This window comes from Nereida sp., from assembly GCF_965655635.1.
Lineage (GTDB): Bacteria > Pseudomonadota > Alphaproteobacteria > Rhodobacterales > Rhodobacteraceae > Nereida.
Genome location: NZ_CBFHHE010000015.1, coordinates 1 through 44842, shown reverse-complemented (window position 1 = coordinate 44842; position 44842 = coordinate 1). Strand labels below are relative to the sequence as shown.

At 53.1% G+C, this 44842-nt stretch carries 43 protein-coding genes, 1 tRNA gene, 1 pseudogene and 1 riboswitch; of the genes and pseudogenes, 36 read left to right on the top strand and 9 right to left on the bottom strand.

All coding sequences use genetic code 11. The features are described 5' to 3' along the window. On the top strand, positions 1 to 310 hold a 310-nt coding region (locus tag ACTF5M_RS06755), incomplete at its 5' end, for an N-formylglutamate amidohydrolase (protein WP_438960277.1). Here ACTF5M_RS06755 and ACTF5M_RS06750 read toward each other — a convergent pair. Then, positions 311 to 1570 (bottom strand): DNA polymerase IV, encoded by a 1260-nt coding sequence (locus ACTF5M_RS06750; RefSeq protein ID WP_438960278.1) that lies wholly within the window; start codon positions 1568 to 1570, stop codon positions 311 to 313. Positions 1571 to 1750: 180 nt separating this feature from the next. Beyond that, positions 1751 to 1853, top strand: a riboswitch (glycine riboswitch). 38 nt (positions 1854 to 1891) lie between these two features. On the opposite strand from ACTF5M_RS06750, the gene ACTF5M_RS06745 reads away from it, so the two are divergent. The 3 genes from ACTF5M_RS06745 to ACTF5M_RS06735 are packed head-to-tail and all read left to right on the top strand — an operon-like array spanning position 1892 to position 4358. Then, positions 1892 to 3139 (top strand): D-amino acid dehydrogenase, encoded by a 1248-nt coding sequence (locus tag ACTF5M_RS06745; protein WP_438960276.1) that lies wholly within the window; start codon positions 1892 to 1894, stop codon positions 3137 to 3139. A 42-nt stretch (positions 3140 to 3181) separates the two neighbouring features. Next, positions 3182 to 4084 carry an SPFH domain-containing protein gene (locus ACTF5M_RS06740; RefSeq protein ID WP_048598745.1) on the top strand — a complete coding sequence of 301 codons (903 nt, stop codon included), beginning with the start codon at positions 3182 to 3184 and terminating at the stop codon, positions 4082 to 4084. 1 nt (position 4085) lies between these two features. After that, entirely contained in the window at positions 4086 to 4358 is a 273-nt protein-coding gene (locus ACTF5M_RS06735) for an NfeD family protein (protein WP_438960275.1), read from the top strand. A 56-nt stretch (positions 4359 to 4414) separates the two neighbouring features. Here ACTF5M_RS06735 and ACTF5M_RS06730 read toward each other — a convergent pair whose 3' ends face one another. From ACTF5M_RS06730 to ACTF5M_RS06705, 6 genes are all read right to left on the bottom strand, one after another. Further along, on the bottom strand, positions 4415 to 5344 hold the full coding sequence (locus tag ACTF5M_RS06730; RefSeq protein ID WP_438960274.1) for an FAD-binding protein: 930 nt from the start codon (positions 5342 to 5344) through the stop codon (positions 4415 to 4417). Next, positions 5344 to 6102: an electron transfer flavoprotein subunit beta/FixA family protein gene (locus tag ACTF5M_RS06725; protein ID WP_438960273.1), complete on the bottom strand. Its 759-nt coding sequence runs from the start codon at positions 6100 to 6102 to the stop codon at positions 5344 to 5346. The genes ACTF5M_RS06730 and ACTF5M_RS06725 overlap by 1 nt, the downstream gene beginning before the upstream one ends. Positions 6103 to 6243: 141 nt before the next feature. After that, positions 6244 to 6816, bottom strand: coding sequence for a cob(I)yrinic acid a,c-diamide adenosyltransferase (locus tag ACTF5M_RS06720; protein WP_438960272.1), 573 nt, complete (start codon positions 6814 to 6816; stop codon positions 6244 to 6246). 3 nt (positions 6817 to 6819) lie between these two features. Continuing rightward, on the bottom strand, positions 6820 to 7029 hold the full coding sequence (locus ACTF5M_RS06715) for a twin transmembrane helix small protein (RefSeq protein ID WP_438960271.1): 210 nt from the start codon (positions 7027 to 7029) through the stop codon (positions 6820 to 6822). 63 nt (positions 7030 to 7092) lie between these two features. Next, positions 7093 to 7917 (bottom strand): SDR family NAD(P)-dependent oxidoreductase, encoded by an 825-nt coding sequence (locus tag ACTF5M_RS06710; protein WP_438960270.1) that lies wholly within the window; start codon positions 7915 to 7917, stop codon positions 7093 to 7095. A 38-nt stretch (positions 7918 to 7955) separates the two neighbouring features. Next, positions 7956 to 8501: an SH3 domain-containing protein gene (locus ACTF5M_RS06705; protein ID WP_438960269.1), complete on the bottom strand. Its 546-nt coding sequence runs from the start codon at positions 8499 to 8501 to the stop codon at positions 7956 to 7958. 142 nt (positions 8502 to 8643) lie between these two features. Between ACTF5M_RS06705 and parC the strand changes: the two genes are divergently transcribed. The 3 genes from parC to ACTF5M_RS06690 are packed head-to-tail and all read left to right on the top strand — an operon-like array spanning position 8644 to position 13312. Then, complete coding sequence (parC, locus tag ACTF5M_RS06700) at positions 8644 to 10953, top strand: DNA topoisomerase IV subunit A (protein ID WP_438960268.1); 2310 nt, start codon at positions 8644 to 8646, stop codon at positions 10951 to 10953. A 34-nt stretch (positions 10954 to 10987) separates the two neighbouring features. After that, positions 10988 to 12196, top strand: a complete 1209-nt coding sequence (locus ACTF5M_RS06695) for a DUF898 family protein (protein ID WP_438960267.1) — start codon at positions 10988 to 10990, stop codon at positions 12194 to 12196. A 3-nt stretch (positions 12197 to 12199) separates the two neighbouring features. After that, positions 12200 to 13312 (top strand): M48 family metallopeptidase, encoded by a 1113-nt coding sequence (locus ACTF5M_RS06690; protein WP_438960266.1) that lies wholly within the window; start codon positions 12200 to 12202, stop codon positions 13310 to 13312. Here the strand turns inward: ACTF5M_RS06690 and ACTF5M_RS06685 are convergent. Further along, the gene (locus ACTF5M_RS06685) at positions 13309 to 14667 is read right to left on the bottom strand and encodes a cytochrome P450 (protein ID WP_438960265.1); all 1359 of its coding nucleotides are present in this window, start codon (positions 14665 to 14667) and stop codon (positions 13309 to 13311) included. The genes ACTF5M_RS06690 and ACTF5M_RS06685 overlap by 4 nt on opposite strands. Positions 14668 to 14799: 132 nt before the next feature. Between ACTF5M_RS06685 and ACTF5M_RS06680 the strand changes: the two genes are divergently transcribed. From ACTF5M_RS06680 to rplP, 29 genes and pseudogenes are all read left to right on the top strand, one after another. Next, the gene (locus ACTF5M_RS06680) at positions 14800 to 15348 is read left to right on the top strand and encodes a hypothetical protein (RefSeq protein WP_438960264.1); all 549 of its coding nucleotides are present in this window, start codon (positions 14800 to 14802) and stop codon (positions 15346 to 15348) included. Positions 15349 to 15449: 101 nt separating this feature from the next. Then, positions 15450 to 16625: an elongation factor Tu gene (gene tuf, locus ACTF5M_RS06675; RefSeq protein WP_438960253.1), complete on the top strand. Its 1176-nt coding sequence runs from the start codon at positions 15450 to 15452 to the stop codon at positions 16623 to 16625. Positions 16626 to 16751: 126 nt separating this feature from the next. Then, entirely contained in the window at positions 16752 to 17696 is a 945-nt protein-coding gene (locus ACTF5M_RS06670) for a hypothetical protein (RefSeq protein WP_438960263.1), read from the top strand. 67 nt (positions 17697 to 17763) lie between these two features. Further along, positions 17764 to 17838 (top strand) — tRNA-Trp (locus ACTF5M_RS06665). A gap of 13 nt (positions 17839 to 17851) precedes the next feature. Further along, a complete protein-coding gene (locus ACTF5M_RS06660) occupies positions 17852 to 18733 on the top strand; it encodes a hypothetical protein (RefSeq protein WP_438960262.1) in 882 nt (293 codons plus the stop codon). A 52-nt stretch (positions 18734 to 18785) separates the two neighbouring features. Further along, positions 18786 to 18971, top strand: coding sequence for a preprotein translocase subunit SecE (secE, locus tag ACTF5M_RS06655; protein ID WP_438960261.1), 186 nt, complete (start codon positions 18786 to 18788; stop codon positions 18969 to 18971). Between the two features lie 198 nt (positions 18972 to 19169). Further along, positions 19170 to 19703 carry a transcription termination/antitermination protein NusG gene (nusG, locus tag ACTF5M_RS06650; RefSeq protein WP_438960260.1) on the top strand — a complete coding sequence of 178 codons (534 nt, stop codon included), beginning with the start codon at positions 19170 to 19172 and terminating at the stop codon, positions 19701 to 19703. 104 nt (positions 19704 to 19807) lie between these two features. Further along, positions 19808 to 20233, top strand: a complete 426-nt coding sequence (gene rplK, locus ACTF5M_RS06645) for a 50S ribosomal protein L11 (RefSeq protein WP_048599873.1) — start codon at positions 19808 to 19810, stop codon at positions 20231 to 20233. Position 20234: 1 nt separating this feature from the next. Beyond that, positions 20235 to 20933: a 50S ribosomal protein L1 gene (gene rplA, locus ACTF5M_RS06640; protein WP_341247478.1), complete on the top strand. Its 699-nt coding sequence runs from the start codon at positions 20235 to 20237 to the stop codon at positions 20931 to 20933. A 252-nt stretch (positions 20934 to 21185) separates the two neighbouring features. Further along, positions 21186 to 22294: pseudogene (locus ACTF5M_RS06635) on the top strand (Hint domain-containing protein). Between the two features lie 281 nt (positions 22295 to 22575). Continuing rightward, the gene (rplJ, locus tag ACTF5M_RS06630; protein ID WP_438960259.1) at positions 22576 to 23088 is read left to right on the top strand and encodes a 50S ribosomal protein L10; all 513 of its coding nucleotides are present in this window, start codon (positions 22576 to 22578) and stop codon (positions 23086 to 23088) included. Between the two features lie 72 nt (positions 23089 to 23160). Continuing rightward, positions 23161 to 23535 (top strand): 50S ribosomal protein L7/L12, encoded by a 375-nt coding sequence (gene rplL / locus ACTF5M_RS06625; RefSeq protein WP_438960258.1) that lies wholly within the window; start codon positions 23161 to 23163, stop codon positions 23533 to 23535. Positions 23536 to 23780: 245 nt separating this feature from the next. After that, positions 23781 to 27917, top strand: a complete 4137-nt coding sequence (rpoB, locus tag ACTF5M_RS06620; protein WP_438960257.1) for a DNA-directed RNA polymerase subunit beta — start codon at positions 23781 to 23783, stop codon at positions 27915 to 27917. A 52-nt stretch (positions 27918 to 27969) separates the two neighbouring features. Next, positions 27970 to 32232, top strand: a complete 4263-nt coding sequence (rpoC, locus tag ACTF5M_RS06615; RefSeq protein WP_438960256.1) for a DNA-directed RNA polymerase subunit beta' — start codon at positions 27970 to 27972, stop codon at positions 32230 to 32232. A gap of 109 nt (positions 32233 to 32341) precedes the next feature. Beyond that, complete coding sequence (locus tag ACTF5M_RS06610; protein ID WP_438960255.1) at positions 32342 to 33235, top strand: DMT family transporter; 894 nt, start codon at positions 32342 to 32344, stop codon at positions 33233 to 33235. Positions 33236 to 33519: 284 nt separating this feature from the next. Further along, a complete protein-coding gene (gene rpsL, locus ACTF5M_RS06605; RefSeq protein ID WP_048599881.1) occupies positions 33520 to 33891 on the top strand; it encodes a 30S ribosomal protein S12 in 372 nt (123 codons plus the stop codon). A gap of 12 nt (positions 33892 to 33903) precedes the next feature. Then, a complete protein-coding gene (gene rpsG / locus ACTF5M_RS06600) occupies positions 33904 to 34374 on the top strand; it encodes a 30S ribosomal protein S7 (RefSeq protein WP_048599882.1) in 471 nt (156 codons plus the stop codon). A gap of 30 nt (positions 34375 to 34404) precedes the next feature. Continuing rightward, positions 34405 to 36522 (top strand): elongation factor G, encoded by a 2118-nt coding sequence (gene fusA, locus ACTF5M_RS06595; RefSeq protein WP_438960254.1) that lies wholly within the window; start codon positions 34405 to 34407, stop codon positions 36520 to 36522. 64 nt (positions 36523 to 36586) lie between these two features. Continuing rightward, positions 36587 to 37762, top strand: coding sequence for an elongation factor Tu (tuf, locus tag ACTF5M_RS06590; protein WP_438960253.1), 1176 nt, complete (start codon positions 36587 to 36589; stop codon positions 37760 to 37762). Positions 37763 to 37909: 147 nt separating this feature from the next. Continuing rightward, complete coding sequence (gene rpsJ / locus ACTF5M_RS06585; protein WP_008756422.1) at positions 37910 to 38224, top strand: 30S ribosomal protein S10; 315 nt, start codon at positions 37910 to 37912, stop codon at positions 38222 to 38224. A 17-nt stretch (positions 38225 to 38241) separates the two neighbouring features. Then, the gene (gene rplC, locus ACTF5M_RS06580) at positions 38242 to 38973 is read left to right on the top strand and encodes a 50S ribosomal protein L3 (RefSeq protein WP_341247540.1); all 732 of its coding nucleotides are present in this window, start codon (positions 38242 to 38244) and stop codon (positions 38971 to 38973) included. Then, on the top strand, positions 38970 to 39587 hold the full coding sequence (gene rplD, locus ACTF5M_RS06575; protein ID WP_048599687.1) for a 50S ribosomal protein L4: 618 nt from the start codon (positions 38970 to 38972) through the stop codon (positions 39585 to 39587). The genes rplC and rplD overlap by 4 nt, the downstream gene beginning before the upstream one ends. Beyond that, a complete protein-coding gene (locus ACTF5M_RS06570) occupies positions 39584 to 39880 on the top strand; it encodes a 50S ribosomal protein L23 (protein WP_048599686.1) in 297 nt (98 codons plus the stop codon). The genes rplD and ACTF5M_RS06570 overlap by 4 nt, the downstream gene beginning before the upstream one ends. Before the next feature lie 100 nt (positions 39881 to 39980). Next, complete coding sequence (locus tag ACTF5M_RS06565; protein WP_438960252.1) at positions 39981 to 40157, top strand: hypothetical protein; 177 nt, start codon at positions 39981 to 39983, stop codon at positions 40155 to 40157. Positions 40158 to 40403: 246 nt separating this feature from the next. Beyond that, entirely contained in the window at positions 40404 to 41246 is an 843-nt protein-coding gene (gene rplB, locus ACTF5M_RS06560; RefSeq protein ID WP_438960251.1) for a 50S ribosomal protein L2, read from the top strand. Positions 41247 to 41249: 3 nt separating this feature from the next. Then, positions 41250 to 41528: a 30S ribosomal protein S19 gene (rpsS, locus tag ACTF5M_RS06555; protein WP_048599683.1), complete on the top strand. Its 279-nt coding sequence runs from the start codon at positions 41250 to 41252 to the stop codon at positions 41526 to 41528. 3 nt (positions 41529 to 41531) lie between these two features. Next, a complete protein-coding gene (rplV, locus tag ACTF5M_RS06550; RefSeq protein ID WP_048599682.1) occupies positions 41532 to 41912 on the top strand; it encodes a 50S ribosomal protein L22 in 381 nt (126 codons plus the stop codon). After that, a complete protein-coding gene (gene rpsC, locus ACTF5M_RS06545; RefSeq protein WP_341247541.1) occupies positions 41912 to 42619 on the top strand; it encodes a 30S ribosomal protein S3 in 708 nt (235 codons plus the stop codon). The genes rplV and rpsC overlap by 1 nt, the downstream gene beginning before the upstream one ends. Positions 42620 to 42634: 15 nt before the next feature. Next, positions 42635 to 43048: a 50S ribosomal protein L16 gene (rplP, locus tag ACTF5M_RS06540; RefSeq protein ID WP_048599680.1), complete on the top strand. Its 414-nt coding sequence runs from the start codon at positions 42635 to 42637 to the stop codon at positions 43046 to 43048. Positions 43049 to 43132: 84 nt separating this feature from the next. Here rplP and ACTF5M_RS06535 read toward each other — a convergent pair whose 3' ends face one another. Further along, positions 43133 to 44380: a polysaccharide biosynthesis/export family protein gene (locus tag ACTF5M_RS06535; RefSeq protein WP_438960250.1), complete on the bottom strand. Its 1248-nt coding sequence runs from the start codon at positions 44378 to 44380 to the stop codon at positions 43133 to 43135. Positions 44381 to 44842 lie beyond the last annotated feature (462 nt).

Genomic DNA, 44842 nt, shown 5'->3' with positions numbered 1-44842 from the left:
TGTGATTGGTGACCGGTTTGGGGCCTCTGCAAGCTCTGATATCGTTGACCGCGTAGAGGCTGCTTTTACACGTGCAGGCTTTGTCACGGCACGCAATGCGCCGTTTGCAGGTGCCTACATAACCCAAGCTTACGGACGGCCATCACGCGGAATGCACGCAATCCAGATTGAGATTGATCGCTCGCTTTATATGGATGAAGCGCTGATCGAACCAAACGCAGATTTTCACGCAGTGCGCGGCAAAATCACAGCCGCGATGGCTGACATCGTTGAGATTAGTCAGCGCCAAGTGCCGCTTGCTGCTGAGTAGTTAGCGCAGCGCGCGGCCCTTCATAATCGCGTCCTTACCAAATCGCTCCCTTATGGCGTCCGTGGCGCGTTCGGCTGCGGCGCGCTTTGGGGCGTCTGGGTCCAAAAGGTCGCCCGCGCTGTCTGCAGCTGATGACGGCCCAAGGTCGGACAGACCAACGCCAATCAGGCGAAATGGACCTTGGTTAGTTACCTGATCAAACAGCTGTCTTGCGTGCCTATAAATTCGGTCAGCAATTTGCGTGCTGTCGGTCAACGTGATGCGCTTCGATAGGGTTTTGAACTTTGCCGTTTTGAGTTTGAGGGTAACGACTTTGCCCGCCAACTCACGTGCCTTGGCCCGTGCACTGACTTTTTCTGAAAGCCGCCAAAGGTGCCCGTCAAGCAGATCAACCGATGCGGTGTCTTCGTTGAATGTGGTCTCATTACTAATTGATTTGATCGGCCGGTGCGCAGAAACAGTACGCTTATCGTCACCACGGGCCAGATGCCAAAGGCGCTCGCCGATACTACCAAACCTCAGGATCAGGTCTTTTTGCTCCCACCTGAGCAGGTCCGTAAACGTGTGAATGCCCGCCTGTTCAAGCGTTGCGCGCGCAGATGGTCCGACACCCCAGATCATGCCCACAGGCTTGTCTTTCAGGAAAGTCATGGTTTCAGCTTTGCCGATCACGGAAAAGCCCTGCGGTTTATCCAAGTCAGATGCGACTTTTGCTAAAAACTTATTGTGGCTAAGGCCGATTGATCCGGTAATCCCGATTTCTTCGCGCATCCTTTTGACAAGGCGAGCGAGCATCACGGCCGGTGGCGCCCCGTGAAGTTTGTGGGTGCCGGACATGTCCAAAAACGCTTCGTCCAATGACAGCGGTTCAATAGCGGGGGTCAGTTCCTCCATAAGGGCGCGGACTTGTTTCGATACATCGGCGTAGACATCCATGCGACCGCGCACGATCACTGCATCGGGGCAAAGCTTTAGGGCCTTAAACATCGGCATCGCAGACCGGACGCCGCGAATGCGGGCAATGTAGCAAGCGGTACTGACGACGCCGCGCCGCCCGCCGCCTATGATGACGGGCTTGTCCGCAAGCTCTGGATTATCGCGTTTCTCAACACTGGCATAAAAGGCATCGCAATCCATGTGGGCGACTGACAAATCAAACAGTTCAGGATGCGCCAGCATACGCGGACTGCCGCAATCCACGCATCGTCGCGGTTCTTGCGCAGAGTAAGTGGTTAAGCAGTCGCGACAAATTGCAGGCATGATACTGTGATACGCGCCGTACGGGGTGCCAGCAACGGTTACGAGATTTTTCTTGGCAATTAGATACGACACGTGTAGGAGTTTCCCATAGGAAACATGTCCGCTCGGGAGAGCGTGGATTATGCCAACGCCGAAGGAGCAACCACCCCGGTCACCTCTCAGGCAACAGGACTGGCGGACGTGTCACACTCTGGAGAGACGCCTTCTAGCAAGGCGCACCGAAGGCGCAAGCGGTTCCGTATGGACCGTGCATCGCTCAGGTAAAGCGAACGGAGCGGGGTTGTTTGGGCGAATGAGCCCAACCGTTTGGAGTGTGAAAACATGACTCGTATCGCAGTAATTGGCGCTGGCATCACCGGTGTGACAACAGCTTTTGAATTGGTCAGCCGTGGTCTTGATGTTGTTGTATTTGACAGAAATCGCTACGCGGCGATGGATACCAGTTTTGCCAATGGTGGGCAGCTTTCCGCATCAAACGCAGAAGTTTGGAACACTTTCGGAACGGTTCTGAAAGGCATCAAATGGATGGCGCGGCGCGATGCGCCCTTATTGGTGAACCCGCGCCCAAGCTGGCATAAAATCAGCTGGATGGCTGAGTTCTTGAGCAACATTCCGAACTACAAAAACAACACGGTTCAAACAGCGGCGTTGGCGGTTAAGGCGCGCGCTGGATTGCAGTCTATGGCGGACCGTGCGGGGCTGGATTTTGACTGGTCTCCGGCGGGCATTCTGCACTTCTATAAAAACGAAAAAGATATGGCGCACGCTCGCAAAGTGAACGAGCTTTTGTCGCAAGGCGGTGTGGAACGTGTTGAACTGACGCCTGATCAGGTCCGTGCGCGTGAACCAAACCTGCGTGGCACCGTTACCGGTGGGTTCTGGACGGAAAGTGACAGCACGGGCGATATTCACAAATTTACGTTCGGCCTTGCAAAGTGGCTTGAGGCACAGGGCGTTGATTTCCGCATGGGCAAACCGGTTGAGCAACTTAGTAGTGCCAATGGTGAGACCCGTGTGAACGGTGAAGCTTTTGACGGCGTCGTCGTGTGTGCTGGCGTTGGGAGTCGCGCGATGGCCAAAAAGCTGTGCGATCGCGTTAACATTTATCCTGTCAAGGGCTACTCAATCACTGTGAATATGCCGGATGCAATCAGCCAAGATGGCGCGCCGATGGTGTCTTTGCTTGATGATGATGCGAAGATTGTGACGTCTCGTCTTGGTAAGGACCGTTTCCGTGTTGCAGGGACCGCAGAATATAACGGCGAAAACCGTGATATTCGCGCAGACCGCATTGAGCCGCTGACCAAGTGGGTGGAAACGCATTTCCCGTCAATCTCGACCGAACACGTGGTGCCGTGGGCAGGTCTGCGCCCGATGATGCCAAATATGATGCCGCGCGTTGGCGCAGGTAAACGTGCAGGTGTTTTCTACAACACGGGTCACGGGCATTTGGGGTGGACGTTATCAGCGGCAACTGCAGCATTGGTTGGCGCGTCTGTCCAAGAGCATTTTGCGTCAAAAGGCGGCGCACAAGGCAGCAAACGCGGATTTACCTTCAAAAGCGCCTGATAAGCCGCCATAGTCAGATCAATTCAATAGGAGAGACTGACCATGGGGAGTGAAGAGGTTTTGCAGGTTTTATTTAGTATTTTGGGCGGCAACATCGTTGTGGTGTTGCTGGCCGCGTTTATCATTATTTGTATTCTGCTTGGTGTTCGAATCGTTCCGCAGTCAGAGCAGTTTGTCATTGAACGTTTTGGTCGGCTTAAGGCGGTGCTTGGGCCCGGCATCAACTTCATTGTGCCGTTCCTTGATCGCGTGGCGCACCGGATTTCGATCCTTGAACGACAGCTTCCGAATGCCTCACAGGATGCGATCACGTCAGACAACGTTTTGGTGCGGGTTGAGACATCCGTATTCTATCGCATCACGGAACCTGAGCGGACAGTTTATCGGATCCGCGATGTAGACGCAGCGATCGCAACAACAGTAGCTGGTATTGTGCGCGCCGAGATCGGCAAGATGGAACTTGATGAGGTTCAATCAAACCGTGCTCAACTGATTGAACAGATCAAGGCGCTGGTGGAAGAGGCCGTAGATAACTGGGGCATCGAAGTCACGCGCGCCGAGCTTCTGGACGTGAACCTTGATCAAGCGACCCGCGACGCGATGCTGCAACAGTTGAACGCAGAACGTGAACGCCGCGCGCAAGTGACCCGTGCAGAAGGCGAGAAACGTTCGGTTGAGCTGCAGGCAGATGCCGATCTTTATGCGGCACAAAAACAGGCTGAGGCGCGTCGTATTCAAGCAGACGCCGAGGCCTACGCAACCGCGACGGTTGCTGATGCGATCAATGCGCACGGCTTGGAAGCAGCACAGTATCAAGTGGCGTTGAAGCAGGTCGAAGCCCTTAACACACTTGGAAATGGCAATGGAAAAAGCACGATCGTGGTGCCGGCAAATGCGCTTGAGGCGTTTGGCAACGCGTTCAATATGCTGAAAGGGCGCGGTTAATATGGATGCATTGGCAAACACGTGGTGGGCATGGGCTGCGTTTGCCCTTGTTTTGGCGATACTTGAGGTGCTGGCTCCGGGCTTTGTCCTGCTGGGGTTCGCCATTGGCGCGGCGCTGGTGTCTCTCTTAGTTTGGCTCAACGTCGGCCTGTCGTTGATCTGGCTGTCACTGGTATTTGCTGTTGCGTCGCTTGTTGCGTGGCTTGTGCTGCGGTCGGTTTTTCAACTCAAGACCGGTCAAGTGCGCACGTTTGATGAAGATATAAACAGCTGACCATAAAAAAGGCCCGCTCAAATGGCGGGCCTTTCTAACGTATTTAGAAAACGAGTTTAGCCCAGTTTGCTGGTCAATTCCGGTACTGCGTCGAAGAGGTCTGCGACCAAGCCGTAATCAGCAACTTGGAAGATCGGTGCTTCTTCGTCTTTGTTGATCGCCACGATGATCTTGGAGTCCTTCATGCCTGCAAGGTGCTGGATGGCGCCGGAAATGCCAACAGCAACATAAAGATCAGGTGCGACGACCTTGCCTGTCTGGCCAACTTGCCAATCGTTTGGCGCGTAACCACTGTCCACGGCTGCGCGTGATGCGCCAACGGCGGCACCAAGCTTATCTGCAAGTGTTTCGATCAGTTTGAAATCATCTTCTGATCCAACACCGCGGCCACCAGAAACAACTACACCGGCTGATGTCAGCTCGGGGCGGTCAGATGTTGCGACTCTGTCTTCGACCCATTCGGACAAGCCTGCGTTACCAGCAGCAGCAATGTTTTCCACCGTTGCCGAACCGCCTTCGCCCGCAGCGTCAAATGTTGACGTCCGGATGGTTGCGACTTTTTTGGCGTCTGCTGATTTCACAGTCTGGATTGCGTTGCCCGCATAGATGGGGCGCTCGAATGTGTCCGCATCGATTACAGCAGTCACTTCAGAAATAACCATCACGTCCAGCATCGCCGCCACGCGCGGCAAGATGTTCTTGGACGCAGCGGTAGAAGGCGCGACGATGTGGTCATAATCACCAGCCAGCGATACGATCAGATCAGCAACAGGCTCGGCCAAATCGTGGCCGTATTCGGCGGCATCCGCGCAAAGCACTTTGCCAACGCCGTCCAGCGCAGCAGCAGCCGTTGCAGCGTCTGCGCAGCCTTCGCTTGCGCAAAGAACAGTGACGTCGCCCAATGCTTTGGCCGCAGTTAAGGCCTTTGCGGTCGCGTCTACGTTAAGTGCGCCACCATTTACTTCAGCAATCAGAAGAACAGCCATTATACAGCCCCCGCTTCTTTGAGTTTCTCGACCAGCTCATCAATTGAGCCAACTTTGATACCAGCCGCACGTTCTGCGGGCTCGGACGTGCCAACGATTTGCAGGCGTGGTGAGACATCAACACCGTAGTCAGCCGCGGTCTTTTCATCGAGCGGCTTCTTCTTGGCCTTCATGATGTTTGGCAAAGAGGCATAGCGCGGCTCGTTCAGGCGCAAATCGACAGTGACGATAGCAGGCATCTTCACCTTGATGGTCTGCAAGCCGCCGTCGACTTCACGTGTTACGGTCGCTGTGTCGCCATCAACGGATAGCTCTGACGCAAAGGTTGCCTGTGACCAACCCAAAAGCGCCGACAGCATTTGGCCGGTCGCGTTCATGTCGTTGTCGATCGCCTGTTTGCCAGCAAGGACAAGCCCGGGCTGCTCTTCATCGACAACAGCCTTAAGGATTTTGGCAACCGCAAGCGGCTCAATGTCAGTGTGCACAGCATCCGCAGCAACAACCAGAATGGCGCGGTCCGCACCCATCGCAAGCGCGTTGCGCAGGGTCTCTTGGCTCTGCTTTACGCCAATAGAAACCACAACAACTTCGTCAGCCGTTCCGGCCTCTTTCAAGCGGATTGCCTGCTCTACAGCGATTTCGTCGAATGGGTTCATCGACATTTTGACGTTTGCAAGATCAACACCGCTGCCGTCCGCTTTCACACGAACCTTAACGTTATAGTCGATCACGCGTTTGACGGGCACGAGGACCTTCATGGCGTTTCTCCTGTTGGTAAGCCTTTACGCAGATTCGCTGCGCAATAATCTTCCTTTGTTGTCTAGCAACGCAGAACAAACGAAAACAGGGCAAAATCGACACCAGAAGGGTCTTCGACGCCGCGCTGCGTTTTCTGGCGTTTACCGATTAGCGCCAGGAACCCACAAAACATCGTCTTTGCCGTCGTTATTCGCCACCCGAGATGCGACAAAAAACCAGTCCGACAAGCGGTTCAGATATTTCACTGCCGCGGTGTTCACGTCTTCAACGCTGGCCAGTTCAACTGAGAGGCGTTCTGCACGGCGTGCAACGGTGCGACATTGGTGCAGGTATGCAGCAAGGGCTGATCCGCCCGGCAAAATGAAGCTGCGAAGTGGCTCAAGCGCTTCGTTCATAGCATCAATCTCGCTTTCTAGGCGGGCTACTTGGCCGTCTGTGATACGTAGCGGTGTGTATTCTGCTTCGGCATCTTTGGCGATGTCAGGGCGGCACATGTCGGCGCCCAAATCGAACAGGTCATTTTGGATCATGACCAACTGCGCATCAATTTCGCCAGTTGCGTGTAGTCGCGCAAGGCCCACGATTGAGTTGGTTTCGTCAACAGTCCCATAAGCGTTCACGCGCATCGAGTGTTTCGCAACACGCTCACCGTTGCCCAAAGCTGTTTGGCCTTTGTCACCGGTTTTCGTGTAAATTTTGTTTAGTACGACCATGGTTTACGCTCCGAATGTCTGTGAGAGGAAGACCCAAGCAACGATCAAAATTACCGCCGCAAACTGTGCATAAAGCCGCCAGCGCATAACTTTGTTGGCGTGCTTTTTGTTGAAGTCACCGCCTTTGGCAAAGCCACCGATGCCCAACATCAAAATGCCAAGCACAATTACGCAAGCGATAGCAGCAACGATAAATAGTGGATCGGAAAGCATGGTCAGTCCTTGTTTTTGTATAGTTCTCTGCGAGATAACCCGCTTTGGCCGAAAGGCGAGGGGTCAGGCCTTGGATATCAGCCAATCTAATGCGCGGGTTGGCAAAATGCGGCGGGCAAAGCCCATAATGTAGGTCGGCGTTGTGATATAGTAGCGTGGTTTTGGCCTAAGGTGTTCAAGCGCGTGACGCAGTTTTTTGGTCACCGCCGAGGCAGGCAATTCGAAAGTATCGGGACCGTTATCCTCGTACAATCGCTGGGAAAGGCCCGCTTCATAGGCACTTCGACGGGCGCTGTTTTTCCAAGCAATCCACTTTTCAAAATGCGGAATAGAGTTTGCGCGAATGCTGCTGGTAACGGGGCCTGGTTCAAGCAAAATGATGTGAATGCCCGTCCCCCTCATCTCGATACGCAGCGTATCCGTCAGCCCCTCGAGTGCAAATTTGGTGCTGTTGTAGGATCCGCGCCAAGGCAGCACGACAAGCCCCAAAACCGATGAACAGTTCACAATACGCCCGTGTCCTTGTTTGCGCATGACTGGGATTACAAGGTTGGTCAGTTCATGAACGCCAAACACATTCACTTCGAAATTCGCGCGCAGTGCGTCGCGCGGCAAATCCTCAACGGCACCGGGCGTTGCGAAGGCGCCATTGTTATAAAGCGCATCCAAGGTGCCGCCAGTGGCATCAAGCACCTCGGCAAGGCCTGCTTTAAGGCTGCTACTGTCAGCGTAGTCCAAGAGTGGGCTTTCAAAGCCTTCTGCCTTTAGGCGGTCGCAGTCTTTTTGTTGTCTGCACGATGCAAAAACGCGCCAGCCTGCGTCGCGCAGCCCGTGTGCTGCATCATAGCCGATGCCGCTTGAGCATCCTGTAATAAGTACTGATTTCATTGCGCTGTTTTGGCAAGCGCAGCGGTGTCCCGCAAGGGTTATCCGTCGCCCAAAAGGAAATCTGCAACCCAGTCGATGCGGTTTTCAGGCGTGCGAATTTGCACCCACCCACGGCCAAGATCATCAATAACCTTAACTTCATCACCGGCGTTCAGCTTTGTCACAACGCCGAAAACAGTGCCCGGCCCGCTACGGATGTTCACAACATTGCCCGCGATAACCTTGATTACCGCTGGTGGTGCGGCGGGGAGTATGACCTTGGCCTCTGGGGCGTCCTCAACGGCCGTTGACAGCGCAACTGTGGTAATGACTGCGTCATTGGTTGAGGCTTCTGCGGTATTGATTTCGGGTGGGCTGGCAAGCTCAGCAAGTCCGAAAGCGTCACTGGTAATTGCCTTTGTTACGGCAACTTCGACTGGTTGTTGACTGTCTTCAAGGGCGGGTTCTGGAGCAGGTTCGTAGCGCGCGATTAAAACCAGCTTGCTGCCATCTGGCCAGCTTTCCGCTACGAATTCATCGCCCCCGCTCAATTCATAAAACGCAAAAGCCAAAAACCCGAAACTAAGAAGGATCACTCGCCACATTACATCACCCCGCGCGCCGAAGCGCTAACTCATTACAACACGCCGAAAGTTTAGCATGAGCTTTACGGTTCTGTGAGTAGAGAAAGGCAAATATTCAACTTTGTTCGCTTTACGCGCGATTCAGCCACAGTTACACAAAGTCATGACCAATTTACCGCCCGACACAGATGATCAAAACATCCCCGCCGTCGCAGAGCCATTGCGCCGCGCTTTGGGTGACCGGTATCTGACCTACGCACTGTCCACCATTATGCACCGGGCCTTGCCTGATGCGCGTGATGGTCTGAAGCCTGTGCACCGGCGGATTTTATACGCGATGCGCGAGTTGAAGCTGAGCCCAACAGGTGGGTTCCGTAAATCAGCTAAAATTTCGGGTGACGTGATGGGGAACTATCACCCGCACGGGGACGCCGCGATTTACGATGCTATGGCGCGTTTGGCGCAAGACTTTAATGTCCGATATCCGTTGGTTGATGGGCAGGGTAACTTTGGCAACATCGATGGCGATAACCCTGCGGCGTCTCGTTACACTGAAGCGCGCATGACTATCGCAGCGGAGGCGCTGCTGGATGGTCTGGCCGAGAATGCTGTTGATTTCCGCGAAAACTACGACGGCACGTTAACCGAGCCTGTGGTCCTGCCAGCTGCGTTTCCAAACCTGTTGGCGAATGGATCAAGCGGTATCGCCGTGGGCATGGCCACGAACATCCCGCCCCACAACATCGAAGAGTTGATCAATGCGTGTTTGCATCTGATCAAGGCGCCGAATGCGCGGGACGAAACGCTGCTTGAACACGTGCCGGGTCCTGATTTTCCTACTGGCGGTGTCATTGTTGAGCCGCGTGAAAATATCGCCGAGGCGTATCGCAGTGGTAAGGGCGGGTTCCGCCTGCGGTGCCGTTATGAGATTGAACAGCTTGATCGCGGGATGTGGCAAATCATCGTCACTGAAATTCCCTATCAAGTGCAAAAATCCAAACTAATCGAGAAGCTGGCAGAGGTCATTCAGCTTAAGAAAGTGCCGATCCTTGCGGATGTGCGCGATGAAAGTGCCGATGACGTACGGATCGTGCTAGAGCCGAAGTCCAAGAATGTTGACCCTGATGTCTTGATGGGGATGTTGTATCGCAACTCTGACCTTGAGGTGCGTTTCAGCTTGAACATGAACGTGCTGATTGATGGTCTGACACCAAAAGTGTGCAGCCTGAAAGAAGTGCTGCGCGCGTTTCTGGATCACCGCCGTGACGTCTTGCTGCGCCGTTCAAAGCACCGGATCGACAAGATTGATCACCGTCTTGAGGTGCTCGAAGGCTTTATCATCGCGTTTCTTAATTTGGACCGTGTCATTGATATCATCAGATATGACGAAGACCCAAAGCGCGCCCTGATGCATGAAAGCTGGTCGCAAGACTTTGTGCGCGCGACGGATGAGAAAGATTATGTTTCCCCGTCATGTGATCTGGGCACCGAGCTGAGTGAAGTTCAGGCTAATGCTATTTTGAACATGCGCCTTCGGTCGCTGCGCCGCCTTGAAGAGTTGGAGCTGGTGCGCGAGCGTGACGCCTTGACGGAGGAACGCGCGGGCCTGCAAGACCTTCTTGATAGTGAAGAAATTCAGTGGTCCACTATTTCAGAGCAGCTGCGCCAGACCCGCAAGGAATTTGGCGCGAAATCTGAATTTGGAGCGCGGCGCAGCACATTCGCTGAGGCAGGCGAAGTGGAAGACGTCCCCCTTGAAGCGATGATCGAGCGTGAGCCGATCACGGTTGTCTGCTCAAAAATGGGATGGATCCGCGCCATGTCGGGCCATATCGACCTTGGCCGCGAACTGAAGTTCAAGGATGGGGATGGTCCGCGGTTTATCTTCCACGCCGAGACAACTGACAAGATTTTGCTGCTTGGGACGAACGGGCGCTTCTACACGTTGCAGGCCAGCACCTTACCCGGTGGTCGGGGCATGGGCGAGCCCGTGCGGTTGATGGTTGATTTGCCTCAAGATGTCGAAATTTTGATGCTGTTCATCCATAAGCCGGGGCGCAAGCTGTTGCTTGCTTCAAGTGCGGGTGATGGGTTTGTGGTGCCTGAAGATGAAGTGATCGCGCAAACCCGTGGCGGCAAGCAAGTGTTGAACGTGCGCGCACCAAACACTGCTGCGGTATGTCGTCCCGTTCTGGGCGATCATGTGGCTGTGGTTGGTGAAAACCGCAAAGTGCTTGTTTTTGCTCTTGATGAATTGCCGGAAATGGCGCGGGGCAAAGGGGTTCGTCTTCAGAAATATAAAGATGGCGGTCTTAGTGATGCGACCACGTTTGATTTTAGCGAAGGGCTAAGTTGGCTTGATCCAGCTGGTCGTACCCGTACTGAAACGGAACTTGCGGAATGGACGGGTAAGCGCGCAGGTGCTGGCCGTATGGCGCCGCGCGGTTTCCCGAGGGATAATAAGTTCACCTAGGTAGCTGGTGTATGAGTGAGAAGGATGACGAGTAATGGAGCAGGGCGACACACTTGAAGGCAGATACGGTGGGCAACGCGGTCCCATCTTTTTACTGGTCCTTCAAACGGGCATTTTGACTGTTTTGACCCTTGGGATTTACCGGTTTTGGGCGAAATCCCGTGTGCGCCGTTATGTGTGGAATGCGGTTCAGCCCGGTGGCGATCCGATGGAATATTCAGGCACAGGCGTTGAAAAATTCATCGGCTTTCTGATCGCTTTGGTGGTGCTGGCCGTTTATCTGGGATTGTTGCAGGTCTTGCTGACTTTTGCCGGTCTCAGCCTGCTTGATTTAGTCCCTGATGAGGGGGCTAGCGAGGCGCAGATATTAGCAAGTATTGGTGCGACATTCGCCACGCTGATCGCGATTGTCCCGCTCATCTTCATCGCCCAATATCGCGGACGTCGTTACATGCTGTCGCGCACGCGGTGGCGGGGTTTGCGGTTCGGCATGGATCAGATGTCGCTTGGCTATATGTGGCGCGCGGTTGTTTACAGCGTCATCACGGTTGTCTCACTGGGTATTCTTGCCCCTCTTGGTACATTTCAGTTGGAGAAATTTAAGACTGACCGCACTTGGTACGGCGATGCGCAATTTGAACAAGGCGGCCGCTGGACGATGCTTTATCGCGCGGCATCTGTGTTACTTCTTGGGCTTGGGGTCAGCATTGTCGGGGGAGTCGTCAGCGGGTCAGGTTCCCAAGGTCTTGGCGTCACTGTCATGGTAGTTGGGGCGATCCTGATCGTGATCGGGTTTGTGCACTACCGCTTACAAAGCTTTGCAATAATGGCGCGGCACAAAACACTTGATGATGGGGCGATTGAGTTTGAGGCATTACCCCAAACTGGCCGTGTCGTCGGACATTACATCAAAGGCTCGTTGCTGACGATGTTGGTGACTATTGCGGCGGCAATTCCGGTTGGTGTGATTTTCTTTATGGCCAGCCAAATTGGTGCAGCCGGCGGGTTTGGCGGCGCGCAGATTTTCAGCATAATCATTGCCGTTTTGAGCTATGTGGTTGCGCTTGTGATGGGCGGCGCTTCTACCATGGCATTCATCACCCAGCCTATTTTCGGTCATATCGTAGAGACATGCGCCGTGCGCTATCCCGAGCATTTCGACACCATCCAACAACGTACTGCCGACGATATGCCTGATGCCGAAGGCTTTGCGGATGCCCTTGATGTGGGCGGTGCGTTTTAAGCGATGGCGTTGCAAAGTAGCCTTGCCTCTTTCGTCGATGGAAAGACCGCCGGAAAGCGCGACGTCTACATCGAAGTTGCAGCCACTGCAGGGGTTTTGCAGATTTGTAAAGCCCAAGGTGATGTGCTTGCGGAGTGGCCGTTAAAGCAGTTGCGGCGCATGCAAGACGGATCGCGCACGGTTTTGTATTTGGATGGTGATCCAGATGAGGCGCGTCTTTACCCGTTCAATTTACACGATGAGACGGTTCTGGCGACGCTGACGCCCGACCTTGATAAACGGCGGCCCATTGGCCCGCTGGTTCGAAAAGTAATCGGTTGGAGTGTGGCCGCGGCCGCTGCGTTGGTGGTGATGCTCTTCGTGATCATTCCCAGCCTGTCAGATCAACTCGCCACTGTCATTCCGACCGAACGTGAAGAGCGTATCGGTAATGTTGTCTCTTCTCAGATTGAGCGGGCAATGGTTTGGCAGGACGATAGTACTGGTGAAAGTTGGCAATGCTCATCAGCCGCGGGTGATGCGGCTTTGGCCCAGATGGTTACCCGTGTGTTGGGGCCGCTCGATGTACCCTACACCCTGAACGTTCAAGTCGTGGATCACCCTTTGATTAACGCGTTTGCATTGCCCGGTGGTCAGGTGATTTTGTTCCGTGGTTTGTTGGAAGCCGCTCAAAGCGCAGATGCGGTGGCGGGGGTTCTGGCCCATGAGTTGGGCCACGTGATTAACCGCGACCCGATGCGCCTGACGTTGCGTGCGACGGGATCTGCGGGATTATTGTCGCTGATACTTGGCGATGCAACAGGAGGTTTGATTATTGCAGGCGCGGCAGATCAGGTGATGAACGCCACCCACACCCGTAAAGCAGAAGCACAAGCAGACGAATTTGCCCTGAAACTTTTGGACGAGGCCGAGATATCCCTACTGGCCTTTGCGAGCTTTTTTGAAACGCTTAAAGAGGACAGCCCTGATATGACGGGTGCTCTTGAATGGTTGTCATCGCATCCCGCGATGAGCCTGCGCGCCCAAAACGCCCGGGACAACGTACAGCAGGGCAAGATCTATCGGCCCGTTTTGAATGCGCAAGCGTGGCGTGATCTACAAGCGATTTGTGGCTAGCTGCTAAGCTCTTCAACCTGAAGCCACACTCCGCCACTCGGCCGTAGTGTCAGGATTAGTTCCGGACGCGGATCACGCCCCTTAACGGCCGTGAATTTGAATCGCGAAAGCAGGGTAGCCAGAATAATCACCGCCTCTTGCAGGGCAAATGACGCCCCGATGCACACCCGCGGACCATCCCCGAAGGGTAGGTATGAAAAGCGGTTTACGGCCTTTGGATCCGCAAAGCGGTCAGGGTCAAAGGCGTCAGGATTCTCCCACAGGTCTTTGTGCCGATGTAGGGCATAGATGGGCAGCATGACTGTGTCGCCCTTGCGCACCTCGCGCCCACATAGCGTATCTGATTGTTGTGCAGTGCGGCTAATAAAAGCGGCGGGCGGATAGAGACGCAAAGCTTCATCAATGATCTGGCGAATGTAGGGCAGGGCCTTGATGTCACCTGCCGTGGCCGTGCGCCCGTTCAAAACCTCGCTGGCCTCTGCGCGGGCTTTTTGCTGGACGTCTTCATCAAAGGCACACAGATAAAGCGCCCATGCCAAGGTGAGTGCAGTTGTTTCATGACCTGCAACGATGAAGGTCAAAAGGTTGTCGCGCAACTCATCCGTGTTCATCTGGCGTTTGGTTTCCGGATCTTCGCCCTCCAGCAACAGATCAAGCAGATCAGGAATTTTACGCGGTCCTGCGTTGCGCCGTTCTTCAATAGATGCATCCGCGATACTGCGCATATCCTTCATGGCTGAAGATGATCCGATGCGGTTCAGGCGTGGCACCCACGTAGGCACGCCGATAATATCAAGCAGGGACACTTTCGCAGTCTGCGCGATGTAGGCATCGATGGCCCGGTGAACTGCGCCTGCGTCTACGCTATCGCCATCGGAGAACGTGACGTCCGAAATCACCTCAAACGTTGCCTGCACCATTTCCGCAAACACATCGACCGCACGACCTTTGGATGCCGCCAGCCGCTTGGTTGAGCGATCAGCAGCCGCCCCCATGATCGGAGCCAAGTTTGCGATATTACGATGTTTGAAAACGGGTGTCGCCGCACGTCTTTGCCAACGCCAATGGCTACCTTCTGCGATAAAAAGTGAATTGCCGATGGCTGGTTCAAGGATATTTTTGGTGACATCCGACTTGGGGTATATATCCACGGCGTCCTTCAGAATGTGGCGCAACGCATTCGGCTCCATCACCATATGCCAGCGCACCACAGCGGTTTTGCCCGAAACAATCGGCTGCTTCGTGGCGATGTCCGGAATGATCTCAACCAAGTTTCGTCGCGCGACATGCAGTGTCTCGATAATGCCCAACGGCTCGGTCACGAGTTTGCATCGTGCTGGCAGTTTGTCTGACATTTGATTGCTCCGTTACTGTTGCTGTTCATAATGGTGACTTGTGGGAGGTAAGTCACATCTTTGCGCTGTCCATTGTGAAGGGTGCTGAAACTGCGTTAGGAACTTGCAATCGGTTATGAAAGGTGTGTGTCCGTGTGGAAAATTATAGTTGGTTTGCTTGCGCTGCTGGCAGTTGCGGGATGTGGGGGCACAACCGCTGAGATGACACCCCGTTCGCCTGCGTTGAGCAGCTTTGATTTGGGGCATAACGTTGTGATCGGAACGACGGCCAAGAAGGGGCCTTTGTCGCGGGATGCCACGGCGGAGGAGTGGGTCGAAAGTCTGGGTGCTGCCATTGATGCGCAGATCGGTCGCTATAATACAGGTGGTCTCTATCATTTGGGTGTAAGCGTTGATCAATTTGTCTTGGCTGCCCCCGGCGTGCCACTGGTCTTGTCGCCCAAATCGATATTGCAAGTTTCGGTCACTGTTTGGGACAACGCCAAGGGCCAAAAGATCAATGAAACGCCTGAGCAAATCCTTGTTTTTGAGAGTTTTTCCGGTGGTAGCCTGCTTGGCTCAGGACTTACCAGATCGCGTGAAGAACAGATGGCGGGCCTAAGCGCAAATGCGGCGATAAAGATCGAAAATTGGCTGATCGAAAATGCCGCATGGTTCGCGCCACTCAACGATGCGGAATGACTTGATTTATCTGTGCAAACCTCATACACGCCGCACCGTTGGAAACGGGCTGCGATAACGGTGTTTTCCGCCGCGCCCCTGAATAGATTGAAGGTTGGCTCATGGCTAAGGAAAAGTTTGAACGCTCTAAACCGCACGTAAACATCGGCACGATTGGTCACGTTGACCACGGTAAGACGACGTTGACTGCGGCGATCACCAAGCAATTTGGTGACTTCAAAGCATACGACGAGATTGACGGCGCGCCGGAAGAAAAAGCACGTGGTATCACGATCTCTACTGCTCACGTTGAGTATGAAACAGAGACACGCCACTACGCACACGTGGACTGCCCAGGCCACGCTGACTATGTGAAAAACATGATCACTGGCGCTGCTCAGATGGACGGCGCGATCTTGGTTGTGAACGCAGCCGATGGTCCTATGCCACAAACACGTGAGCACATCCTTTTGGGTCGCCAAGTTGGTATCCCTTACATGGTTGTTTACATGAACAAAGTTGACCAAGTTGACGACGAAGAGTTGCTCGAGTTGGTTGAAATGGAAATCCGTGAGCTTCTGTCATCTTACGAGTACCCAGGCGACGACATCCCAGTTGTAGCCGGTTCTGCTCTGGCAGCTCTGGAAGACCGCGATGATAACATCGGTAAAGAGTCTATCAACAAGCTGATGGAAGCTGTTGACAGCTACATCCCGACACCAGCACGCGCTGTTGACCAGCCGTTCCTGATGCCGATCGAAGACGTGTTCTCAATCTCTGGCCGTGGTACAGTTGTAACCGGCCGTGTTGAGCGTGGCGTTATCAACGTTGGTGAAGAGATCGAGATCGTTGGTATCCGTGATACCACGAAGACAACCTGCACAGGTGTTGAAATGTTCCGCAAGCTGCTTGATCGCGGTGAAGCAGGCGACAACATCGGCGCGCTCCTTCGCGGTGTTGACCGTGAAGGTGTTGAGCGTGGCCAGGTTCTTTGTAAGCCAGGTTCCGTATCTCCTCACACGAAGTTCGAGGCAGAAGCTTATATTCTGACCAAAGAAGAAGGTGGCCGTCACACGCCATTCTTTGCGAACTACCGTCCACAGTTCTACTTCCGTACAACTGACGTGACAGGCACAGTTGAGCTTCCAGCGGGTACCGAGATGGTTATGCCGGGCGACAACTTGAAGTTCGAAGTTGAGCTGATCGCACCGATCGCGATGGAAGACGGTCTTCGCTTTGCGATCCGCGAAGGCGGCCGCACAGTAGGTGCTGGCGTCGTAGCTAAAATCATCGCGTAAGCTGATTGAGCCTGTGGGCGCATTCGAAACGATAAGGCGGCCGCTCCATTTATTTGGGGCGGCCGTTTTCCATAGTTTTGCCCAGATTGTGTCATAGCCCGCTCCCGTAACTTTTGCGGAGACGCTATGACCCTCATCCATCATGACAAAGCCGAGCTTGCTTGCGTCTTTATGGTCGAACCGGGCAATTATGAGTGGCCAGCCATTCTTCTGGCATCCTCATTGATGGCGTTCACGGCGGATGATTTGGCTCTACATGCCTATTGTCGTTCGCATCTGATTGATCAGTTACACCCCGAAACGTTGCGCTTTTTTGAACGACACGGCATACAGCTTGCCCCTATATCGCCCGAGTTCGAGGTGCCTTATCCCCAAGGCAACAAGCTATATGCCTGCGCCGCGACCCGCGCAGCGCCCGCCACAATTTTGTTTGATAGAGACATGTTCATGTTGCAGCCCGCTTTCCTTGGGGATGCTTTGCGCGTTGGTGCAGTGTCTGGCAGGCCAACTGGCGATTGGATGTGGGGCAAAACTGTAGATGCGTGGCGCGCGGCTTATGCCTCTGTTGATATGGAGCTGCCCCGTGGTAGGCTTGCGCGCCCCAGCGGGTCTTATGTTGCGCCAAGTATGTCGGCCGGCTTTGTTGCGTACCACGGGGATCAATTCGGCAAAATTTGGCGCGATGCGGCGCTTGCGATTGAAGCGCGACGATTGGCGAAAGGAATCTATCCCACGCTTGATCAGATAAGTCTGCCCGTCGCAACGCATCTTGCGGGGCTCAAGATGAATATGATCGATGTGAAATGGAACAAAGCTGTTGCGATCAAGCCGCAAGCGCTGCGCAATGTGATTTGTTACCACTACCAAAAAGCACAGACGCTGTTGGGGTTGCCGATCAGCTGGGTAGCCGATGAGCTATTGCGGGACTTCACTGAATTCGATGGGCTTGAAAACATGATTGCTTTTTACGACGAGCACAGCGCCAAACCCGCTGATGTCATCCACAACGCTGGGTTTCAGCGTGCGGTGATCGCTAAACAGCGGGCTGTTGATATCCCACATGAGCGGTAATTGAGCCACGAGATGAATTGCTGTCTTGATCTTACTCCAGACCTCGCTTATTCGCATTCCTGCCTGCAGGGGTGTAGCTCAGCGGTAGAGCATCGGTTTCCAAAACCGACGGCCGGGGGTTCGATCCCCTCCGCCCCTGCCAGGCGAATTTTCTCATGACGCATATTATGCTCCACGTTGGCGTGCACAAAACGGCCACGACGCATATGCAGGCCAGTCTGCGCCTGTCCCGCGCACGGCTCAACGCTGCGGGCGTAAGTTACTGGGATCCAAAGACGCTTCGGGCGGGTGGCAGTGACGTTGCGGACCATTTGCTGCTTGCCGAGGGTCGTCTTGCAAGTGGTGTGCAGCAAATGTTGGACGGGCATGATCGGTTATTAATTTCCGAAGAGAACATGCTGCGGTTGCCCTACAAAATGGGCGAGGGTCCGAACCCTATTCTCTATGAGCGCGGTCATCAGTTGATTGCACAGATGGGGCAGGGTGCGCCTGAGCAGCAGTTTGATGTGGCGCTTTCGTTAAGGGATTACGCGGGCTACTTCCGATCGCTCTACACCCAAACGCTGATGGGGGGATATTTTCCGTCGTTTAAGCGTTTTATCACACGGTCAAGTTATGACGTTTGCACGTGGGTGCACCTGGTTGATCGCATCCATGCTTTGCCAAACGTCCGTCGGATCATGGTCTGGCGCTATGAAGACTATGGCGTGTTGGCCCAGGCAATATTTGCAGGACTGATTGGTCAAGATTTGGGCACCATTCCGTTGGTACCTGAACGGTCCCACCCCGGGCTGTCCGAGCAGGCTGTTGCGGCCCTGCGGGGCCATCAAGCACGTGACCCCGGTCATAATAGCCGCCTGCATAAAATCCCCCGCCGCCCTATTGCACAGGCAGCGCGTGATGCATTTCCGACGGGGGCGCAATATCCAAAGTTTGACCCTTGGCAGGCCGCTGATCTGAAACTGTCAGCGCAAAGATATGCGGCCGATATGGCAGAAATTGCAGCAATGCCCAAGGTTCACCTGCTCAAGGCTTGAAAAACCGGTCTGGCCCAAGTATCTGCCAATGAAATCTATAGGAAAACGACACATGGCGAATCCGCTTCAGTTTATTCAACAAGTCCGCACCGAAGTTGGTCGCGTCACATGGCCAACGCGCCGTGAAGTAGTTTTGACGACAATCATGGTGTTCATGATGGCTGTTTTGACGGCTGTCTTCTTCTTTTTCGTCGATTGGATCATTCGCTCGGGACTATCGTTTATCCTGAACGGCTAACGCTTAGCTGCTTTCTAAATTGCGTATAACACCTTGAAACAACATGTTTTCGGCGGTATTGCGCAACAACTTGAGACAAATAGGCGTGCTTCGATTCGTGTAGCGCGCCGCTTTTTTGTTTTGAAAAGGCAGTGTAACTGTTTGAATTAACATAAGATTTTGCGCGCTTTCGCGTGCGGCACAAAAGGACCGACAGCAATGGCAAAACGGTGGTATTCAGTTAGCGTACTCTCGAACTTCGAGAAAAAGATCGCTGAAGGCATCAAAGTCGCTGCGGCTGAGGCTGAGCTGGAAGACCAGATCGACGAAGTTCTGGTTCCAACCGAAGAAGTCATCGAAATTCGTCGTGGCAAAAAAGTCCCGACCGAGCGTCGCTTTATGCCTGGCTACGTGTTGGTTCACATGGAAATGACGGATGAGGGCTATCACCTGATCAATTCTATGAACCGCGTCACAGGATTTTTGGGCCCGCAAGGCCGCCCCATGCCGATGCGCGATGCAGAGGTGAACCAAATTCTTAACCGCGTTCAAGAAGGTGAAGAAGCGCCGCGTACGCTCATTCACTTTGAAGTCGGTGAGAAAGTTAAAGTTAACGACGGTCCGTTCGAAGATTTCGACGGCATGGTCGAGGAAGTCGACGACGACAACCAGCGTCTCAAGGTTACAGTATCAATCTTTGGTCGCGAAACGCCGGTCGAATTGGAATACACGCAGGTCACTAAACAGGCCTGATCGTGCAAATCGTGGGAGGTTTTGGCAGCGCGCTGTCAAACCGGACCACGGCAACCCATCCCGCCAGACGCGTCTGGAGTGGGAGTTGAGCAAGGAGAAGTCCAATGGCTAAAAAAGTCGCTGGCACAATGAAGCTGCAGGTTCCTGCAGGTCAAGCTAACCCATCACCGCCCGTAGGCCCTGCACTTGGCCAACGTGGTATCAACATCATGGAATTCTGTAAGGCGTTTAACGCTAAGACACAGGATATGGAGCCAGGTGCACCCTGCCCAACGGTTATCACGTATTACGTTGATAAGTCGTTCAGCATGGACATCAAAACGCCACCAGCGTCATACTACTTGAAGAAAGCTGCCAAGGTAAAATCTGGCGCGAACAACCCAAGCCGTGAGACGGTTGGTCAGGTAACTGCTGCGCAGGTACGTGAGATCGCTGAAGCGAAAATGAAAGATCTGAACGCGAACGATATCGAAGCCGCGATGCAGATTATTCTGGGCTCTGCCCGCTCTATGGGCATTGAGGTGAAGTAAGATGGCAAAACTTGGAAAACGCACAACTGCGGCACGCGAGGCATTCGCGGGTAAATCCAACGTCACCGTTGATGAGGCGGTCGCACTGGTAAAAGCCAACGCCACAGCAAAGTTCGACGAAACTGTCGAAATCTCCATGCAGCTCGGTGTTGATCCGCGCCACGCAGACCAAATGGTTCGTGGCGTTGTATCTTTGCCAAACGGCACTGGTAAATCAGTTCGTGTTGCTGTCTTTGCGCGTGATGCAAAAGCAGACGAAGCGAAAGCGGCTGGCGCAGACATCGTTGGCGCAGAAGATCTGATGGAAATCGTCCAAGGCGGTACCATCGATTTTGATCGCTGCATCGCGACACCTGACATGATGCCAATCGTTGGTCGTCTGGGTAAAGTACTCGGCCCACGCAACCTGATGCCAAACCCAAAAGTTGGCACAGTGACCATGGACGTTAAAGCAGCTGTTGAAGCTGCAAAAGGCGGCGAAGTTCAGTTCAAAGCTGAAAAAGCTGGTGTTGTACACGCAGGTCTTGGCAAGTCATCATTCGGTGAAAAAGAGTTGATCGAAAACGTTCGCTCTTTCATCGGTGCAGTTCAGAAGGCTCGTCCTTCCGGCGCCAAAGGCGCTTACATGAAAAAGATCACACTGAGTTCCACAATGGGCCCAAGTGTAACAGTATCTATCGACGACGCAGCGCAAGAGTAATCTTACGCGCTCAGTTGTTGAGTATTTTGAGGCGGGTCTTTCGGGGCTCGCCTTTTTCTTTTCGTGAATGTCGTTGGGTGTATACCTTAGCTACCCCCCCGCGTTTGTTGCGCGGCCACTAACAATCCTTTTCTCTGACATGAATTAATTCAGATTGAGGTCAAATTCGGCCATATTCCCTTGGTTAACAACTCCTTACTAAAGAGTGTTTTGTTTCCATGAAGGGTTGGCGCCCTGCGCCTCAGTCACCGTATGCCTACAACGTTCAATGTTATTTCCCTTGGTAATCAGTCAATCATCGATCCGATTGAGGGCAATTTTTTCGCTGAAAACGTCAACCTTTTGGAGCAGCAAACTTTTGGGGGAGTGGGTAATGCGCTCGTAAACGATATTCGTTCGTTCTCAACTGTTGGCAACGGGTTCAATTTTGGTTTTTCCGGAATTTACGATCAAAATAATTTCTTTTCTAATGATCAGTTTTCGATTGATGGGGGTCCTGTTCGGACCTTCGATGCGCTTGCGGTATACAACGCGACGCTCACGTATGTTGATGGTACAAGCGCGCAGATTACCGCTGTGGTCTTTCAAGATACCAACGGTGACACGTTCCTTGCGCCGGATTTTAATCCAAGTGCTAACCAAACAGCACTGGAAGCGGGCGCCATCCGTTCTGTTACTTTGGGGACGTTGGGCACCAATGCTTCCTTGGGTTTGTTCGGAGATCGTGAGGCGTTCAATTTTGTCACCTGCTTTGTAAAAGGGATGGAGATCCTTACGCCTCAAGGGGGGCGCAGAGTTGAAGATTTGCAGGTGGGTGATTTGGTGGTCACACGTGATGATGCCCCGCAGCCCATCCGATGGATTGGCAAGGCAAGCCGTCCTGCCCGCGACAAGTTTCAGCCTGTTCGCATTAAAGCTGATGCGCTTGGTGCGGGGATCCCGAGCAACGACCTTATCGTCTCACAGCAGCATCGGATGTTGTTTGTATCGCCAATCGCTGAGCGTATGACAGGTACAAACGAGGTTTTGGCCCCGCTATCAAGCTGCTGGATTTGCCGGGCGTTCAGCTCGTCGAGGATTGGGACACGGTGACTTACTTTCACCTTCTTCTCGATGAGCATCAGATTATCTATGCCCATGATGCGCCGACTGAGTTACTGCTTACCGGCGCGCAGGCGTGCAGAGCGATTGGCCCCGATGCAGTTGCAGAGATTGCGGATTTCTTTCCCGAATTGTTGCAAACCGCAGCACGGCCAGCACGGCTCATTCCCAAGGGAAAGCAGATCAGACAGCTCGTTGCGCGGCATTTGAAAAATGACAAACCTATAGTCGGTAGTTTTTCGCCGGCTTTATGCGCGTAGCAATCGTGGCAGTGAAACGGGGCTTGGCAAAACACTAACAATTGTCTAACCAAGTCATTGCAGTTGAGCGCGCGATTCGTCACGCGCTCTTTTGCGTTTCGTCCGAGATGGTGGGTTTGGGCCTTAGTCCTTTAATTCCTGCCTGAGACGGGATCAGACCAGTTTCTTCAGCGGCCGTTTTGGTCACTGGCGGTTCGGGCGTCCCGTTTGAAGGACCCAACCGCCGGAGCAATCCGGTACACTGAGCCGGCGGGGTAACCCGCCATATTTGGAGAAAAACTGTGGATAGAGCACAAAAAGAAAAAGTCGTCGACGAACTCGGCCAAATCTTTGAAAGCTCTGGCGTCGTAGTGGTTAGCCACTACGAGGGCATGACAGTTGCTGAAATGCAGGATCTGCGCGCTAAAATGAGCGAAGCGGGTGGATCTGTGCGTGTTGCCAAAAACAGGCTCGCCAAAATCGCCCTGAACGGTCAGCCATGCGAAAGCGTGTCTGAGCACCTTACAGGGATGACAGTTCTCGCCTATTCAGAAGACCCTGTCGCTGCAGCGAAAGTGGTTGATGCATACGCAAAGGAAAACGGCAAGCTCGTTATCCTTGGTGGTGCAATGGGTGATACTGCTCTGGATGTTGCTGGCGTTAAAGCCGTTGCAGCGATGCCAAGCCGCGAGGAGCTTATTGCTTCTATCGTGGGTTGTATCGGCGCACCTGCTTCCAACATCGCTGGCGCAATTGGCGCACCTGCTTCGAACATCGCGAGCATTCTTTCGACCATCGAAGAGAAAGCTGCATAAGCACAACTGGAAACCCTCGTGGGCAACATCGCTACACGTTGGAACACAACCTTAGGAAACGGAAACAGTATAATGGCTGATCTGAAAAAACTTGCTGAAGAGATCGTTGGTCTTACCCTTCTCGAAGCACAAGAACTGAAAACCATCCTCAAAGATGAGTATGGCATCGAGCCAGCAGCTGGCGGCGCAGTCATGATGGCTGGCCCAGGTGGCGACGCTGGTGGAGCTGCTGAAGAAAAATCTGAGTTCAACGTTGTTCTGAAGAACGCCGGCGCACAGAAAATCGCAGTCATCAAAGAAGTCCGCGGCATCACAGGTCTTGGCCTGAAAGAGGCTAAAGACCTCGTCGAAGCTGGCGGCAAAGTCAAAGAAGGTGTCGACAAAGCAGAAGCTGAAGACATCAAAGCTAAGCTGGAAGCAGCTGGCGCAGAGATCGAGCTGGCCTAATTGGCTGGGTGTGGGGCTTAGTCCCGCGCACAATATTGGCTGGGCATGGTTAATTCCGTGCCCAGCTTAACCTGTCTTAGAAGCTGCTTTCAAATGCAGAGCCGCTTCTAAGGAAGGTCCAAGCGGGAGCGTGTCGGTGGGACGATACGCAGGTATTGGCTTGGTTTTCCTGTCTCAAAAGGGCCGCGCACCGATGCCCGACGGTGTAGCGATCCAGTGAGAACACATGAAAGGTGACAACGCACATGGCTCAATCCTTCCTCGGCCAGAAACGCTTGCGCAAATACTACGGTAAAATCCGCGAAGTCCTAGAAATGCCGAACCTTATTGAGGTTCAGAAGTCATCATATGACCTCTTTTTGAAGTCTGGTGACCAGCTTCAGCCGCTCGACGGCGAAGGCATCAAAGGCGTCTTCCAGTCGGTTTTCCCGATCAAAGACTTTAGCGAAACCGCGATCCTTGAGTTTGTCAACTACGAGCTGGAAAAGCCGAAGTATGACGTTGAGGAGTGTCAGCAGCGTGACATGACATACAGCGCGCCACTGAAAGTGACGCTGCGCTTAATCGTGTTTGAAATTGACGAAGATACAGGCGCGAAATCTGTCAAAGACATTAAAGAGCAAGATGTCTTTATGGGCGACATGCCTTTGATGACGCCAAACGGTACGTTCGTTGTGAACGGCACCGAGCGCGTTATCGTGAGCCAGATGCACCGTTCACCGGGCGTATTCTTCGACCACGATAAGGGCAAGACCCACTCATCAGGTAAACTCCTGTTTGCATGCCGCATCATCCCCTACCGTGGTAGCTGGCTGGATTTTGAGTTCGACGCTAAAGACATCGTCTTTGCGCGCATCGACCGCCGCCGCAAGCTGCCTGTAACGACGCTTTTGTATTCTTTGGGTCTGACCCAAGAAGACATCATGGACGCATACTACGACACAGTGTCTTACCGTTATGAAGCGGGTAAAGGCTGGGTCACGAAGTTCTTCCCAGAGCGCGTTCGCGGCACACGTCCAACATATGACCTAATCGATGCAGCTTCGGGCGAAGTAATTGCTGAGGCGGGCAAGAAGGTGACACCACGCGCGGTCAAGAAATTGATCGACGAAGGCCAAGCCACTGAGGTGCTGCTTCCTTTTGATCAGATCATGGGCAAGTTTGTTGCTAAAGACATCATCAACGAAGACAACGGCGCGATTTACGTTGAAGCTGGTGACGAGCTGACATGGGAAGTCGACAAAGACGGCGATGCGATCGGCGGTTCTGTGAAAGAATTGCTGGACGCTGGTATCACTGAAATTCCTGTCCTCGACATCGATAATGTCAACGTCGGCCCTTACATGCGTAACACCATGGCGGCAGACAAAAACATGAACCGCGAAACTGCGCTCATGGACATCTATCGTGTGATGCGTCCGGGTGAGCCACCCACCGTGGATTCTGCTTCTGCTCTGTTCGATACGCTCTTCTTTGATAGCGAGCGTTATGACCTGTCTGCAGTTGGCCGTGTTAAGATGAACATGCGTCTTGCGCTTGATGCAGAAGACACACAGCGCACGTTGCGCAAAGAAGACATCGTTTCATGTATCAAAGCGCTGGTTGATTTGCGCGATGGTCGTGGCGACATCGACGACATTGACCACCTCGGCAACCGCCGTGTGCGTTCTGTTGGTGAGTTGATGGAGAACCAATACCGCGTTGGTCTGCTCCGCATGGAGCGTGCGATCAAAGAGCGTATGTCATCTGTCGAAATCGACACAGTGATGCCGCAAGATTTGATCAATGCGAAACCTGCGGCCGCCGCAGTTCGCGAATTCTTCGGCTCATCGCAGCTGTCACAGTTTATGGACCAAACAAACCCGCTTTCCGAAGTGACGCACAAGCGCCGCCTCTCTGCGCTTGGACCAGGTGGTCTGACACGCGAGCGTGCGGGCTTTGAGGTGCGCGACGTGCACCCAACGCACTACGGTCGGATGTGTCCGATTGAAACGCCTGAAGGTCCAAACATTGGTCTGATCAACTCGCTGGCAACTTTTGCACGCGTTAACAAATACGGCTTCATCGAAACACCATACCGCAAAGTTGTTGACGGTCAGGTGACTGACGAAGTTCAGTACATGTCGGCGACCGAAGAAATGCGCCACACTGTTGCGCAGGCCAACGCGAACCTTGATGAAGGCGGGAAGTTCGTCAACGATCTGGTTTCGACACGTAAGTCCGGTGATTACACACTGTCACCGTCCGACAGTGTTAACCTGATCGACGTTTCCCCAAAGCAGCTGGTCTCTGTCGCCGCCTCGCTTATCCCGTTCCTTGAAAATGACGATGCTAACCGGGCCCTGATGGGATCGAACATGCAACGTCAGGCGGTTCCACTTCTGCAAGCCGAAGCACCACTTGTTGGTACTGGTATCGAAGAAGTTGTGGCCCGCGATTCCGGTGCGGCGATCATGGCGAAACGTGCGGGTATCATCGACCAAGTCGATGCGACACGTATCGTTATCCGCGCAACCGAAGACCTCGAGCTTGGCGACGCTGGTGTTGATATTTACCGCATGCGTAAATTCCAACGCTCAAACCAGAACACTTGTATCAACCAACGTCCGTTGGTGAAGGTTGGTGATTTGGTGACCAAAGGTGAAGTTATTGCCGACGGTCCGTCAACTGACATGGGTGAACTGGCCCTTGGTAAAAACGTGGTTGTCGCGTTTATGCCTTGGAACGGCTACAACTATGAGGACTCCATCCTGATCTCCGAGCGCATCACGCGTGATGACGTGTTTACTTCCGTTCACATCGAAGAGTTCGAAGTAGCGGCACGTGACACCAAGCTTGGGCCAGAGGAAATCACTCGCGATATTCCAAACGTCGGTGAGGAAGCTCTTCGCAACCTCGACGAAGCGGGTATCGTATACATCGGTGCGGAAGTTGGTCCGGCTGACATTCTAGTTGGTAAGATCACGCCAAAAGGCGAAAGCCCAATGACACCCGAAGAGAAGCTTTTGCGAGCGATCTTTGGTGAAAAAGCATCTGACGTACGCGATACATCACTTCGTCTGCCGCCAGGCGATTTCGGTACAATCGTAGAAGTCCGCGTTTTCAACCGCCACGGCGTTGAAAAAGACGAGCGTGCACTTCAGATCGAGCGTGAAGAAGTTGAGCGTTTGGCCCGTGACCGTGACGACGAGTTGGTCATCCTCGACCGCAACATCTACGCCCGTCTACGCGACATGATCGAAGGCAAAATTGCTGTCAAAGGACCAAAAGGCGTTAAGGCCGGTTCTAAAATTGATGCAGATTTGCTCGACAGCATTAGCCGTGGTCAGTGGTGGCAGCTTGCTCTTGAGGACGAAGACGATGCGAAAATCGTTGAGGCCCTGAACGAGCAGTACGAGATCCAGAAACGGACCCTCGATGCGCGCTTTGAGGACAAGGTAGAGAAAGTTCGCCGCGGCGACGATCTGCCCCCAGGTGTTATGAAGATGGTTAAAGTCTTTGTCGCCGTTAAGCGTAAGCTGCAGCCCGGTGATAAGATGGCGGGTCGTCACGGTAACAAAGGTGTTATTTCCAAGGTTGTCCCTATGGAAGACATGCCGTTCCTCGCCGATGGTACTCCGGTTGACTTCGTTCTGAACCCGCTTGGTGTTCCGTCACGTATGAACGTTGGTCAGATCCTTGAAACACACATGGGTTGGGCTGCGCGCGGCCTTGGTATTCAGATTGATGAAGCGCTTGGCGAGTACAAGCGTTCTGGCGATCTGACACCTGTCCGTGATGCGCTGAAAATTGCTTATGGTGATGACGTCTACGACGAAGGCATCAAGGGCATGGACGAGCAGTCTGTTGTTGAAGCAGCCGGCAACGTCACACGCGGTGTACCAATTGCGACGCCTGTATTCGACGGTGCCAAAGAAGCTGACGTCAATGACGCGTTGGTTCGTGCTGGCTTCAGCCAGAGCGGTCAGTCAATCTTGTTTGACGGTCGTACCGGTGAGCAGTTTGCCCGTCCTGTCACAGTCGGCATCAAGTATCTGCTGAAACTACACCACCTCGTGGACGACAAAATCCACGCGCGTTCAACTGGTCCATACTCGCTGGTCACACAGCAGCCATTGGGCGGTAAAGCGCAATTCGGTGGTCAGCGTTTCGGGGAGATGGAGGTCTGGGCTCTGGAAGCTTACGGCGCTGCATACACCCTGCAAGAGATGCTTACGGTCAAATCGGACGATGTTGCTGGGCGGACGAAAGTCTACGAAAGCATTGTCAAAGGCGAGGACAACTTCGAAGCGGGCGTACCCGAGTCGTTCAACGTTCTTGTCAAAGAAGTCCGTGGCCTCGGCCTGAATATGGAACTCCTGGATGCGGAGGATGGCGAATGAGGGCTTAGCCCCTCATTCACCCCTTCCTCCCCCCTGATTTAAGGATCTGAAAATGAACCAGGAACTCACAAATAACCCGTTTAACCCACTAACACCCACAAAGGTGTTCGACGAAATCAAAGTATCTTTGGCATCGCCAGAGCGCATTTTGTCTTGGTCATTCGGTGAAATCAAAAAGCCAGAAACCATCAACTACCGCACGTTCAAGCCTGAGCGTGACGGTCTGTTCTGCGCGCGTATCTTTGGCCCGATCAAAGACTACGAATGTCTGTGCGGCAAATATAAGCGCATGAAGTATCGTGGCGTTGTCTGCGAGAAATGTGGTGTTGAAGTTACGCTTCAAAAAGTCCGCCGTGAGCGTATGGGCCACATCGAGTTGGCGTCACCAGTTGCACACATCTGGTTCCTCAAGTCACTTCCATCCCGGATTGGCTTGATGCTGGACATGACACTGCGTGATCTTGAGCGCATTTTGTACTTTGAAAACTATGTCGTCATCGAGCCTGGCTTGACTGACCTCACTTACGGTCAGCTGATGACCGAAGAAGAGTACATGGACGCACAAGATAACTTCGGTATGGACGCGTTTACTGCAAACATCGGTGCGGAAGCGATCCGCGAGATGTTGCAAGCCATCGATCTTGAAGCAGAAGCCGAGCAGCTGCGTGCTGATCTTGCTGAAGCAACCGGTGAGTTGAAGCCGAAGAAAATCATCAAGCGCCTCAAAATCGTTGAAAGCTTCATCGAGTCCGGTAACCGTCCTGAGTGGATGATCCTGACTGTTGTGCCTGTGATCCCGCCAGAGCTGCGCCCACTCGTGCCGCTTGATGGTGGTCGTTTTGCGACGTCTGATTTGAATGACCTTTATCGTCGCGTAATCAACCGTAACAACCGTCTGAAGCGCCTTATTGAGCTTCGCGCGCCTGACATCATCGTACGTAACGAAAAGCGTATGTTGCAGGAATCTGTTGATGCGCTCTTTGATAACGGTCGCCGCGGTCGTGTGATTACCGGTGCAAACAAGCGCCCGCTCAAGTCACTTTCTGACATGCTTAAAGGTAAGCAAGGTCGCTTCCGCCAAAACCTTTTGGGTAAGCGCGTCGACTTCTCTGGCCGCTCCGTCATCGTGACAGGCCCTGAGTTGAAGTTGCATCAGTGTGGCTTGCCTAAGAAAATGGCACTCGAGCTGTTTAAGCCGTTCATCTACTCTCGCCTTGAAGCCAAGGGTCTGTCCTCGACAGTCAAGCAGGCTAAAAAGCTGGTGGAAAAAGAGCGTCCAGAAGTTTGGGATATCCTCGACGAAGTGATCCGCGAGCATCCCGTCATGTTGAACCGTGCGCCTACGCTTCACCGTTTGGGCATTCAGGCGTTTGAGCCGGTTCTCATCGAAGGTAAAGCAATTCAGCTGCATCCGCTGGTGTGTTCTGCGTTCAACGCTGACTTTGACGGTGACCAGATGGCGGTTCACGTTCCGCTGTCACTTGAAGCACAGCTTGAAGCACGTGTGCTCATGATGTCGACCAATAACGTTCTGTCGCCCTCGAACGGCGCGCCGATCATTGTTCCGTCACAGGATATGATCTTGGGCCTTTACTACACGTCGCTACAGCGTGCGGGTATGAAGGGCGAAGGTATGGTCTTTGGATCAATCGACGAGGTGCAGCACGCGCTTGATACGGGTGAAGTCCATCTTCACGCCAAGATCCAATCGCGCGTTCCTCAGATTGATGAAGAGGGTAATACTGTCATCCAACGCTTTGAGACAACACCAGGCCGTGTGCGTCTTGGTGCATTGCTGCCGATGAACAACAAAGCGCCGTTTGAATTGGTGAACCGTCTTTTGAAAAAAGGCGAAGTTCAGCAGGTCATCGACACTGTTTACCGTTACTGTGGCCAAAAAGAGTCTGTTATCTTTTGTGACCAGATCATGACCATGGGCTTCCGCGAAGCGTTCCGCGCCGGTATTTCGTTCGGTAAGGACGACATGGTTATCCCAGACAATAAATGGGAAATCGTTGATGGCGTTCGTGAGCAAGTGGCGGAATTCGAACAACAGTACATGGACGGCCTGATCACTCAGGGTGAAAAGTACAACAAAGTTGTCGATGCTTGGTCAAAGTGTAACGACAAAGTTACTGACGCCATGATGGGCACGATTGCTTCGATCAAAACCGATGAAAGCGGCGCAGAGATGGAGCCAAACAGCGTCTTCATGATGGCTGACTCCAAGGCGCGTGGCTCGGTCACTCAGATGAAACAGCTCGGCGGTATGCGCGGCCTGATGAACAAACCAAACGGTGAGATCATCGAGACGCCAATTATCTCGAACTTTAAAGAAGGTCTGACTGTTCTTGAGTACTTCAACTCTACCCACGGTGCTCGTAAGGGTCTGTCGGATACGGCGTTGAAAACTGCGAACTCAGGTTACCTGACGCGTCGTCTTGTGGACGTGGCTCAGGACTGCATCGTGCGCGAGCATGACTGTGGTACTGAAGTGGCGATCACGGCTGAAGCAGCGGTTAACGATGGTGAGGTTGTTGCAACCTTGGCAGAGCGTGTGCTGGGTCGTGTGTGTGCGGAAGATGTTCTGCACCCCGTGACTGGCGATGTTTTGGCAACCAAAGGTGAGTTGCTCGACGAGCGCGCATCTGACCGTCTTGAGGAAGCTGGCGTAGCGTCTATGCGCATCCGCAGCCCGCTCACTTGTGAAAGTGAAGAAGGCGTTTGTGCGGCATGTTACGGCCGTGACCTCGCACGCGGGACAATTGTGAACCAAGGTGAGGCCGTCGGCATCATCGCGGCGCAGTCTATTGGTGAGCCAGGTACACAGCTGACCATGCGCACATTCCACATTGGTGGTGTTGCGCAGGGCGGTGGCCAACAATCGTTCCAAGAAGCTAGCCAAGAGGGTAAAGTTGTCTTTGCAGATGGCCAGTTGATCGAGAACGCCGCAGGCGAGCAGATCGTTATGGGCCGCAACATGAAGCTTTCCATCACCGGTCCAGACGGCAAAGAGCGTGCGTCACACAAAGTGTCCTACGGTTCGAAGCTTTTGGTCAAAGAAGGTGCTGATGTTGCACGAGGCGATAAGTTGTTTGAATGGGACCCATTCACACTTCCAATGATTGCCGAAAAAGGCGGCGTTATTAAGTTCGTTGATCTGACTGCAGGTATCGCAGTTCGTGAAGACACAGATGACGCAACCGGCATGACACAGCGTATCGTTACTGATTGGCGTTCGGCGCCAAAAGGCAACGAGCTGGCACCAAAAATCTTGGTGGCAGATGCAAATGGCGAGCCTGTTCTGAAGGACGATGGCAACCCTGTTGCATACCCGATGTCAGTAGACGCGATTTTGTCTGTTGAAGATGGTGACACGGTAAACCCAGGTGATGTTGTTGCGCGTATTCCTCGTGAAGGCGCGAAAACCAAAGACATTACTGGTGGTCTGCCACGCGTTGCGGAACTCTTTGAAGCACGTCGTCCTAAAGACCACGCGATCATTGCTGAAATCGATGGCTACGTGCGCTTCGGTAAAGACTACAAAAACAAGCGCCGCATCGCGATTGTTCCTGCTGCCGACACGCCCGAAGCCGCTGATGAGGCGAAAGTCGAATACATGGTGCCTAAAGGTAAGCACATTCCTGTTCAGGAAGGTGATTACGTCCAGAAGGGTGATTACATCATGGATGGCAACCCTGCGCCGCACGATATTCTTGCGGTCATGGGCGTCGAAGCGCTTGCTGACTACATGATCAACCAAGTGCAGGAAGTTTACCGACTACAGGGCGTTAAGATCAACGACAAGCACATCGAAGTTATCGTGCGTCAGATGCTCCAGAAGTGGGAAATCCTCGATAGCGGTGAAACAACGCTGCTCAAGGGCGAACACGTGGACAAGCAAGAGTTTGACCTTGCGAACGAGAAAGCCGCTGCGCGCGGCGGTCGTTTGGCGAAGGGCGAGCCTATCTTGCTCGGCATCACGAAAGCATCGCTGCAAACACGCAGCTTTATCTCAGCCGCATCGTTCCAAGAAACGACACGCGTGCTGACTGAAGCTTCGGTTCAAGGTAAGCGCGATAAGCTGATCGGTCTGAAAGAGAACGTCATCGTGGGTCGTCTGATCCCAGCTGGTACTGGTGGCGCAACTCAGCAGATGCAGCGTGTTGCTCAGGATCGTGACAACGTTGTTTTGGAAGCACGTCGTGAAGAAGCCGAAGCGGCTGCTGCATTGGCTGCGCCGACAGCCGAAGACGTTGTGGGTGGTGATGATTTTGACACCATCATGACTGGTGACGCCGACAGCCGCGACTAAAGCGACCGTCATTAATTTTTGAGATAGGCCTCCGCAGTGCGGGGGCCTTTTTCGTTTGAGCTGTACAACAATGCTTCCCTTTTCTTGAGCGCCGTGTATTCGATTTGCCATGGCAACTTTGCAAGAAAACACGCGCGGCGCCGCGCTCATGATGTGCTCTATGGCGGCATTCACGCTAAATGATGCTTGCTTGAAAGCGATCTCAACTGAATGGCCTTTGTTTCAGACATTGACTGTCCGCGGGTTTGTCACAGTCATACTAATTGGGATCATGGCTGCTGTTATGGGCGCTTTCCGGAAAGGCATCGCTAAAGGCGATTGGCCATTGGTTGCAGCACGTGTTGGTGCTGAAATTGGTGCCGCGTACTTCTTTCTTACGGCCTTGATCAATCTACCGCTCGCCAACGCGACGGCCATTTTGCAAACCCTTCCCCTCACGGTCAGCCTAGCAGGCGCGCTGTTTCTGGGTGAGATGCTGGGCTGGCGGCGCATGTTTGCCATTGTTGTGGGGTTTGTTGGTGTGCTGCTTATCGTGCGGCCCGGTGCGGATGGGTTCAATGTATTTTCGATTTACGCGCTGATTGCGGTTGGTTTCGTGACGGTCCGTGATCTGGTGACGCGGCGCCTGTCGTCTGGCACGCACACAATAGCGGTGACGTTGTTATCAGCTATCGGCGTATTTTTATGGGCTGCCGCGTTTAGCACCACAACCGAGTGGGCGCCGTTCACATCGCGGTCAATTTGGTTGGTGTTGGGTGCATCGCTGTTTATCATCGGCGGCTATGTCTTTAGCGTGATGGTCATGCGGGTTGGGGACATCTCGTTTGTGGCACCGTTCCGATACACGGCTTTGGTTTGGGCGCTGGTTTTGGGCTTTGTCCTTTTCGGTGAATGGCCGAGTATTCTGACCATTTTGGGGGCGCTCATCATTACTGGATCGGGCCTATTTACCTTCTACCGCGAGCGGCAGATCGCCGAGCGCGAGATGGTTGCCACGGCTTAGGATGTCTCGCTGATCCGATGCGTTCGTGAGGTGCTGTTGACAGGGGGGGCGACTCTCAGTATAGCGCGGACATCTCAAGAGGGGGTACGCCCCTTTTGTCAAAGAAATTAGTGGCCACGATCCGAACTACTGCTGTTCCGATCCTCTGAAAATCCACCGCTCGGATCCCAGGTAGGGTTACCCGATGCGGGATTTTGTGTTTGCGGACGCGCTTGCACGACACGAATGAAACGGGGACCTAGGCCCCCAAAACGAAGAAGTTGCAACAAAGGGGAAAGTCCTCAATGCCGACTATCCAACAGCTGATCCGCAAACCGCGTCAGCCTAAACGTAAATACTCCAAGTCTCAGCACTTGGAGCAATGCCCCCAGAAACGTGGCGTATGCACACGCGTTTACACAACCACGCCTAAGAAGCCGAACTCGGCGATGCGTAAGGTTGCTAAAGTGCGTTTGACCAACGGTTTTGAGGTTATTTCCTATATCCCGGGTGAGAGCCACAACCTTCAGGAGCACTCTGTGGTTCTGATCCGTGGCGGTCGTGTGAAAGACCTTCCCGGTGTGCGTTACCACATCCTGCGCGGCGTTCTTGATACCCAAGGCGTCAAAGACCGTAAACAACGTCGTTCGAAATACGGCGCCAAGCGCCCTAAATAAGGAGAGCCGCAGATGTCACGTCGTCACGCCGCTGTTAAACGCGAAGTTCTGCCGGACGCCAAATATGGCGATAAGGTTCTGACAAAATTCATGAACAACATGATGCTCGATGGTAAGAAATCCACCGCTGAGCGCATCGTCTACAACGCACTCGACCGCGTTGAAGGCAAGATCAAACGCGCCCCCGTTGAAGTGTTCCACGAGGCACTCGACAACATCAAACCCGCCGTTGAGGTTCGCTCACGTCGTGTTGGTGGTGCTACATACCAAGTGCCAGTTGAAGTGCGCCCTGAGCGTCGCGAAGCATTGGCTATCCGTTGGTTGATCAACGCATCCCGTTCGCGCAACGAGAACACAATGGAAGAGCGCCTTGCTGGTGAACTTCTGGACGCTGTTCAGTCACGCGGCTCAGCTGTTAAGAAGCGCGAAGACACGCACAAGATGGCAGATGCCAACAAAGCGTTCTCGCACTACCGCTGGTAATTTTCACTTTTCGTCCAAGGACCCATTCCAATGGCACGCGAATATCCCCTAGAGTTGTACCGTAACTTCGGTATCATGGCGCACATCGATGCAGGTAAAACTACCTGCTCCGAGCGTATTCTCTTCTACACAGGCAAGTCCCACAACATCGGCGAAGTCCACGACGGCGCAGCAACGATGGACTGGATGGAGCAGGAGCAAGAGCGTGGTATCACCATCACGTCCGCTGCGACTACAACATTCTGGGAACGCACCGAAGACGGCTCAACACCAGACTCGCCTAAGCACCGTATGAACATCATCGACACACCAGGCCACGTTGACTTCACGATTGAAGTTGAGCGTTCGCTCGCGGTTCTCGATGGTGCTGTTTGTGTTCTTGACGCCAACGCCGGCGTTGAGCCACAAACTGAAACTGTTTGGCGTCAGGCTGACCGTTATAAAGTCCCACGCATTGTTTTTGTTAACAAAATGGACAAAATCGGCGCGGACTTCTTTAACTGCGTAAACATGATTGAAGACCGTACTGGTGCACGCGCTGTGCCAGTTGGTATTCCGATTGGTGCCGAGACTGAGCTGGAAGGCTTGATCGACCTCGTGACCATGGAAGAGTGGTTGTGGCAGGGTGAAGACCTTGGCGCTTCTTGGATCAAAGTACCAGTTCGCGACAGCCTGAAAGACATGGCTGACGAATGGCGCGGCAAAATGATCGAAGCTGCTGTCGAAATGGACGACGAAGCGATGATGGAATACCTGGAAGGCAATGAGCCTGACGTTCCAACACTGCGTGCGTTGATCCGCAAGGGCACATTGGCTTTGGCATTTGTTCCCGTTCTTGGTGGCTCTGCGTTCAAAAACAAAGGCGTTCAGCCTCTGTTGAATGCTGTTGTTGACTATCTTCCTTCGCCACTCGACGTTGTCGATTACATGGGCTTTAAGCCAGGCGACGAAGAAGAAGTTCGTGACATCCCACGTCGTGCCGATGACAGCATGGCCTTCTCTGGCCTGGCGTTCAAAATCATGAACGACCCGTTTGTTGGCTCCCTGACATTCGTTCGTATCTACTCAGGTACGCTCGGTAAGGGCGATTCAATGCTGAACTCAACTAAAGGTAACACCGAGCGTGTTGGCCGGATGATGATGATGCACTCCAACGAGCGTGACGAAATCACAGAAGCATTTGCTGGTGACATCATCGCGCTCGGTGGTCTGAAAAACACGACAACTGGTGACACACTTTGTGACAAGAACGACGCTGTCGTTCTCGAAACAATGACATTCCCAGATCCAGTTATCGAGATCGCGGTTGAGCCTAAGACCAAAGGCGACCAAGAGAAAATGTCGACAGGCCTCGCACGTCTTGCAGCGGAAGATCCATCTTTCCGCGTAGAGACTGACATGGAGTCAGGTCAGACAATCATGAAGGGTATGGGCGAGCTTCACCTCGACATTCTCGTTGATCGTCTGAAGCGTGAGTTCAAAGTTGAAGCGAACATTGGTGCGCCGCAAGTGGCCTACCGTGAGACTATCGACCGCGAAGTTGAGCATTCTTATACTCACAAAAAGCAATCTGGTGGTTCAGGTCAGTTTGGTGAGGTTAAACTCATCATTACACCGACAGAGCCAGGCGAAGGCTATTCCTTCGAGAGCCGCATCGTTGGTGGCTCGGTTCCAAAGGAATACATCCCAGGTGTTGAAAAAGGCATCAAATCGGTAATGGACAGCGGCCCGTTGGCTGGCTTCCCCGTCATCGACTTTAAAGTTGCTTTGATCGACGGTAAATTCCACGACGTTGACTCCTCAGTCCTCGCGTTTGAGATCGCTGCACGTATGTGTATGCGTGAAGGCATGAAAATGGCGGGCGCGAAACTGCTCGAGCCAATCATGAAAGTGGAAGTCATCACTCCTGAAGAATACACCGGTGGCATCATCGGCGACCTGACATCACGTCGTGGTCAAGTTCAGGGTCAAGATACTCGCGGTAATGCGATTGCCATCGATGCGATGGTGCCGCTAGCGAACATGTTCGGCTACATCAACACATTGCGCTCTATGTCTTCGGGCCGCGCGCAGTTCTCGATGCAGTTCGATCACTATGAAGCTGTACCAAGCAACATCTCTGAAGAAATCCAAGCTAAATACGCTTGATCTGACACCTTTTACGGTGGCCCATGAGGGCCACCGTCTTACTGGAAAATGAAGGAGGCCTCTCATGGCTAAGGAAAAGTTTGAACGCTCTAAACCGCACGTAAACATCGGCACGATTGGTCACGTTGACCACGGTAAGACGACGTTGACTGCGGCGATCACCAAGCAATTTGGTGACTTCAAAGCATACGACGAGATTGACGGCGCGCCGGAAGAAAAAGCACGTGGTATCACGATCTCTACTGCTCACGTTGAGTATGAAACAGAGACACGCCACTACGCACACGTGGACTGCCCAGGCCACGCTGACTATGTGAAAAACATGATCACTGGCGCTGCTCAGATGGACGGCGCGATCTTGGTTGTGAACGCAGCCGATGGTCCTATGCCACAAACACGTGAGCACATCCTTTTGGGTCGCCAAGTTGGTATCCCTTACATGGTTGTTTACATGAACAAAGTTGACCAAGTTGACGACGAAGAGTTGCTCGAGTTGGTTGAAATGGAAATCCGTGAGCTTCTGTCATCTTACGAGTACCCAGGCGACGACATCCCAGTTGTAGCCGGTTCTGCTCTGGCAGCTCTGGAAGACCGCGATGATAACATCGGTAAAGAGTCTATCAACAAGCTGATGGAAGCTGTTGACAGCTACATCCCGACACCAGCACGCGCTGTTGACCAGCCGTTCCTGATGCCGATCGAAGACGTGTTCTCAATCTCTGGCCGTGGTACAGTTGTAACCGGCCGTGTTGAGCGTGGCGTTATCAACGTTGGTGAAGAGATCGAGATCGTTGGTATCCGTGATACCACGAAGACAACCTGCACAGGTGTTGAAATGTTCCGCAAGCTGCTTGATCGCGGTGAAGCAGGCGACAACATCGGCGCGCTCCTTCGCGGTGTTGACCGTGAAGGTGTTGAGCGTGGCCAGGTTCTTTGTAAGCCAGGTTCCGTATCTCCTCACACGAAGTTCGAGGCAGAAGCTTATATTCTGACCAAAGAAGAAGGTGGCCGTCACACGCCATTCTTTGCGAACTACCGTCCACAGTTCTACTTCCGTACAACTGACGTGACAGGCACAGTTGAGCTTCCAGCGGGTACCGAGATGGTTATGCCGGGCGACAACTTGAAGTTCGAAGTTGAGCTGATCGCACCGATCGCGATGGAAGACGGTCTTCGCTTTGCGATCCGCGAAGGCGGCCGCACAGTAGGTGCTGGCGTCGTAGCTAAAATCATCGCGTAAGCTTGGTGATTATACGCAATGACGCTTGCGTCACTGCGTGACAAGATTTAAGGCGGGCCCTCTAGGCCCGTCTACGGGTTTGATGTGGGTACTGGACGAGCCAGCCATCCACCTCTCAACGCCTCACGCCAATTAAAGGCAATGAAAATGCAAAGCCAAAATATTCGCATTCGGCTGAAAGCGTTTGACTACCGTGTACTGGACGCCAGCACACAGGAAATCGTCAACACAGCCAAGCGTACTGGTGCCAACGTTCGTGGCCCCATTCCGCTTCCAAACAAAATTGAGAAGTTCACTGTTCTGCGTGGCCCACACGTAGATAAGAAGTCTCGCGACCAATTTGAAATCCGCACGCACAAGCGTTTGCTGGATATCGTTGATCCGACTCCCCAAACTGTTGACGCGCTTATGAAGCTCGATCTAGCAGCTGGTGTGGACGTCGAGATCAAACTGCAATCTTAATCGGAGGATTTGAAACAATGATCCGTTCCGGAGTTATTGCAAAGAAAATGGGCATGACCCGTTTGTTCATGGAAGATGGTAAGCAGATTCCTGTCACTGTTCTTCAGCTAGACAACCTTCAGGTTGTTGCTCAGCGTACCGAAGAAAAAGACGGCTATACTGCCGTTCAGCTTGGTGCCGGTTCTGCGAAAGCAAAGCGTACATCTGCAGCGATGCGTGGCCACTTTGCTGCGGCAAAAGTTGAGCCAAAGCGCAAAGTTGCTGAGTTCCGCGTTAACGCTGACGCGTTGATCGAAGTAGGCGCAGAAATTTCTGCTGATCACTACCTCGAAGGTCAGTATGTTGACGTTGCTGGAACATCGATCGGTAAAGGTTTCCAAGGTGCGATGAAGCGCTGGAACTTTGGCGGTCTTCGCGCGACACACGGTGTGTCTATCTCACACCGTTCACACGGCTCTACAGGCCAGTGTCAGGATCCTGGCCGCGTTTTCAAAGGTAAGAAAATGGCGGGTCACATGGGTGCTGCTCGTGTTACTACGCAAAACCTGCAGGTTGTTAAGACCGACGCCGCCCGTGGCTTGATCATGGTGAAAGGTGCCGTTCCCGGCTCCAAAGGTGGTTGGGTGACTGTTAAGGATGCGGTTAAGAAGCCATTCCCAGACAACGCACCGATGCCAGCAGGCCTGAAATCCGACGCAGCTGCAGCTGAAGCTCCGGCCGAAGCACCTGCGACTGGAGGTGAAGAATGAAACTTGATGTGATTAAACTTGACGGCAAGACTGCTGGCTCTGTTGAGCTTTCAGACGAGCTGTTCGCACTTGAGCCTCGCGCAGACATTCTGCACCGTGTGGTTCGTTGGCAGCGTAACAATGCGCAGGCCGGCACTCACAAGGTGAAGACACGGTCTGAAACCAGCTACTCAACAAAGAAGATCTATCGCCAAAAAGGCACTGGTGGCGCACGTCACGGTGACCGTAACGCGCCGATCTTCCGTAAGGGTGGTATCTACAAAGGCCCAACACCACGTTCACACGGTCATGAGCTGCCGAAGAAATTCCGCAAGCTTGGCCTTAAGCATGCGCTGTCTGCAAAAGCAGCAGCGGGTGAGTTGGTTGTGATCGAGAACGCTGAAGCAGAAGGCAAGACTGCAGCGTTGGCTAAGCAAGTAAAAAACCTCGGCTGGAAGCGTGCTTTGGTCATCGACGGTGCTTCTGTGAACGAAGGGTTTTTGAAAGCCGCGCGCAACATCGAAGGTTTGGATATCCTGCCGACAATGGGCGCAAACGTGTATGACATCCTCAAGCGTGACACTCTTGTGATCACCAAAGCAGGTGTCGAAGCTCTGGAGGCTCGTTTGAAATGAGTGCGAAAGCTGAACACTACGATGTGATCCGCAAGCCGATCATCACTGAGAAAGCAACTATGGCGTCTGAAAATGGCGCGGTGGTTTTCGAAGTAGCGATCGACGCAAACAAACCACAGATCAAAGAGGCAGTTGAGACGCTCTTTGGTGTGAAGGTTAAAGCGGTTAACACAACGATCACCAAAGGTAAGGCTAAGCGTTTCCGCGGCCAGCTTGGTAAACGTAAAGACGTCAAGAAGGCATATGTCATGCTCGAAGACGGCAACACGATCGACGTGAACACAGGTCTGTAATTGGACCAACATTATTGGAAAAGCCCCGGCGTCATTTGGCGAGCGGGGCTTTTTGTTAGTTTGCTTGTAGCGCTGATCGATTTGCGGCAATGTTTCGGGTATGAAACATGTATCCAAACAAACCACCGACGACGCGCTTATTCAGGAATTCCTCAACAAGGGTGGTACTGTCACCAAGGGCAAAACGAAGCCAGCACCCGCTGAATTGGGCCTGAGTAACAATCAGTGGAACAATAAGCTGACCAAAGAAGAAAAAGCTGCACGCGATAAGAAGTAGCTTCTGTGGTCTCGCTCGGTAGCGGCTGGCTTATTATACTTAGGTAAAATGTGCTTGACCCTTGACCCGAATGGGTCAGCCCCCTAGTAAGCACCATCGGCTCAGCCCCAGATTCGTCTGGGGCTTTGTTGTTGTTTTGTGCAGCTTGCTGCGCAACGCATTCTACGGGCACCTTCGGGGGCCTATAACTTCCGGTTCTGATGGCGAAAGCCGAATGAGCCGCAAAGCAAATGGAAGACAGAAAGCATGGCACTTAAGTCGTACAAACCGACGACGCCTGGCCAACGTGGGTTGGTTCTGATTGACCGTTCGGAGCTTTGGAAAGGACGCCCAGTTAAGGCACTCGTTGAGGGTCTGACAAAGAAGGGCGGCCGGAACAATACCGGACGAATCACAATGCGTCGTAAAGGTGGTGGTGCAAAACGCCTCTACCGTATCGTTGATTTCAAACGTAACAAACTGGACATCGCTGCCACCGTTGAGCGGATCGAATATGACCCCAACCGGACAGCGTTCATCGCACTCATCAAATATGATGATGGCGAGCAAGCATATGTACTTGCACCACAGCGTTTGGCCATCGGTGACAAAATCATCGCGTCCGCTAAAGCAGACATCAAGCCAGGCAACGCGATGCCGTTCTCTGGTATGCCAATCGGTACAATCATTCACAACATCGAGTTGAAGCCAGGCAAGGGCGGTCAAATCGCACGTGCTGCCGGTACGTATGCTCAATTCGTTGGTCGTGATGGTGGTTACGCACAAATCCGCCTCAGCTCTGGTGAACTTCGTTTGGTTCGTCAGGAGTGCATGGCGACTGTTGGTGCTGTGTCTAACCCAGACAACTCTAACCAAAACTTCGGTAAAGCGGGTCGCAACCGTCACAAGGGCATCCGCCCATCTGTGCGTGGTGTTGTTATGAACCCAGTCGATCACCCTCACGGTGGTGGTGAAGGCCGGACTTCTGGTGGTCGTCACCCAGTGACGCCATGGGGTAAGCCAACAAAAGGTGCCCGCACCCGGAACAAGAACAAAGCGTCCAGCAAGCTGATCATCCGCTCGCGGCACGCCAAGAAGAAAGGGCGTTAATCTATGACTCGCTCTGTTTGGAAAGGTCCTTTTGTCGACTCGTACGTCCTCAAAAAGGCAGAAGCATCCCGTGAAAGCGGTCGCAATGAAGTCATCAAAATTTGGTCGCGTCGTTCTACGATTCTTCCACAGTTTGTTGGCCTGACGTTCGGCGTCTACAACGGCAAAAAGCACATTCCAGTGAATGTGTCTGAAGAAATGATTGGCCAGAAGTTTGGTGAGTTCTCACCAACCCGTACATACTACGGACACGCGGCTGACAAAAAAGCGAAGCGGAAGTAAGTCATGGGCAAGGATAAAAACCCCCGCCGCGTGGCCGAAAACGAAGCAATGGCGAAATTGCGCATGCTTCGTACAAGCCCGCAGAAACTAAACCTGGTTGCGACAATGATCCGCGGCAAGAAAGTTGACAAAGCGTTGACCGACCTGTCGTTCTCAAAGCGCCGCATTGCTGAAGACGTGAAGAAATGCCTTCAGTCTGCGATTGCTAACGCAGAAAATAACCACAACCTCGATGTCGACGAGCTGGTAGTTGCAGAGGCTTACGTTGGTAAGAACCTGACACTCAAGCGCGGTCGTCCTCGTGCACGTGGCCGTTTCGGTAAGATCGTAAAGCCGTTCTCGGAACTGACCATCAAGGTTCGCCAAGTTGAGGAGCAATCGTAATGGGTAATAAAGTCAATCCAATCGGTATGCGCCTTCAGGTAAACCGCACATGGGACAGCCGCTGGTATGCAGACACCAAAGACTACGGTGACTTGCTGCTTGAGGATCTGAAACTGCGCGCATTTATCAAAGAAGAGTGCAAGCAAGCTGGCGTTAGCCGCGTGATCATTGAGCGTCCGCACAAAAAGTGCCGCGTTACGATCCACACAGCGCGCCCTGGTGTTATCATCGGTAAAAAGGGTGCCGACATTGAGACACTTCGTAAGAAGCTGGCTTCAATGACTGCGTCTGAGCTTCACCTGAATGTCGTTGAAGTGCGCAAGCCTGAGTTGGACGCAGCCCTTGTTGCTGAATCCATCGCTCAGCAACTTGAGCGTCGTGTTTCTTTCCGTCGTGCTATGAAGCGCTCGGTACAGAACGCAATGCGCATGGGCGCGTTGGGCATTCGTGTAAACGTTGCTGGTCGTTTGGGCGGCGCAGAGATTGCGCGTACTGAATGGTACCGTGAAGGCCGTGTGCCGCTGCACACACTTCGCGCTGACATCGATTACGCACACGCAGAGGGCATGACTGCCTATGGGATCATTGGCGTTAAAGTCTGGATCTTTAAAGGCGAGATCATGGAACATGATCCAGCTGCGCGTGACCGTAAAGCACAAGAACTCCAAGACGGCCCAGCACCTCGCGGTGCAGGCGGTCGTCGCTAAGGGGGAGATTGAAAGATGCTTCAACCAAAACGCACTAAGTTCCGTAAAATGCACAAAGGCCGGATCCGCGGCGACGCCAAAGGCGGTTCGGATCTTAACTTTGGTACATACGGCCTGAAAGCACTGCAGCCCGAGCGTATCACTGCACGTCAAATCGAAGCGGCTCGCCGTGCGATGACGCGTCAGATGAAACGTCAGGGTCGCGTATGGATCCGTATTTTCCCGGATCTGCCTGTTACCTCTAAGCCTGTCGAAGTTCGGATGGGTAAAGGTAAAGGTTCCGTAGATTTCTGGGCAGCTAAGGTAAAACCTGGCCGCATCATGTTTGAAATTGACGGCGTACCCGAGCCAATTGCCCGTGAGGCGCTTCGTCTCGCAGCGATGAAACTGCCGATCAAAACACGCGTAGTGGTCCGTGAGGACTGGTAAGCAGCGTGTTTACTTAGAATAGAAAAGCCCCCGCATGGAAACGTGCGGGGGCTTTTTCATTTTGAGGCGCTGAGCGTGACGTAATTAGTTTGTGGCGGTGACGCCGGTAGTGATTAGGCTGGGCGTGATCTGTTGGATAACGCGATGCCACTTTGTAATGGGTTGTTCAGCCGCAAAGATAACGTCGTTTGGGCGTAACTGAAATTCGGTCGCTAGCACCAGATTTGCGGCATTCGAAAAATCAAACTTGTATGCTGCAATTGCGCTACCGGTACTGTGTTTCCGTAGGATGTAGATCTGGCTAACGTTTGCCGTGGTTGTTGGAAGGCCGCCGCTATCAAAAAGGGCATCAGCAAGACTTGCATGGTGCTCAAACGGTAGTGGGAACCGAGTTTGCTTATTCGCTTCGCCAGTGAAGTAAACGTAGTCACGCTGCAAACTATCCGTTGCTATGCGAATTTGAATAGCAGTTTGTTCAGTGCGTTGTTGTAGATCAAGGACGCTTAGCTGCGCTGTGATTTGGTCGGCCCGTTGACTTTCTAGGGCTATGGATAACTCTGTTCGCGCAATCTGTTCCGAAAAATAGGCCTGCGCAGCAGCTAAATCATAACCAACGTGTACATAGACGGAGTCACCAGACATTAAGGGTAGGCGCTGCAAGTCGGACGTTTGTAAATAATCTGTAAGCGGTAGCTGATAGAGCTCCCCCAATCTGTATATCTTAATTGAAGTGGACCGCTCGTCTTCGGTAACAATCCCTCCTGCCGCAGCCATCGCATCGCTCAATGTGTTTGGTGCAAAAGTGACGGGGAGCCGAGTCGGTGTTTTGACCGCACAGCCGATGATAATCTGTTGTGAATTGAATTCACTTATATCAAGGGCAAAGGCATCTGTGATTTGGTTCGCGGCCATTATTTGGAATACCGCTGAATGGGCATCTTGAATTGTGAGGCCGGCTACCTTGATGGTTCCAACGTCAGGAAGCGCGATGGCGCCGTCGTCTTGGACTGTGTAGCTGTTTGATCGCCGCTGATCTTCCGCTCCCGAGATCGCTATGGGTTTGCTCCGCCCTGTAAGGGAGACAACATCACCTACTCCAATTCGGTACCGCTTTGTTTTGGTCTGTGGAGGTAGTCGCATTACTGGCGAGGCGCTGATGGTTTGTTGTCGCGAGGCAACGCTTGGCACTACTGGCTGAGTGGACTGCAGATCTATTACGGTTATATCTGCAGAGCTCGGCTTTGGTAGCGAGCGCGGTGAGTAGGCAGAGCCGTTCGCAACTTTTACAGCGGCCTGTGTCACTTCGATGATCTGTACGTTTGGATCGTTCAATGGGACAGTTGGGCTGATGTAGAGGGCGACACAGTTGTTAAGAATCGCGAGCGACGTAATTAACGCGATCCTGTGCGCTATGCGGTGAAACAAGTTTCTGGAGCGGCGATTCCCCTCAATTTGGGAAAAATTCGGATTAATTTCGACTCGTGCATGGTGCATTCGGGGGCGGTTCACTCTGATTCACTCGGTATTCAGCTCAGTGTTGGCTTAGATTCTGCACTTTTCATGAACAGCTGATCCTTTAGTTCGGTTTCAACTGCTGCTGGTACCTGCTCCAAAGGTGGAAAAAGTGCGTTTTATTGAGGTAATTACGTTTGTTGCAAAAATTTCACATGAAATTCAAAAAGGGGGTTGCGTGTTTTGTTTGTTAGACCTAAACCCCACTTCACCGGCGGCGCAGAGATGCAGCGCGGGTCGCCAGAGGGGCTAGGGAAACGCTGCGAAGCTGACTTAGTTCTG

Excerpts from the sequence above, each read along its gene's own strand:
- ACTF5M_RS06695 (WP_438960267.1), top strand. The coding sequence starts at position 10,988 with ATGGAGCAGGGCGACACACTTGAAGGCAGATACGGTGGGCAACGCGGT.
- rpsC (WP_341247541.1), top strand. The coding sequence starts at position 41,912 with ATGGGTAATAAAGTCAATCCAATCGGTATGCGCCTTCAGGTAAACCGC.
- rplK (WP_048599873.1), top strand. The coding sequence starts at position 19,808 with ATGGCTAAAAAAGTCGCTGGCACAATGAAGCTGCAGGTTCCTGCAGGT.
- ACTF5M_RS06660 (WP_438960262.1), top strand. The coding sequence starts at position 17,852 with ATGACGCATATTATGCTCCACGTTGGCGTGCACAAAACGGCCACGACG.
- rpoC (WP_438960256.1), top strand. The coding sequence starts at position 27,970 with ATGAACCAGGAACTCACAAATAACCCGTTTAACCCACTAACACCCACA.
- rpsJ (WP_008756422.1), top strand. The coding sequence starts at position 37,910 with ATGCAAAGCCAAAATATTCGCATTCGGCTGAAAGCGTTTGACTACCGT.
- rplV (WP_048599682.1), top strand. The coding sequence starts at position 41,532 with ATGGGCAAGGATAAAAACCCCCGCCGCGTGGCCGAAAACGAAGCAATG.
- tuf (WP_438960253.1), top strand. The coding sequence starts at position 36,587 with ATGGCTAAGGAAAAGTTTGAACGCTCTAAACCGCACGTAAACATCGGC.
- rpsS (WP_048599683.1), top strand. The coding sequence starts at position 41,250 with ATGACTCGCTCTGTTTGGAAAGGTCCTTTTGTCGACTCGTACGTCCTC.
- nusG (WP_438960260.1), top strand. The coding sequence starts at position 19,170 with ATGGCAAAACGGTGGTATTCAGTTAGCGTACTCTCGAACTTCGAGAAA.
- ACTF5M_RS06690 (WP_438960266.1), top strand. The coding sequence starts at position 12,200 with ATGGCGTTGCAAAGTAGCCTTGCCTCTTTCGTCGATGGAAAGACCGCC.
- parC (WP_438960268.1), top strand. The coding sequence starts at position 8,644 with ATGACCAATTTACCGCCCGACACAGATGATCAAAACATCCCCGCCGTC.
- ACTF5M_RS06745 (WP_438960276.1), top strand. The coding sequence starts at position 1,892 with ATGACTCGTATCGCAGTAATTGGCGCTGGCATCACCGGTGTGACAACA.
- secE (WP_438960261.1), top strand. The coding sequence starts at position 18,786 with ATGGCGAATCCGCTTCAGTTTATTCAACAAGTCCGCACCGAAGTTGGT.
- ACTF5M_RS06705 (WP_438960269.1), bottom strand. The coding sequence starts at position 8,501 with ATGTGGCGAGTGATCCTTCTTAGTTTCGGGTTTTTGGCTTTTGCGTTT.
- ACTF5M_RS06670 (WP_438960263.1), top strand. The coding sequence starts at position 16,752 with ATGACCCTCATCCATCATGACAAAGCCGAGCTTGCTTGCGTCTTTATG.
- rpsL (WP_048599881.1), top strand. The coding sequence starts at position 33,520 with ATGCCGACTATCCAACAGCTGATCCGCAAACCGCGTCAGCCTAAACGT.
- ACTF5M_RS06720 (WP_438960272.1), bottom strand. The coding sequence starts at position 6,816 with ATGGTCGTACTAAACAAAATTTACACGAAAACCGGTGACAAAGGCCAA.
- fusA (WP_438960254.1), top strand. The coding sequence starts at position 34,405 with ATGGCACGCGAATATCCCCTAGAGTTGTACCGTAACTTCGGTATCATG.
- rplA (WP_341247478.1), top strand. The coding sequence starts at position 20,235 with ATGGCAAAACTTGGAAAACGCACAACTGCGGCACGCGAGGCATTCGCG.
- ACTF5M_RS06565 (WP_438960252.1), top strand. The coding sequence starts at position 39,981 with ATGAAACATGTATCCAAACAAACCACCGACGACGCGCTTATTCAGGAA.
- tuf (WP_438960253.1), top strand. The coding sequence starts at position 15,450 with ATGGCTAAGGAAAAGTTTGAACGCTCTAAACCGCACGTAAACATCGGC.
- rplC (WP_341247540.1), top strand. The coding sequence starts at position 38,242 with ATGATCCGTTCCGGAGTTATTGCAAAGAAAATGGGCATGACCCGTTTG.
- ACTF5M_RS06715 (WP_438960271.1), bottom strand. The coding sequence starts at position 7,029 with ATGCTTTCCGATCCACTATTTATCGTTGCTGCTATCGCTTGCGTAATT.
- ACTF5M_RS06725 (WP_438960273.1), bottom strand. The coding sequence starts at position 6,102 with ATGAAGGTCCTCGTGCCCGTCAAACGCGTGATCGACTATAACGTTAAG.
- ACTF5M_RS06685 (WP_438960265.1), bottom strand. The coding sequence starts at position 14,667 with ATGTCAGACAAACTGCCAGCACGATGCAAACTCGTGACCGAGCCGTTG.
- ACTF5M_RS06730 (WP_438960274.1), bottom strand. The coding sequence starts at position 5,344 with ATGGCTGTTCTTCTGATTGCTGAAGTAAATGGTGGCGCACTTAACGTA.
- ACTF5M_RS06710 (WP_438960270.1), bottom strand. The coding sequence starts at position 7,917 with ATGAAATCAGTACTTATTACAGGATGCTCAAGCGGCATCGGCTATGAT.
- rplP (WP_048599680.1), top strand. The coding sequence starts at position 42,635 with ATGCTTCAACCAAAACGCACTAAGTTCCGTAAAATGCACAAAGGCCGG.
- rplL (WP_438960258.1), top strand. The coding sequence starts at position 23,161 with ATGGCTGATCTGAAAAAACTTGCTGAAGAGATCGTTGGTCTTACCCTT.
- rpoB (WP_438960257.1), top strand. The coding sequence starts at position 23,781 with ATGGCTCAATCCTTCCTCGGCCAGAAACGCTTGCGCAAATACTACGGT.
- ACTF5M_RS06610 (WP_438960255.1), top strand. The coding sequence starts at position 32,342 with ATGGCAACTTTGCAAGAAAACACGCGCGGCGCCGCGCTCATGATGTGC.
- ACTF5M_RS06740 (WP_048598745.1), top strand. The coding sequence starts at position 3,182 with ATGGGGAGTGAAGAGGTTTTGCAGGTTTTATTTAGTATTTTGGGCGGC.
- ACTF5M_RS06750 (WP_438960278.1), bottom strand. The coding sequence starts at position 1,570 with ATGCCTGCAATTTGTCGCGACTGCTTAACCACTTACTCTGCGCAAGAA.
- rpsG (WP_048599882.1), top strand. The coding sequence starts at position 33,904 with ATGTCACGTCGTCACGCCGCTGTTAAACGCGAAGTTCTGCCGGACGCC.
- ACTF5M_RS06735 (WP_438960275.1), top strand. The coding sequence starts at position 4,086 with ATGGATGCATTGGCAAACACGTGGTGGGCATGGGCTGCGTTTGCCCTT.
- ACTF5M_RS06570 (WP_048599686.1), top strand. The coding sequence starts at position 39,584 with ATGAGTGCGAAAGCTGAACACTACGATGTGATCCGCAAGCCGATCATC.
- rplB (WP_438960251.1), top strand. The coding sequence starts at position 40,404 with ATGGCACTTAAGTCGTACAAACCGACGACGCCTGGCCAACGTGGGTTG.
- rplD (WP_048599687.1), top strand. The coding sequence starts at position 38,970 with ATGAAACTTGATGTGATTAAACTTGACGGCAAGACTGCTGGCTCTGTT.